Below are 53,588 nucleotides of genomic sequence, written 5' to 3' on the forward strand. Positions count from 1 at the left end.
CGCAACAACGTGCGCTGCCGCTAAGGCATGAAGGGAACGGTGGGCTCCGGTTTGGAGCCCACCTGTCCGTCAGGTGTTCCTGATGTTGTCGAGGCCGGCGACCACACCGGGCTTTACCGACGGGTTGGAGGCGTTGAGTTTCTTGGGCTTTTCGGCCTTGGGTTTGCGAGCCTCGCGGTTCGACTTTTTCTGGCTCTTCGCCATTATCGTTCTCCATTCGGGCGGTAGCCCGGTGTCCGGGCTAGGCGCTTTGGGACCCAATAGCGAACTTTAACGTGTGAGGCGCGCCAGTGCTTCGTCGAGCGCAGACAGGAACCGCGAGCGGTCAGTCTTTGAAAACGGAGCGGGGCCTCCGACGATGTCTCCTCCGGCGCGCAAATCGGCCATGATCGCACGGGTGGCAATCTGGCTGCCGATCGAGCTGGTGGTGAATGGCTTTCCGGAAGGAGACAGGACAGTTGCTCCGGCCTTAAGGCACCGGTCGGCGAGCAGGATGTCGGCTGTGATCGCCACAGTTTTCGGCCCTGCAGCTTCGGCAATCCAGTCGTCGGCTGCGTCGAAACCATCGCTGACGACGACGCGGCGGACGAGGGGATGAACGGGCACGCGGAACGGGGAGTTGCTGACGACCGTAACCGCGACATTGCGGCGGAAGGCAACCTTGTAGATCTCTTCCTTTACCGGGCAGGCATCACCATCGACCAGAATCTGCGGTGTTTCGGGGGGCGTTTCGCTCATGCCCGGGACATAGCTACATGACGCTCCGAGAGCCACCGTCCGATTAAGTTCGCCAAAGTAAGGGCAGGGTGCTACAAGAGCGCTGCTGACGTCGAATTTTGCGACGGACTTCGGTATTGACTACCACGCTGGCGCTTCGGCCAAGGCGAGGCCTTCGACGACGATTTCCTTTCAATTGACGATTTTGACGCACGGCCTGGCTGCACTTTCGCTGCCGGGCAACAATCGTTCTTGAAAGGACATCCCATGCCAGTAGGCACCGTAAAGTTTTTCAACACCGAAAAGGGCTATGGCTTCATCCAGCCTGACAACGGCGGCGCGGACAGCTTCGTACACATCTCGGCCGTTCAGGCTGCCGGCATGTCGAGCCTCGATAAGGACCAGCGCCTTAGCTATGAAGTCGAGACTGGCCGCAATGGCAAGGCTTCGGCTGTCAATCTCGCTTCGGCCTGATTGATCGGTACGGATTGCAAGGCTTTGGTTGACTGATCGGTTTTCAAATCGCCTGGCTTCTGCCATCGCGAGGAAATGTCGACAGTCGCTGACGCCGAACTTCAGGTCCGCCTTCGCCGCGCCGCTTTCAACCGCGCGCTGGCAGAGGCGGACCTTCCCGCCATCGGGCAGATTCTCAGCCCCGAGGCGATACTCGTCACTGGCACAGACAGTGCGGTGATTGCTGGGCGCAAAGCCCAGTTGCAGGCCTGGAAGCGCGAATTCAGCGCTCGGCCGCGAACCCTATACACGCGTAGTACCGAAACGATCATTGCATCTGCGGTGGAGCCCATCGCCATGGAGCATGGGCGCTGGTCCGGCGTCGCCGAAAGCACGAAAACCGTCCTTGCCTCGGGGACATACGCGGCCAAATGGCGCCGCTTCGGCACGCTGTGGATGCTGGTTGCGGAGATTTTCGTTACGCTGACCTGACCCACGCATGCGTATCTTTGCGCAGGTGGCGATTTACCTGGTACCAACCACGCGCGAGCATGTTTCAGGCATGCTGATCCGCCCCGCAACATCGAATACGCTGACGCAGTGCTGGTACACGCGCACTCATCTACCGGTTGCGCAAAAGTCGCGCGAGGAAGACGGCACCCTCCATTCGATCTGTCGCCATTGCCTGCGGCCGATCCGGTCGCATGGAGGGAAATCGTGGCGGCTTGCGGACGGCGTGGATCTCGACGAACTCGCCGCCCGATCGACCATTCGCTACATTTGCGTGACCAGCATTGCCGATGGCATGGTGATAGCGCGCTATCCGGTGGACGGTTCTGCTGATGACAGCGCGGTGGCGGCAAGGCTCGAGGAAGTGATCGCCGTGCACGATGCGCGCTCTGCTAATAGCGGACTCGACGTCCGGGTTATGGGTGGCCCGCGAGGGTGATCGACATTTCTACAGGTTCGTCGGCAAGCTCGGATTCGTAATGCCCATCCAAGCTTTCGACCGGTGACGGGTATTCTTCGGCGTACTCGCCATTCTCGTCAGGATAAGTTGCTTCGGGCGGGAGCGGCGGTGGTTCGCGCCAAGGCTGTTCCCATGCAGCCAATTGCATCGGTGCGCGACGAATGATCGGGGCGACTGGACCAGGGATGTTCTCGTAAGAGACGGCGGTTATCTCTGGGTAATCCTCGGCAGAGGCCGAACGATATGGAGCCGGGGCGGATACCGCGCGGGTGGGCACGAGACTGGCGCTGGCCATGCCAAGAGCGCTGCCAGCGACAAGCAGCAGAGCTGCAATTCTGTTCGGCTCCATTGCGAACTCTCCGACGTTCCCCAGTCTAGCAGAGGAAAGCCGGAGTTCGCCAATCAGTTCCCGGTGGCTTTGGCCACTGCGTTTGCCGAGTTGTCCAGACCGGAGGCGGTGGTTTCAACCGTGCCGCGTACCTTGGCAACGGTTCCGGTGCTGTCGGCTTTTTCGGCGTAGTCGGCTGCGGTATCGACGGCCTTGGAGAGCATCGAGTCCTGCGACGAGGCTTCGGCTTCGACCGCTGGCGGAGCCGCTCCCCATGGATCAGCAGGCTTTTCCGCGGGCGATTGCCCGAATGCGAGAAAGCCGATCAATCCAACCACGCACAGTGCGGGCAGCGGGCGGCGCGCAACGGCGCGGGCAATGGCAAACATCCTGTCCTCCCTTGATGTCCGAGAGGAAGTATAAGGATAACTTCTTATTGCAGAGTTAGCAGCACGAAAAAGGGCGCCTCCGCGTGGGAAGCGCCCTTTTCGAGACTACCGGTTCAGCGCGAAGCTGGCGCGGTTCACGGGTGAGGCGCTGCTGGCCAGTTGGCGATTTTTCGCCATCTGGGTTGGCAGTCCCGTGTTGCGGGGCAGTCAATCGTTGCTGGCAGCGGCCTTGCTCGAGATCTTCTTGACGTCCTTGACGTCGAACGAGACCGGGCGACCGTTGAAGCGGCCGGTGACCGAACGCTTGGTGACCTTCAGTTCGAAAGGCACCTTGCCGGCATAGGCCGAACCCTTGAGAACCTTGACTTCGCCCTGCTGTTCGGCGGTGTAATCGTACTTCACGCCCTGGTAGGTGAACGAACCGGTTTCAGGTTCGGCAGCGAACACGGGGGTGGCGACGAGCACGGCGGCAGCGGCGGCGAGGACAGTCTTGAACATGGCAATGTCTCCTGGAAAGATAAGGAAAGATTGCCTTCAGCAGCACCCTTATCTTGTTGCGTTGCAGCATACAAATCTTGTGCGGTGCCGCAATTGTATTTGCCGGAGCCCTGGTTGCATGTTTTGCAATCGTATAAGTTTCGTCAAAATTACAAGGTGATGTGACTGATCCGATCGATCCGCCCTGCCCAAACATACGTAATAATGCGCTGAAAAGTCCGTGCGCAGTGGCGTGCTGGACCGTGCTGCCACTGCGCGGCGATCAGCGCTTGCGAACGAATTCCGCGCGCAGGACGAGGCCCTTGATGCCAGGGTATTTGCAGTCGATTTCCTGAGGGTCACCGGTCAGTCGGATCGACTTGATCAGCGTGCCCTGCTTGAGTGTCTGTCCGGCACCTTTGACCTCGAGATCCTTGATCAGTGTCACCTGATCGCCATCAGCCAAGATGTTGCCGACAGCATCGCGGACTTCAACGGCGCTTTCGGCCGTGCGCTTTGCGGCGAGTTCGGATGCGGACATCCATTCACCGCTGTCTTCATCATAGACATAGTCTTCGTCGTCGCTCATCATTCCCTCCTTGATCAAAGTTCCCGTTGCACGCGCGTGCGCTCCTTGCCAGCAAAAGCGACGGACAGGGGATGGATTGTTTGGATCGTTCGATAATCAGGCTTGGCATTCACCATGTGGATGCAGCGACAGAGACTCTTTCGGCAGCATTCAGCAACGATCCTGCCATGTGCTGGATGTTTCCTGACATGGCCACACGGACACGACGCTTGCCTCGGCTGATCCGATGGATGTTCAACGATCACCTGCGGCATGGCATGGTTCTGGGTACGCCTGGCTGCGAAGTGGTGACGATGTGGCGTCCGCCCGGAAGCGTCCATGACCACGCACCGTTGACGCCGCCAGCGCTGGTACGTTTCGTGGGAATGCTGGGCACGGCTGTATTGAGGGCGGAACGGGCAGATCGGATGATCGGACGGAACCTGCCCAAGGGCGAGCAGCAGTTCTATCTCAGGATGGCCGGAGTTCGGCCGGATCGGCAGGGGCGAGGCCTTGGAGGCTTGGCGATCCGCGCCGGGCTTTCCGAGGCCGACGCTGCGGCGCTGCCCGCAGTGCTCGAGACAGCGACAGAGAGCAATGTCGGGCTCTACCGCGCGCTGGGGTTTGAGGTGATCCGCGATTGGCACGTGGCCAGAAACGGGCCGCGATTCTGGACGATGACAAGGCCGGTGCTGATCAAGTGAACGCGTCGGCCATCAGCTTTCCGCCAAGAAGGACCATGAGCAGGTAGATGATCGTGTAGAAGCGTTCAGGGCGGAGGACTTTGACCACCCGGACCGATAGCAGCGTGGTGATGATAGCGAGCGGGACAAGCAGCGCGGCTGCTATCACCACATCTCGGGTGAAGGCCCCTAGCAGTATGTAGCTCGGGACCTTGAGCCAGTTTATCGCGGCAAAGAGGATCGCGTTAGTTCCGGCATATGTGAGGTGTGGCAACTTGCGCGGCGTCACCCACATCTGGAACGGCGGGCCTCCAGCATGAGCAACCTGACTGGTGAAGCCCGTAGCCATACCGAATAGCGCGCCCACCCAGCCGGGCGAGGTTGAGGCTGCGACGACCCGGTTGCCCCGTTCGACCCAGAGCCGATAGGCTCCGAAGAGCAGTGTGATTCCGCCAAGAACCCCCATCAGGGCCTTTTCGTCGATGCTCGCTGCGACGGCCCAACCTACGGTGATACCGGCGAGAGCGCCGGGCAGCATCCACGCGACGATCCAGCGGTCCCAGGCGTGGCGAAAGGACCAGACGCTTACGACATCCTGAACGATCAGGATGGGCAGGAGAATTGCCGCAGCTGTCGATGGTGGGAGGACCAGTGCGGCAACCGGTGTTCCCAATGCGCCAAGCCCGGAGAAGCCTCCCTTGGCCATGCCGACGAGAATGACTGCCGCGACGCAGGCCGCAAGGGTAGCGGGATCGGACAAGAGCATTGATTCAGCCGCCCTTGGGCTTCCATGGCCATTCTGTCACGCCGCCAGTCCACAGCGCCAGCCAGACCAGCAGGGGCTGTGCGAACATGCGGGGTACGTGATAGGCAAGGCCGGCACCGTGATCAGCCTTGGTCATATCGAGCGCGAAATGGTGGATATTGGCCGGGAATACGCAGACTGCGTAGGCGGCCAAACCGACAGCGGCGGCGCGGCGCAGTGGGATGGAGAAAGGCTGGGCGAGACCGATTGCGCCGAGCAGCTCGGCAACACCGGTCCACAGCACGGTTGCTTCGGGTGCAGGAACCCACGCTGGCATGATGGTGAGAAACGGGGCGGGTGCGACGACGTGGATCACGCCTGCCAAGAAATAGAACACTGCCAGAACCCAGCGCAGAACATGGCGGATCATGTGCCTAGTCGCCTACTGGCGAGGAGAGAACAAGGCCCGAGAGCTTGCAACAAGATACGGAATCGTAGCCTAGAGCTAGTGCATCGGAGAACGCACGCACACGGCGACCCCTTTGTGGATGTTGCGAAAGACCCGGTTGGGCGATCAGATCATAGGCCATAGACATGGCGGGACGATTGCCGCCTGGTCCGGGTGTGTCAATCACCAGTGCGCAGGGTAGAGCGAAAGTGCCATGGCGGGCATGGGCGCCCACGGCTTGCTGGCGATCACATCGTTGCTCTCCCGGGCGGCGCGGCCGTCTGCCAGAGACCAAGTGATGTGCCACGTTCCACCGTCTGGTCGAGCGGTGGAACCCGCAATCGAGACGATGAAAGCTTCGACGCCAAGATCATCATCTACACGTGCAATGATGAATGCGGCATCAACGGGCTGCGGCGCTTCCTTGCCGAATACCGAAAGTGTGACGTGATCTGCCACGGAGCAGGTATAGCGCGGCGGATATGCGGCCAGCAGCTCCTCGCGACATTTTGCATCGAGTTTCCAGCCGACCGTCATATCCAACCGTAAACTGTTACTGCGGGGTAGTAAGCGCCCCGGTAACCCAGATCATTGTCAGTGCGCCGATAGCCAAGATCAGGCTTATCAGCAAAACCCAGCGCATCACGTTGAGGCCAGTGCCACCGCGGGCCTCTTCTGTGGTGATATGCGTTTCTTCGCCGTGACGTTCCATGGCGTTTCTCCTTCGGCAGAACCGTGCTTGCCGACTCTACGCTCGGGAACCCGCCCTGTTCCGGCTCTGCCCCGATGGACAGGACCGGAACGCGTGTTTTCGGTGATTGATCAGTCCCGAAGGAGTTCGTTGATCCCGGTCTTGCTGCGGGTCTGGGCGTCGACAGTCTTGACGATCACGGCGCAGTAGAGCGAGGGTCCCGAGGTGCCGTCAGGGAGGGGCTTGCCGGGCATCGCGCCGGGTACGACCACGGCATAGGGCGGCACGCGACCGATGTGGATTTCACCGGTCTGGCGATCGACGATCTTGGTCGATGCGCCCAGATACACGCCCATCGACAGCACTGCACCTTCACCGACGATCACGCCTTCGGCCACTTCCGAACGTGCGCCGATGAACGCGCCGTCCTCGATGATGACCGGGCCTGCCTGCAGCGGTTCGAGCACGCCGCCGATGCCGGCACCGCCCGAGATGTGGACGTTCTTGCCGATCTGCGCACAGGAGCCAACGGTGGCCCAGGTATCTACCATCGTGCCTTCATCGACATAGGCGCCGATGTTGACGAAGCTCGGCATCAGAACGACACCCTTGGCAATGTGCGCGCCCTTGCGCGCCACGGCGCCGGGGACGACGCGGAAACCGGCATCGCGAAAGCGGTTCTCGCCCCAGCCGTCAAACTTGGAAGGCACCTTGTCGAATGCCGGAGCGCCGCCCGATCCGTTCTCGATCACTGCGTTGTCATTGAGGCGGAACGAGAGCAGCACGGCCTTCTTGAGCCACTGATTGACGCGCCATTCGCCTTCAACCTTTTCGGCCGCGCGGGCCTTGCCGCTGTCGAGCAATTCGAGCGCAGCTTCGACGACTTCGCGCACGGCATCGCTGGCGGGGGTGACATTGGCGCGGTCTTCCCAAGCAGCTTCGATGGCAGCTTGCAGCTGTTCGGTCATGGCGTTTCTCCGTGCGGGATCGGTATGGAACAAAATTGCGTGGCGACTAGCGGAGCGTTGCCGGATCGGCAAGGGTTGCAATCGTATGATCGAGCCACGCCACCACATCGTCGGTGACTACGTCAATCGCGGCATCATCCTTGGCGCGATCGCCCCAGTCGGTCGCGAGATCGAGCCAGACGGTCTGCATGCCTAGCGCCTTGGCGGGGGCGAGGTTTCGGGCCATGTCCTCGACAAAGACCGAGGTTTCGGGATTGATGCCAAGAGCTTCGATCATGCCGGTGTAGGCGGCAGGTTCGGGCTTGGGCTTGTAGGCCATGGCGTGAATGTCCCACATGGCATCGAAGCTTTCCGAAAGGTCGAGTGCGGCCAGCACCTTTGCGGCATAGGCGTCGTCGCCGTTGGTGAAGAGGATCTTGCGGCCGGGCAGGGCAGCGACCCTTTCGGCAAGGCGCGGGGCCGCGGCGAGCGGGGCCATGTCGATATCGTGGACGAAGCCGAGGAAGTCGTACGGATCCGTAGCGTGGTAATGCATCAGGCCCGAGAGCGTGGTGCCGTGATCGTGGAAGTAGAGCTTCTGGACGCGCCGGGCCTCGATCTCGTCGCAGCCCAGCAGTTCCCGGATGAACAGGCCCATGCGCTGGTCGATCTGGTCAAACAGTCTGGTCGAAGGTGGGTAGAGGGTGTTGTCGAGATCGAAGATCCAGCAATCGACGATGTGGGGATCAAAGGGCATTTGCGTATTCCAGTCCGGACCTGTGTCATTCGGCATTTACGCTGGCGGGGTTATCAGCAAGACTTGAGCAAAGCTACCGAAGCCAGGGTGCGGTGATGTCGGGAAAACGTTGGGTAGGACATGCGGCGGTCGTGGCGCTTGCCATCGGGTTGACAGGGTGCGGTGGAGGGGGAGGTGTATCGAGCACCCCGGCTCCTGCTCCCGCGCCGACGCCGACACCAACGCCGGTTCCCACGCCGACCCCTACACCCACGCCAACCCCCACCAACTTCGATACGGCGGAGTATCGGCGGTCTGACGGGCCTTCGCTCCACGGCGCGATCACGGCGTGGCAGGCGGGTGCGAACGGTGCGGGAACGACCATCGCGATCGTCGATTCCGGTATCAACACTGCCAACACGGAGTTTGCCGGACGCGTTTCGTCGGCTTCGCGGGACGTGGCGGGTTCGCGTGGTCTGGTAAACGCTGATGACGATCATGGCACGCAAGTCGCCCTCACGGCTGCGGCGGCGCGCAACAATTCTGGCATCGTGGGCATCGCGTGGAACGCGACGGTTCAGATGCTGCGTGCCGATACACCGGGCAGTTGCACCGGGAGCGATGGCTGCAGTTTCTCTGACGAGAACATTGCTGCGGGCATTGATGCGGCGGTCAGCGCGGGCGCGCGGGTGATAAACCTTTCGCTTGGTGGCGATCCCGCGAACGCGACCTTGCGTGCAGCCGTGGGGCGAGCGGCATCTGCTGGTGTCGTGGTCATTGTCTCGGCCGGAAACGAGGGCGACAGCACTGACCCTGCTATTGATCCCACCAACCCCGATCCTTTTGCAGTTTCGGTACTGCAGGCAGGCAGCAGCAACGTGATCGTGGTGGGCTCTGTCAATTCGAGTGGCCTTGCATCGGACTTCAGCAACAAGGCGGGTGCCTCGGCGGCATCGGTGCTGATGGCGCAGGGCGAAGAGATTTGCTGCGTCTATGAGGGCAGCACGATCAAGACGACGACGAATGCACAAGGGACGTTTGTCACGCTGGTCAACGGGACGAGCTTTGCCGCACCGCAGGTTTCGGGTGCGGTGGCGCTGCTGGCGCAGGCCTTTCCGAACCTGACCGGCCCGCAAATCGTCGACCTGCTGCTGCGCACTGCGCGCGATGCGGGCGCAACGGGCACGGATGCGATCTATGGGCGCGGGATTCTCGACATTGCGCGGGCGTTCTCGCCGCAGGGGTCGACGGGGCTGGCAGGAACGAGCGTGCCGATCTCGCTGGATGGTCTTGCAGGGACGAGCAGCGGGGCGATGGGCGATGCCTTGACCGGCGCGTCTCTTGGCACGGTGATGCTTGATGGTTACCAGCGGGCTTATAAGCTGAACCTTGCGGCGGGCCTCCGCGTTGGGCAATCGCGCTTGCCGTTGCACGAGGCGTTGGCGGGCGGGGGCAGACCTGTGGCGATGGATGCTTCGGGTTTTGCGCTGGCCTTCACGGTGGACCGGCGGTTCGGTGCGGTGCCGCTTCGGCTCGCGCCCGGTGAGGGACAGCAGGCGCGCGTACTGGCGTCTTCGGTTGTCACGCGGATTGACCGGTCGCTCGATCTGGCGCTGGGGTGGAAGGTGAGTGCCGAGAGCCTTACCGCGCGATTGCAGAAGCGGTGGGAGCCGCAATTCCTTGTCGCGGGGATGGCGGGCGGCGTGTTCACGCGGCCCGAGACCGGCATGGCGGCGCGCTATCGGTTGGGACGTATGGGGCTGACGGTTTCGGCGGAGCGTGGCGTGCTGGTGCGGCGTGATCCACTGCGCGAGCGGCGCGAGGATCGGATGACGCAGTTTGGCTTGGCGCTGGATGGCGGGCGAGGTGGGGCGTTCGACTGGCGGCTGGGCCTTAACCTGATGCGCGAGGAGCGCACGGTCCTCGGCGCGCGGCTTGCCGATGCGCTGGGTGGCGGCGGGGCGACGACGGCGACGGTATCGCCGGGCCTTGGCTGGCGCTTCGGGAAGGGCTGGGCGCTGGGGGCGACGGGCAGCTTGGGCTTTACGCGGATCGACAGCGGGGCGGTGGCGACGAGCGGCTCGCGACTGGTGTCGTCCTCATGGAGCGTCGATCTTTCGCGCGAGGGCGTGGTGGCGGACGGTGACCGTCTGGCCTTCCGCCTCTCGCAACCCTTGCGGGTGGAGCGCGGCGGGCTGGACTTCAACCTGCCGGTAGCGTGGGACTACGCGACGCAGACCGCCACCTTCGCCCGCGTGCCGCTGTCGCTGGCGCCGAAGGGGCGGGAGCTTGATGCGGAACTGGCGTGGGCGACGGCGCTTTGGGACGGCGACGCCTCGGCCAGTGTGTTCTTACGCAAGGAGCCGGGGCATTTTGCCGGTGCGGCTGATGATAGCGGGTTTGCAGTAAGGTGGTCGCGGGGGTTTTAGCGTGTGATAAGATCCCTTTTGGTCGCTGCTTCGATCCTTCTCGCCTGTATTCCTTGCGCGCCAAACGAGAGCGACGCCGCGAAGCGCGCAATACGATCAAACATTGAAGTAGTCGCAGCACCCGATTGCCTTGGAAAGCTCGCAGCTGTTTTTCCTACGGAGGTCTTGCCGCTGCCTAACGGTAACGTGAGCACGATGGAGTTTGGGCCTTTTGACGAGGCAGGACGCTATGTCGCGGTTCGGCACATCAGGAAAGTTGGCTGCGTGGTGGCCTACAAGTCTCGCGCTTGCCACACTCCAAACACCGATTTGAACTTATGCGATGCCCCAATCGTATCTGATTGAGTGGGTTGAAAGTTGAGGGTGCGCTCACCCCTTCGGCACCACATGCCGAAGCTTCGCTCCTTCACCATCCTCCAACACATACAACGTCCCGTCCGGCGCCTGCTCGATTTCGCGGATGCGGTTGCCGAGGTCTATGCGTTCGAGTTCGGTGGCTTTCTCGCCGTCGATCTTCACGCGGACGATACCGCCTGAACCCAAGGCGGCGATCAAGGCCTGGCCTTGCCATTGGGGGAAGGCTTTGCCGGTGTAGAAGATCATGTTGCCCGGGGCGATGACAGGGTTCCAGCTGATCGCGGGCTGGGCGAGGTCGGGGCGGGTCTTGTTGCGGGGGATCGGCTTGCCGTCGTAGTGGTCTCCGTCCGACACCAGCGGCCAGCCGTAGTTCTTGCCAGGTTCCACATGGTTGATCTCGTCACCGCCAGCGGGGCCGTGTTCGATGTCCCACAGCCGACCATCGGGTGAGAAGGTAAGGCCGAGCAGGTTGCGGTGGCCATAAGACCAGATTTGCGCCGAGACGCCTCCCTTGTCCGCAAATGGGTTGCCAGGGGCAGGTGTGCCATCGGGCAGGAGGCGGATGACCTTGCCGAGGTTCGCGTTCATGTCCTGCGCGGGCGTGAACTTCTGACGGTCACCCGAGGTGATGAACAGGTATTTGCCGTCGGGCGAAAAGGCGATGCGGTGCGAATAGTGGCCGCGCCCGGTGACCTTGGGGAACTGCCGCCAGATCACGCTCAGCCCTTCGAGGCGGGGGGCATCGCCGAGGACCAGCTTTGCCCGGGCGACGACCGCGCCGCGCGTGTTGTTCTGGCCCGCTTCGACCCAGCTGAGATAGACCATGCCGCTCTGCGCGAAATCGGGCGCGGCGACGACATCGCCGAAGCCGCCCTGTCCACCATAGTCGACCGTGGGTGTGCCCGAGACGTCGACGGTCTTGTCGGTGCCTTCGGTCCATAGCTTGAGCTTGCCCTTCTTCTCGGTAATCAGCGCCTGATTGGTTCCGGGCAGGAAGGTCATTGCCCAAGGCTCGTCGAAGGTGGCGACGTCGGTCACCGTGATGCCCGCAGCAGCCGGGTCAGCCCCTTGTGCGGAAATCGATGAGCCGCAGCTTGCGAGGAGCAGGGCGAGAGGCGATAGCGAGCGCAGGATCGGATTCGTCATGCAGCCCACAATGCCCCTGAACGCAAGTTGTGCCACCTCCTTTTCGTCCATGGTCACCATCGGCGTGGACGAGGCGGGGCGTGGACCTTTGGCGGGTCCAGTGGTGGCCGCGGCAGTGGTACTGTGCAAGCCGCGGCCTTCGGGGCTGGATGACTCCAAGAAGCTGAGTGCCGCGCGGCGGGCGGAGCTGGAAGAGAAGATCAAACGGCGCTGCCGTTGGGCAGTGGGCGTGGTCGAACCCGATGAGATAGACCGGCTCAACATCTTCGGCGCGACCATGCTGGCCATGACGCTGGCAGTGAAGGCCCTGTGCGAGCAGATGGCGCATGACGAGGGCGTGGGCGAGGTGCTGGTTGATGGCAATCTTACGCCGCACGGACGCCGCCCGGAATGGTGCTGGCCGGCTCGACCGATCGTGGGAGGGGATGCGCTGGAGCCGTGCATTTCGGCAGCCTCTATCATAGCCAAGGAACACCGCGATCGCATCATGCGCGAAGCTGCGCTGGCACATCCGCACTATGGCTGGGAGCGCAATGCCGGGTATGGCACGCCAGAGCATCTGGCGGCCCTGCGCGAGCATGGGCCGACCCCGCTGCACCGGCGCAGTTTCGCCCCGGTGGCGCAGTTGCAGTTGCTGTAGGACGTTCAACCTCGCAATTCGTCATTGCGAGCGTAGCGAAGCAATCCAGAGCGGTTTGCTATGACGCTCTGGATTGCTTCGTCGGCTTCGCCTCCTCGCAATGACGAGAGGAGGAGAAATTTTTTGCGTGTGAGTCTGTCTGGACACACTACTAGATGTTGAGTCCGGGTGGCATCACGAGACTCAACATGTCGAAATAGACTCGTTTCGTTCTCATCCTGCACCTCGCGCGACTCGCGAGAATTCGGCGAGTCGCGGCTTGACGGCGAGTCCGTGATGACTCAAACGGTGCCCTTATCCACAAGGGGTCAGGGACTAGATATGGCAGTTGCAGTCAAGGAACGGGCGAAGGCTCTGCGCGCGGCGCCGGCGAAGGTGCTGAAGGCGGATGTCGCGCTGCCGGTGAACCAGATCCTGCGCGGTGACTGCATTTCGGAAATGCGCAAGCTGCCCGATGCCTCGATCGACATGATCTTTGCCGACCCACCCTACAACCTGCAACTGGGCGGCGATCTTGCGCGCCCTGATGGCAGTCATGTCGATGCAGTGACCAACGACTGGGACAAGTTCTCCAGCTTTGCAGTCTACGACCAGTTCACCCGAGAGTGGCTGACCGAGGCCCGCCGGTTGCTCAAGCCCGATGGCTCGATCTGGGTGATCGGCAGCTATCATAACATCTTCCGCGTCGGCACGATCCTGCAGGACCTGGGCTTCTGGATTCTCAACGACATCATCTGGCGCAAGGCCAACCCGATGCCCAACTTCAAAGGCACGCGCTTTACCAATGCGCACGAGACGCTGATCTGGGCGTCGAAGAGCGAGAAGTCGAAGTACACGTTCAATTATCGCGCGATGAAGACGCTGAACGACGAATTGCAGATGCGCTCGGACTGGGTGCTGCCGATCTGCTCCGGCCCCGAACGCCTGCGCCGCAATGGCACCAAGGCGCACCCGACGCAGAAGCCCGAGGCACTGCTCTATCGCGTGATGCTGGCCACGACCAACAAGGGTGACGTGGTGCTCGATCCGTTCTTCGGCACTGGCACGACCGGCGCGGTGGCCAAGCGCCTCGGCCGTGACTGGATCGGTTGTGAGCGCGAAGACGACTATATCGAGGTGGCGCAGGAGCGCATCGAACTCGCTCTGCCGCTGGATGAGTCCTCGCTTGTGACGATGCAGTCGAAGCGTTCGGCTCCCAAGGTCGCCTTCGGGGCGCTGGTGGAGAGCGGTTATCTGGCTCCCGGCACGCGACTGACGGCCAAGAAGGGACGGTTCACTGCCACCGTCCGCGCCGATGGTTCGCTGCAGTCTGATGCCGAGATCGGCTCGATCCACGGCCTTGGCGCCAAGTTACAAGGCGCGCCTTCGTGCAATGGCTGGACTTTCTGGCACGTCGAGCATGAGGGTGAGGTCAAGCCGATCGACTCTCTTCGGCAGTTGTATCTGCTGGCCGTCGAGGATTGATGCCCAGCGTCTATATCCGGCCGATCGCGTTCGCTGACAGCCCGCAGTCGGAGGAGGGCGAGGCTATCCGGTTGGGCGGTGGCCTGGTCTATGCCAGCCGCTTTGCGATTATTGTGCGCGATGGCGGGCGGGTCGTTTCGCGGCACCGTTTCGGCACGGCTGACGTGCAGACTGTGCTCGGAGGCTTGCCCGATTCATTGGCAGAAGACGCAATACAGCAATGGGACAACCTGCGACGAACGCATGCGCCGCTCGTCTGCGGACAGCGGATGCTGCGGCTCGACCAGCCGCAGATCATGGGCATTCTCAACGTCACGCCCGACAGCTTCTCCGATGGCGGCAAGTTTCTCGACAAGCCCGATGCGGCGCTGGAGCATGCCCATGCCATGCTCTCGGCAGGTGCCGGCCTGATTGATGTTGGCGGGGAATCCACCCGTCCCGGCGCAGCAGCGGTGTGGGAGGGAGACGAGGTCAAGCGCGTCGTTCCGGTGATCGAGCAACTGGCGGTAGCAGGGGCTGCGATTTCCATAGACAGTCGCCGCTCGAGCGTGATCGAGGCAGCGCTCGCGGCGGGGGCGCATATCGTCAATGACGTTTCGGCCATGCGGCATGATCCGCGAACGGCGGAGATCGTCGCGCGGTCTGGCGCGCCGGTGGTCCTGATGCATGCGCCGGGTGCCGACGGCGACCTTCATGCCGATGGGGACTATGGAGATGTCGTGCTTGACGTGTTTGACGCTTTGCGCGACCGTCGTGATGCGGCGCTGGCCGCGGGGATTGCGCGTGAAAGAATACTGCTTGATCCCGGCATTGGCTTTGGCAAGTCGCTGGCCGAGAACCTCGCGCTGATCAATGCGCTGCCGCTGTATCATGCATTGGGACAGCCGATACTGTTCGGGGCGAGCCGCAAAAGGATGATCGGAGCGCTTTCCAACGAGGCGCTGGCGCATCAGCGGATGCCGGGATCGCTCATGCTGGCGCTGAAGGCGATGGATGCCGGGTGCCAAATGGTGCGCGTACACGACGTGGCCGAGACCGTGCAGGCTTTCCACGTCTGGCGGGGGCTTCGTGATGCCGCGCTTACCGACTTCAGCCAACTGGCCTAAAGCGATACGCCGCCATCGCTGACGAGGCACGTACCGGTGATCGTGGCGGCCACGTCGGAAAGGAGAAATCCGATCTGGGCCGCGACTTCATCAGCACTGGCAAAACGGCCGAGCGGCGTTGCGTCCTTGGCCATGGCGGCAAGTGCCTCTGCCCGCCCGCCATGTTGTTCGACAAGTGGGGCGAACCACTCTGCGCGGTCCCAGATGCCGGTATCGACGCCGCCCGGAGCAATCGCGTTGACGCGCACGCCATACTTGGCGGCCTCGGCGGCGGCCACCTTTGCAAGCTGGATGGTTGCCGCCTTTGATGCCGAATAGGCAGCGGTGCCCGCAGCCGCCTTTATGCCGGATACCGAAGCGGTGAGCACGACTGCGCCGCTCGACGCCTTCTTCATGGCTCGCAGAGCCGTGCGCAGCGACAGGAACATGCCGTCAAGGTTGACCGCCATGGTCTTGCGCCAGCTGGCAATGTCGAGTTCGGTAATCTCGCCGTTGGTGGCGATCCCGGCGTTAAGGACGGCATAATCGAGCCGGGTAAGCTCGCGTTCCAGCAATTTCCACAGTGCCGGGTCCGAGACATCGCCGCCGAGCGGGCGGAACTTGCAAGAGAGACCCAACTGGTCGAGCGCTGGACGGTCCAGATCAACGAGGATCAGTTCCCCGATACCACACGCATCGAGCCAGCGGGCGGTGGCAGCACCGATGCCTGAAGCTGCACCGGTGACAAGCGCGGTGCGTCCTGAGAATTCCGATTGGGATTGCATGGCGCAAGGCTAGCGCCAATCAGGCGGCGTTGTCGATGCCCAGTTCCGAAAGCTTGCGGTAAAGGGTGGATCGCCCGATCCCGAGCCTGCGTGCGACTTCCGTCATGCGGCCGCGATAATGACCGATGGCGAGGCGGATCACATCGGCCTCGATGTCTTCGAGCGGGCGCAGGTTTCCGTCAGGTGCGAAGAGCGTGATGCCTGCGCCGTCAGTGACGGCGGGCGCGCGCCTGCTGCTTTCCCCGATCATGTTTGAAAGGCTGGGAAAGTCCTGCGCAGTCAGGGCTTCGCCATCGCAGAACACTGCAGCGCGGAACAGGGTCGCCTGCAACTGGCGCACGTTGCCCGGCCAGTCATAGGCTGAAAGAAGCGCCAGAGCGCCGTCCGTAATGCCGAGCGGCCTGAGGCCGGGCTGTTCGCCGATGCGAGTCAGGAAATGCCGGGCCAGCGCCGGAATGTCTGCCGAGCGCTCGCGCAATGACGGGAGTGTAACCTGGGTCTGCGCCAACAATGTATGCAGTTCGGCGCGGAAGTCGCCGGTTTCGACAAGATCTCGCAGGCCGCTGTTGGCGCAGGCAATAACCCGCACGTCGATGCGGAAGGAATGGCGCGCGCCGATCGGCTGCACATCGCCACGTTCGAGAAAACGAACAAGCCGGTCCTGCACATTTTCGGGCAGTCGGTCTACTTCGTCGATGACGAGCGTGCCGCCATCGGCGTGTTGCAGCAAACCGACATGGCGCTCGAAGGCTCCGGCGAAAGCACCCTTTTCATGGCCGAAGAGTGCGGATTCGATCTGGTTGGCTGGCATGCCGCCGATGTTGATCGTGCGCAGGCCGGTGCGGCTGCGCGGGCTTGCGGCGTGCATGGCACGCACGAGCATTTCCTTGCCGGTGCCGCTTTCGCCTTCAATCAGAATGTTGCCGTGGGTACGAGCGGCCTTTGCTGCCACGGCCAGCGCTGCACGGAAGGCGGGGGCAGCGCCGATCATCGAATCGAAATCGAGCGGAGCGCCGAACTTCTCGGTCAACGGCTGCAGTTCGCTGGCGTCGGTTTCGCGCGAGGTTGCGCTGCGCAAGGCCTGCAGGAGCCTTTCGGGCGCTACGGGCTTGATCAGGTAGTCCGTTGCGCCTGCACGCATCGCTTCTACCGCCAGCAAGGGTGATGCGCTGGTCGTCAGCATCAGGATCGGCAGGGCGGGGCGGCGGGCCTTGAGTTCGGCGATCAAGGCGCAGGCATCGTCACCCGGCACCCACTGGTCGAGGATTATCGCGCCAAGTTGCATCCCCTGGCGCGTGCCCAGCGTGGCAATCGCGCTTTCCGAATCGCGGGCGATGATCGTGCGCCAACCTTCCCGCGCAGCCAGCGCCGAAATCAGGCGGCACTGGGCGGGTTCGTCGTCTATCAGCATGAGAAGGCGCTGTTCGGGCTCGTGCATGACCTAGTACTTTGACTCCCCCGCATTTGCGTCAGGAGCCAGTCAGTAGCCTGATTGGGTAAAGAGGCGATTAAGCGCAACCGCGATGCTCTTGGCTTGAGCCTGAAGCACTCGGTCGCTAGAGCATGCGCGTCGCGCCACCGTGGCGCATGGATTTGGGGAAGAAAATGGCTCCTGCAAATGACATCAAGGCTGCAAAGTCGACCTACGAAGGTTTCGTGAACATGGTGAAGTGGGCCACGCCCGCAATCTGCGCGCTGGTCTTCGTGATCATCCTGGTGATCCAGTAAAAGCGCCGTGGCGGGGGCAATGAAGATCGCTGTCCTTCGGGAACGTGCGACGGGGGAGAGCAGGGTTTCGGCGTCGCCGGAGACTGTGAAGAAGTTCATTGCCCTCGGGGCAACGGTGTCTGTGGAGAGCGGGGCGGGCATTACTGCCTCGATCTCTGACGATGAATACCGCGCGGCCGGGGCGGAAGTTGCGGACAATGCGGTGCAGGGCGCGGATATCGTGCTTGGCGTTCAGGGTCCGGAGCCGGAGCTTCTGGCAGGTGCAAACCCTGGCGCGTGGATCGTGGCGGGGCTTGATCCGTTCGGCCAGCGCGCGCGTGTCGATGCCTATGCCGCTGCCGGATACGAAGCCCTCGCCATGGAGTTCATGCCGCGCATCACCCGTGCGCAGTCCATGGATATCCTGTCCTCGCAGTCGAACCTAGCCGGCTACAAGGCGGTTCTGGTTGCCGCGAACCTTTATGGTCGCGCCTTTCCGATGATGATGACGGCGGCGGGCACGGTCTCTGCGGCCAAGGCCTTCGTCATGGGCGTGGGCGTTGCCGGGCTTCAGGCCATCGCCACCGCCCGCCGCCTCGGCGCGCAGGTTTCGGCGACGGACGTGCGTTCGGCCACCAAGGAGCAGATCCAGTCGCTCGGCGCCAAGCCGATCTTCGTGGAGAACGTGGCGGGCATCGAAGGCGAAGGCGCCGGTGGCTATGCCACGGAGATGAGCGAGGAATACCAGAAGGCCCAGGCCGAACTGGTCAGCTCGCACATCGCCAAGCAGGACATCGTCATCACCACCGCGCTGATTCCGGGCCGCCCGGCTCCGCGCCTGATCTCGGACGCGCAGATCGCCACGATGAAGCCCGGTTCGGTCATCTTCGACCTTGCCGTGGCGCAGGGTGGCAACGTCGAAGGATCGGCGCCCGATCAGGTGGTCGAAAAGCACGGCGTGAAGATCGTCGGCTATTCGAACACGCCCGCGCACCTGCCGGCCGATGCCTCGGCCCTGTTCAGCCGCAACCTGTACAATTTCCTCTCGGCCTTCTGGGACAAGGAGCAAGGCAAGCCCGTGCTCGACGAGGAAATCGGCAACGCCATCCGCCTGACGCAGGGCGGCAAGGTGGTCAACGAGAGGTTGTTGGGGTGAATGCGAGGACAGCCATAAGGACCAGCTTGGCTGTTGGCTTCAACCTGATCTTGTACGCGAGTTCTATTTCGGTGGACGCCGCTAGTGATAGTGGAAAGATTAAGTACTACTTTCCGCAAGAGTTGACTGCTGAAGAGGCCTCGCAGGAGAGCAAAGTTGTCAAAGAGGGCGAGCCATGGCTCGTTATGCGCGCCGCACCTTTTCGACTGGCACGTTTAAAATTGCCTTTCGAAAAGCGTTACGGGAAGCGTGTTCGCCGGATAAAGCCTGGTGAGTTTATCTTCGTTTCAGCAGGTGAAAAGAGCTACGGTTGCGCCGCCCTGCTGGACTGGACTGACACTGGTGAACTTGTCCCCTGTTTCGCTGATCTAGACAATGACGGATCATTTGAGGGAGTGATACTGAAAAAGACTACTCCCGAATTCAACTCATATCCCGGTTCCGTCAGTATAGATGATCTCGAACGAATTGCGCCGTTGCCTTACGATTTGGTCACCGACCGGAAAGCGATCGAAGCACTGAGTCCCCCGACCAAATGGCAGATTGAGCAGTGGGGAGCAGCCATCCGGATTTGCGAGGCAGTGAGGCACGACTTCAGAAAATGTCTCGATAAGAGGGCTAGAATTGTAGGCGGTTCTAGCATTCAAAGAGTTGAACTTGCAGGGGGCGTTTTTCTAATTCGGCCGCTCGGCAGTGAGGGGGTGTCCGTCAAAGTCGAGAAACTGCCAAGTCCGATATTGTTCTAAAGCTGAGGGGCCTGACATGGACTTCATATCGATCCTGAGCATTTTCGTGCTCGCCTGCTTTGTCGGGTACTACGTCGTCTGGTCGGTCACGCCGGCCCTGCATACGCCGCTGATGGCGGTGACCAATGCGATTTCGTCGGTCATCGTGGTCGGCGCGCTGGTGGCCTCGGCGGCTGCCGGTAGCCCTTCGGCCAAGTGGCTGGGGCTGGGCGCGGTGGTGCTGGCTTCGGTCAACATCTTCGGCGGGTTTGCCGTGACCGCGCGCATGCTGGCGATGTACAAGAAGAAGGAGAAGAAGTGATGGAACACGTCGCTGTCTCTCCCTGGGTGGCGCTGGCCTATCTGGTCTCGGGCGTCCTGTTCATCCTCGCGCTGCGCGGTCTTTCCAGCCCGGCGACGAGCCGTGCGGGCAATCGCTATGGCATGATCGGCATGACCATCGCGGTCGCGACCACGCTGCTGACGCATTCGATCGCCAGTCTGCCCGAGATCATCGTGGCGCTGGCCATCGGTGGCGGCATCGGCTTCGTCATCGCCCGCAAGATCGCGATGACCGACATGCCGCAGCTGGTCGCCGCGTTCCACTCGCTGGTCGGCCTGGCCGCCGTGCTGGTGGGCCTTGCCGCCTACCTCAACCCGGACGCCTTTGGGATCATGCTGCCCGACGGCCAGATCAACCCGGTCAGCCGCATCGAACTCGGCCTCGGCATCGCCATCGGTGCGATCACGTTTTCGGGCTCGGTGATTGCCTTCCTCAAGCTTGCCGGCAAGATGAGCGGATCGCCGATCCTGCTGCCGGGGCGCCACGTGCTCAACCTCGGCACGCTGATCGCGATCATCGGCCTGGTGGCCTGGTTCACGCAGGACCAGTCGGCCTGGGTGATCGCCACGATCACGGTGCTGTCGTTCATCATCGGCTTCCTACTGATCATCCCGATCGGCGGCGCGGACATGCCGGTGGTCGTCTCGATGCTCAACTCGTACTCGGGCTGGGCAGCGGCGGCGATGGGCTTCACGCTGCACAACACCGCGATGATCGTGACCGGCGCGCTGGTCGGCTCGTCGGGTGCGATCCTGTCGTATATCATGTGCAAGGCGATGAATCGCGGGTTCCTCGCCGTGATCGCAGGTGGCTTCGGCGCAGAAGCCGCTGCCGCTGGCGGTGCTGCCAAGGAGCAACGCCCGTGGAAGCGCGGCTCTGCCGAAGACGCGGCCTACATGATGAAGGAAGCCGAGAACGTCATCATCATCCCGGGATACGGCATGGCCGTGTCCCAGGCGCAGCACGCGCTGCGCGAGATGGGCGACGTGCTCAAGAAGGAAGGCGTCAACGTCAAGTACGCCATCCACCCTGTCGCAGGCCGCATGCCCGGCCACATGAACGTGCTGCTGGCCGAAGCCAACGTGCCTTACGATGAAGTGTTCGAGCTGGAAGACATCAACAGCGAGTTCGCGCAGGCTGACGTGGCCTTCATCATCGGCGCGAACGACGTTGTGAACCCGGCAGCAAAGACCGACAAGTCCTCGCCGATCTACGGGATGCCCGTGTTCGACGTCGACAAGGCCAAGACGATCTTCTTCGTCAAGCGCTCGATGGGCGGCGTGGGCTATGCCGGTGTCGACAACGACGTGTTCTACATGGACCAGACCATGATGCTCCTCGCCGATGCCAAGAAGATGGTCGAGGACATCGTCAAGGCGCTGCAGCACTGATGCGTGCTGCCGTTGCTCTGCTGGCACTTTCGCTGGCGGCAACGGCCTGCACGCCTTCGAAACTGGCTTATGGAAAGGTCCGCTCGGCTCTGGTCGATGCGGGCCTTTCCGATTCCAACGCTGCCTGTATGGCGGATCGGATGACCGATCGGCTGAGCATCGGCCAGTTGAAGCGATTGCAGTCACTGCAGGGGCCGAAGCGTGGGCTTGCTGACTATGTGGCAACGGTCAAGCGGCTTGGCGATGCCCAACTGCTTGGTGTGACGACAAGCGCTGCAGCGCTCTGTGCAAGCGGTCTGGCGCCAGAGAAGACGCGTTAGCGGTCTGGACCTCCCGCCCCGCCTTTCGTAAGGCCGGTGCAAACAGGGGCCTGTCATTCAAGCCCGGGGAGTTATCGTTTTGCGCAAGATCGGCCTTATTGGCGGCATGAGCTGGGTTTCGACCCGCACTTACTACGAAGACATCAATCAGCTGGTGCAGGCGCGCACGTCAAAGGTGGCCAGCGCGCCGCTGCTGATTGAAAGCCTCGACTTCACCGACCTCATCCGGCTTTCCACGGCGGAGCAATGGGCCCATGCGGCTGACGTTCTTGCCGACAGTGCCCGCAGGCTCGAACAGGCAGGCGCAACGGCGCTGCTTATTGGCGCCAATTCGATGCACAAGGTCTATGACAAGGTGGCCGAGGCGGTTTCGGTGCCGGTGATCCATATCGCCGACGCAGTTGGCGCGAAGATGAAGGATGCTGGCGTCACCAATGCCACGCTGCTCGGCACGCGCAACGTCGTGATGGAGAGCTTTTACCGCAAGCGCTTGATCGCTCACGGCGTCAGCTTGCTGCCACCGGTGGTCGAGGAAGTCGATGCGATGGATGCGATCATCTATGACGAACTGATGCTCGGCAAAGCCTCGCGCGCGGCGGAGCGGACCTTCAAGACGATGCTGACCAACATGGGCCAGCGCGGTGCAAAGGGTGCGGTGCTGGCCTGCACGGAGCTCGACATGGTGATCGACGTGGATGCCAATGTGCTGCCGATTTTCGATGGCACGCGCATTCACGCGCAGGCGGCGGTCGACTGGATCCTCGGTTGATTGCAACGTGATCGAGGGCCGCGCACCTTACGCCAGCGATCCTGCGCGCACGCGCGGGCGCGAGTTCGGGCTGGACGACAAGGCTTCGCGTGGTCCGCGCAGCGCATTCCAGCGCGACCGGGATCGCATCATCCACTCGATCGCGTTTCGCCGGCTTCGCCACAAGACGCAGGTGTTCATCGCGCCCGATGGTGACCACTACCGGGTGCGGCTGACGCATAGCCTGGAAGTGGCGCAGATCGGGCGGGTGATCGCGCGGGCGCTGGGTCTGGACGAGGACCTTACCGAGGCGCTGTGCCTTGCCCACGACATCGGCCATCCACCGTTCGGCCATGCCGGCGAGGATGCGCTGGAGGAGGCCACGGCAGGGGTAGGGGGCTTCGACCACAACGCCAACACCCTGCGCGTGCTGATGCGGCTCGAAAGTCCCTATTGCGGGCATGAGGGTCTGAACCTCTCGTGGGAAACGCTGGAGGGTCTTGCCAAGCACAACGGGCCGATACTCAAGCCCACCTGGGCGCTGGAGGAGCTGGACGCTGCGTTCCCGCTGGACCTGACGACCTTTGCTTCGCTCGAAGCGCAGGTGGCGGCGATTTCCGATGATATCGCATATGACAACCATGACATCGACGATGGATTGCGGGCGGGGTTTCTGTGCCTTGACCAATTGCTGGAACTGCCATCCGTAGCGGACCAGTGGCGCTCCATTGAGCACCGCTTTCCGGGGGCGCCACAAGACCGGTTGCTGCGCGAGCTGGTGCGCGGGCAGATCGGCCGCATGGTCAATGACGTTATCGCCACGGCACAGGCGAACATCGCAGATACGGGCGTGGCCAGCGTTGAGGACGTGCGCAATGCCGGTCGACCGCTCGCCATCTTCTCGGACGCGATGGGCGAAGAAGAGCGTGCACTGAAACAGTTCATGTACCAACGGCTCTATCTGCACGAGGAGCAGTGCCAGACGGCGGATCGGGCAAGGGATGTGATTGCCTCGCTGTTCAGGGCTTATGCCGAGGACCCCGCGCAGATGCCGGACAGCTGGCGCACATCGCTCCCCACTGCCGAACCTGCACGCACGCGCCATATCGCCGACTTCATCTCGGGCATGACAGACCGCTACGCGATCGACAGCTATGCCCGACTGTTTGGTCAGGCTCCGGAAGGGTTGCGCAATGTCTGACCAGACGCGCGTTGTGCTCGTGGGAGCGACCGGCCTGATCGGGCGTGCGGTGATGGCCGAGGCCGTCGCGCGTCCTGACATTCATCTCGTCGCCGTGGCGCGGAGAGAAGTTTCGCTGCCCAAGGGCGCGCGGATGGAGATGTTGCTATCCGATACCGAGCATTGGCCCGATGCGATAGCGGCAGGGCGCCCTCATGCGGTCGTGATTGCTCTAGGCACCACGATAAAGTCCGTAGGAGGAGACCGTCAGGCGTTTCGGGCTGTTGATCACGATCTCGTCCTTGAATGCGCGGCGGCTGCGAAGGCTGCGGGGGCACGGCAGTTCATCGTTGTTTCGTCGGTGGGGGCGCAGTTCTCTTCAAGGAACTTTTACCTTTCGGTCAAGGGCGAGGTCGAGGACAAGCTGGCCAAGCTTCATTTCGACCGGCTCGACGTGATCCGGCCCGGTTTGCTCAAGGGCAGGCGGGAAGGTGTGCCTCGCCCGGCCGAGAGGATCGGGATGATCCTGAGCCCGCTGGCCGATCTTTTCATGCTTGGTGGGTTGCGCAAGTATCGCTCCGCCAGGGATAGCGACGTTGCTCGCGTGATCCTGAATCTGGCAGGCGCGAAGCAGCGTGGACGCCATGTCCATCAGCATGACGAGATGCGTCGCATCCTGCGCCGGGGATAAGCTGGCCTTACTCCGGTTGACTTCACACTGCACTGCAACGATGAGGACACGTCGCTGATCGCGCGGGAGAGCTCTCTCGATTCGTTCAGGATCGAGAGACGCCGAAGGAGCAACCGCCCCGGAATCTCTCAGGCAAATGGACCGCGTTGGTCGACAGCGACACTCTGGAAAGTGCCGCTTCCCGCAAAGGGGAGGGCCGCCGAAGGGGTAACCCCATCCAAACCCGTCTGGAGAGGCGGGCGGGGGAAAGCTCTCAGGTTTCCGTGACAGAGGGGGCGCCGAATGGCGTCTGAACTGCACGGGAATGATATTTGTGAGCGACACATACGAAATTCATGGATGTGAAGAAGCGGATGAGGTTGCGGTCGGCCCGCTGACCTTGCCTCTCGACCAGTGGCATCGTGCACGCGGTGGCCGCATGGTCGATTTTGCCGGGTACTGGATGCCGGTCCAGTTTGAAGGGATCATCGCTGAACATCTTTGGACGCGGGAAAGTGCCGGGTTCTTCGACGTTTCGCACATGGGCCAGCTTTATGTTTCGGGCCATGATGCTGAGGCTGCACTCGAAGCCGTCCTGCCGATTGACCTTTCTACCCTTCCAGTCGGCGGAGTGCGCTATTCGCTGCTGCTGAACGAGGAGGGCGGCATTCTCGATGACCTGATGGTCACGCGTTGGGACAGCGGTTTTTACCTTGTCGTCAACGGCGCGACCAAGTGGGACGATATCGCTTACTTGCGCGACCATCTGCCCGATGCCGTAACACTCAATCACCTTGAGGATAGCGCACTGTTTGCCCTGCAGGGCCCCAAGGCGTTCGAAGCGCTGGAGCCATTGGTAACTGGCGGAAACCCGCTCTCGACGCTGTCTTTCATGCGCGGGGGGCAGTTCAAGCTGGGCGGCATCGATGCGTGGATCAGTCGTTCGGGCTATACCGGAGAGGATGGCTTCGAGATTGCGGTTGCGGCCGAAAAAGCATCCGAACTGGCCGACCTGATTTGCGGTCAGCCCCAGGTGAAGCCCATCGGCCTTGGCGCACGCGACAGCCTGCGGCTCGAGGCCGGTTTGCCGCTTTACGGTCACGACATGACGAAACTGGTCGATCCGGTTAGTGCCGACCTGCTTTTCGGGATCAACAAGCGCCGCCGCAATGAGGGCGGATTCATTGGCGCGAACAAGGTCCTTTCGCTGATTGCCGATGGCGGGCTGCGTCGTCGCGTCGGCCTGGCCATCGAAGGCCGCATGGCCGCGCGCGAAGGGGCGACTGTCCTGTCGGGCGATACCGAAGTTGGCATTGTCACCTCGGGTGGCTTCTCTCCCAGCCTCGAGCGGCCGATTGCCATGGCCTACGTGCCGGTTGAGTTCGCTGCTCCCGGAACCTCGCTTTCCATCGACGTGCGCGGTCGCAAACTCGCCGCAAGCGTCGTTTCCATGCCTTTTGTTCCCCATCGCTACCATCGCAAAGGAGCCGCCTGATGACCCGCTATTTCACCAAGGACCACGAATGGGTCGCGGTCGAAGGCGATGAAGCTACGGTCGGGATCACCGACTACGCACAGAGCCAATTGGGCGATATCACCTTCGTGGAACTTCCGGGCGAGGGCAGCGAAGTCGGCAAGGGTGACAGCGCCTCGGTGGTCGATAGCGTGAAGGCCGCCTCGGATGTCTACGCGCCGGTTTCCGGCAAGGTCACGGTGGCCAATACGGCGCTCGAAGACCAGCCGGAACTGGTCAATTCGGACCCGGAAGGTGAGGGTTGGCTGTGGAAGATGAGCCTTTCGGATGCCGACGAACTTGAAGGCTTGATGGATGAGGCCTCGTACCAGGCCTACGTCGCGGAGCTTTGATCCCATGCGCTATCTTCCCCTCACGGACGCAGATCGGAGCGCGATGCTCTCGGTTATCGGCGCCGGCTCTATCGACGACTTGTTCGCCGATGTTCCGGCCGAAGCGCGTCTCTCCGCACCCATTGCGGGCCTGCCTGACCACGCAAGCGAAATGGCTGTCGAACGCCATATGGCGCGGCTTTCGGCGAACAACACGACTGCCGGATCGGTGCCGTTCTTCCTGGGGGCGGGCGCATATCGTCATCATGTGCCGGCAACGGTAGATCACCTGATCCAGCGTGGTGAGTTCCTGACCGCCTACACTCCATATCAGCCTGAAATCGCTCAAGGGACACTGCAGGTTCTGTTCGAGTTCCAGACGCAGGTTGCCCGCCTGTTCGGCACTGACGTCGCCAATGCTTCGCTCTACGATGGCTCGACCGCGTGCTGGGAAGCCGTTGCCATGGCTGGCCGCATCACCAAGCGTGGCAAGGCGGTGCTCTCGGGCGGCGTGCATCCACACTACGTCGAAACTGCGCGCACCATGGCGAAGTTCACCGGCGACATGCTCGACACCAGTGCTCCGATCCTCTCCGCAACGCCTGATGACGATGTGCTGATCGCCAGGATCGACGCACAGACCTCGTGCGTGGTCGTGCAGTACCCGGACATTCTTGGTCGAATTCCAGACCTCGCGAAAATTGCTGCGGCAGCTCAGGCTCAGGGCGCGTTGCTGATAGCGGTGGTCACCGAACCGGTTGCGCTGGGGGTCTTGCAAAGCCCCGGCAGTCTCGGAGCAGATATCGTGGTCGGAGAAGGGCAGTCGCTTGGCGTCGGCCTTCAATTCGGCGGGCCATATCTGGGCCTGTTCGGGTGCCGCGAAAAGTATCTGCGCCAGATCCCGGGCCGCCTGTGTGGTGAGACGGTGGACGCCGATGGCAAGCGCGGCTTCGTGCTTACGCTTTCCACGCGCGAGCAGCACATCCGGCGCGAGAAGGCGACCAGCAACATCTGCACCAACTCGGGCCTTTGCGCCCTGGCCTTCTCGATCCACATGACCTTGCTTGGCGGATCGGGACTGTCAGACATGGCCAAGCTCAGCCACATTGCCGCGCGCAAGGCCGCTGCAGCGCTGGCTGAAGTGCCCGGCGTGACCGTGGTCAACGATCACTACTTCAACGAGTTCGCGGTGAACCTGCCGAAGGAAGCACGTCAAGTTGTGCGCGATCTGGCTGACCGGCGGGTGCTTGGCGGTGTCTCACTGGGGCGCCTCTATCCGCAGGAAGCCTCCTTGGCCAATGGTCTGGTCATCGCCGCAACCGAGTGCACGACGGACGAAGACATCGCAGCGCTGGTCTCGGCGCTCAAGGAGGTGCTGGCATGAACGCGATCAATCCTACGGGCTGGCGCCCGTCGATAGGCGAGAACACGCCTGACGGCACAAGCCAGACTTTTACCGGCAATCGCGCGCTGCAGTTGGAAGAAGCGCTGCTCTTCGAACTGGGCAATGCGGATCGTTCTGGCGTCGACTTCCCGGCAACCGACGACATCGACCTTTCAGCCCTGGGGCCGATGGCGCGTGCCGAACGTCCTGACCTTCCGGGCCTGTCCGAGCCGGAGACCGTTCGCCATTATACCCGCCTCTCGCGCCAGAATTATGCGATCGATCTTGGCGTCTTCCCGCTCGGCTCGTGCACCATGAAGCACAATCCGCGGCTTGACGAAAAGGTCGCGCGTATGCCCGGTTTTGCGGACGTCCACCCGTTGCAGCCGGTTCAGACCGTGCAGGGTGCGCTGGGCGTGATAAATGAACTGGCGCAATGGTTGATCGAACTGACCGGCATGCACGGCGTGGCGATGACGCCCAAGGCCGGTGCCCACGGCGAGTTGTGCGGGTTGCTTTGCATCCGCGCCGCGCTGGAAGCCAAGGGCGATCCGCGGGACGTGATCCTCGTGCCGGAAAGTGCCCATGGCACCAATCCTGCCACGGCAGCGTTTGCGGGTTTCAAGGTAGAGAATATCCCGGCAACGCCCGATGGCCGCGTGGATACGGCGGCACTCACGGCCCGGCTTGGCCCCGATGTGGCTGGCGTCATGATCACCAATCCGAACACTTGCGGCCTCTTTGAGCGTGATCTCAAGATCATCGCTGACGCCGTCCATGCTGCGGGCGGTTATGTCTATTGTGATGGTGCGAACTTCAATGCCATCGTCGGGCGTGTGCGCCCCGGCGATCTCGGCGTGGATGCCATGCATATCAACCTGCACAAGACCTTCTCCACCCCGCACGGCGGGGGTGGGCCGGGTTCAGGGCCAGTGGTACTCTCTGAGGCGCTATCGCCATTCGGTCCCTTGCCATTCACGGCGCGGCAGGTGGACGGCTCGATCAAACTGATCGAGGAAGAGCACGCGCACGAGGAACACCCGCAGACTTTCGGCCGGATGTGCGCTTTCCACGGCCAGATGGGGATGTTCACCCGCGCGCTTGCCTACATCCTGAGCCATGGCGCAGATGGGTTGCGGCAGGTTTCCGGCGATGCCGTGCTTAACGCCAACTACGTCCTGCGCAGTCTCGATGATGTTCTGGATGCGCCGTTTGGCTCGGCAGGGCCATGCATGCACGAAGCGTTATTCTCGGATGACGGATTTGCGGAGGGGTTCTCTACCAACGATCTCGCCAAGGGCCTGATCGACGAAGGGTATCATCCAATGACCGTGTACTTCCCGCTCGTCGTGCACGGAGCAATGCTGGTGGAGCCCACCGAGACGGAGAGCAGGGCCGGGCTCGATCAGTTCATCGGCGCAATGCGCTCGTTGGCGGACAGGGCGCGGGCAGGGGACGAAAGGCTGAAGTCCGCTCCGCATCTTGCGCCACGACGCAGGCTGGATGAGACATTGGCCGCCCGCAAGCCCAAGCTAGTCTACAAGGAAAGCTGATACGAAAAGGGCCGCCCCGGAAATCCGGAGCGGCCCTTTCTCTAACCGTCAGGCGGATCAGTTGATCGCCTTCTCGGTCTCGTTGGCTGCCGACTTCAGATCGTCGCCCGCACCGCGCACGGTGTTGCAGGCGGTGGCACCCATCAGAAGGCCACCCATCATGGTGGCGAATACAAACTTGCGAAGCATGGCTTTCACCTTTCGAACTGGCCTTTGACGCGGCCTTGCGCGTCATGGACTGGACGGAAGCTAAACGCTGCTCGCCCGAGGCGGTTCCATCACACGTTCGACGGGGCAGGTCTGGGTGTGCGAAAGCGTACATGTTCGCGCCAGGCGATCAGCAGGCTGGCTCCGATGATGATCGGCGCACCAATCCACGTCGACGTCGGCGGAAGGTGGTCGAAGATCAGCCAGCCCCAGAAGGTGGCCCAGGCCAACTGGATATAGTCAACCACCATGACGCTCGCGACGGAGCCGTAGCGCAACGAAGTTGTCATTGTGATTTGAGCGAGAAGGCCGGACAGACCGATCCCGGCCAGCATCAGCCAGCCTGTCACATCGTGATCGAAGTCATTGCCGATCAGACCGAGCGCCAGGACGGGTGCACTCAGCGCCGAGAAGTAAAAGACCACCGTCAGGGGCTCCTCGGTCCGGCCAAGGTCGCGTACCTGGACGGTCACCAGCGCCACCGTCATTGCCGCTCCAATTCCAACCATGAGGCCGAACGGCGGGAGGTTCGACGTGTCGGGGCCAGCAATGATCAGCACGCCCATAAGCCCCATCAGCACCGCCCCCCAGCGCCATGGGCCGACCTTCTCCTTGAGCATCCAAGCCGAAAGGATGACCGCGAACATCGGTGTGGTAAACCCGAGGATGGTGGCTTCAGCGAGGGGTAACACGCGCACAACGCCCAAGGTCAGGAACATTCCGGTCCCGCCTATCACGGCGCGGCGAAGGTGAATCCAAGGCCTTTTCGTCGCGAGACGGTGCAACTGCCCGCGCGAGGCAAGCCATCCGAAGATCGCTATGGCCGGCAGGGCCTGCCGCCAGAACAGCGTCTCTGGCAGCGAGATGCCACGTTCGCCTGTCAGCTTTACCAGCAACAGCATCACCGAGAACAAGACGGTCGCCAGGAAGCGAAGCCCAAGCGCGAACATCGGGCGATCGCGGGATGCTTGGCGCAATGCGTTGGGCGATGACATGGCTGGGGCCATAGGCCAAAGGGCCTTGCGATCAACCCCTTCGTTCTCCATCTCGCGCAGTATGGAAGACTGGTTCGATCATATCTGGCAATTTCATGCGAGCGCCGGGGCCATCGCGCTTGCCTTGGCGGTATCTTCCGTCTGGGCAGAGCGCCGCCGGATGAGGCGCGTCAATCTCGACGCGGTCGGCTTCATGCCTTGGACGACGATCTACCTCGTCGCGTTCGTCGGCGCCTGCGTCTTTCTGGGGCTTGCCGCGAGGGAATGGTTCGCGGCCTGAGCCAGGATCAGAGGCAGGCTTCCAGATACGCCTGATCGAAGCCGAACTGGCGCGCCTTTTCCAGTGTATAGGGACGCAGGCCCGAGGGGCGGAATTCACCGATGATCTTGCCCTCTTCGGTTTCGTCCAGATACTCGAACTTGAACAGTTCCTGCGTCACGATCACGTCACCTTCCATCCCGATCACTTCGGTGATGTTGGTCGTGCGGCGCGAACCATCGCGCAGGCGCTTCACCTGCACGATTATGTCGACCGATTCCGCTATCTGGCGGCTGATGGCTTCCTTCGGGATCTTGATGTCGCCCATCAGGATCATGTTTTCCATACGGCCAAGGCATTCACGCGGGCTGTTGGCGTGAAGCGTGCACATCGAGCCATCGTGGCCGGTGTTCATCGCGGCGAGCAGGTCGAAGCACTCGGCGCCACGAATTTCGCCCAAGATGATGCGGTCAGGACGCATACGCAGAGCGTTCTTCACAAGGTCGCCGATGGTGATCGCACCTTGGCCTTCCAGGTTCGGCGGACGCGTTTCGAGGGGCAACCAGTGCGGCTGCTGCAGGCGGAGTTCGGCGGCGTCTTCGATTGTCAGCACGCGCTCGCCCGGGTCGATCATCTTCGACAGGGCGTTGAGCATCGTGGTCTTGCCCGAACCCGTACCGCCCGAGATGACGATGTTCATCCGGCAAGCGCCCGCGATCTTGAGCGCTGTCGCCATCTTGTCCGACATCGAACCGAAATCGCGCAGCATGTCGATCGTGATCGGCTTTTCTGAAAACTTACGAATCGAGATCGCGGTGCCGCGAAGGGACAGCGGCGGAACGATCACGTTGACGCGGCTGCCGTCCTTGAGGCGGGCGTCGGCCAGCGGCGTGGTCTGGTCGACACGGCGGCCGACCTGGTTCACGATGCGCTGCGCGATCTGGAACAGGTGGCTTTCGTCGCGGAAGCGGATAGGAGCCAGCACGAGGCGGCCCTTCTTTTCGATGTAGGTCTGCTCCGGCCCGTTGACCATGATATCCGAGATGTCAGGATCGTTGAGCAGTTCTTCGAGCGGACCGAACCCGAGCAGTTCGTCGATCAGCACCTTTTCCAGCGCGAACTGTTCGCGCCGGTTCAGTGTGACCTTCAGTTCGGCCAGGACTTCGAGAATGATCGGACGGAACTCTTCCGAAAGCTCGTCCTTGGTCAGCGTTGCTGCGGCTTCGGGATCGACGCGTTCGAGCAGGCGCGGTAGCACCTGTTCCTTGATCTTGTGAACTGAGGCTTCGAAACCCTCGGCCTGATAGTTACCCTCGTTCACGCCGTTGGCGCGATCGGCCAGGCGGGTGAGGGCGTCAGCCTTCAGCGATGCCGCATTGACCGGCGCGTCGACCGGATCGAGAGGTGGCAGCGGCGGGAACTGTTCGCCGCCCATCGGCATCGGCATGGGGACGGCAGATGGAGCCGCAGGCACCGGCGCTGCCGCCTCGCCACTGCGCATGGGACGGGCCACACCAAACGAGGGACGCCCCCCGCCGCTGCTGCCTGCAATACCATTCTTTCGCCCGAAAGCGCTCATTCGCCGTTTCCCGTCAGCTTCCGGATCACGATGCAACCGTTGTGGTCAGCGATCCGTCTTCAGAGATGGTGAATAGTCCTGAAACTTTGAGGATTTCCTAATGCCGAAAGACTTCAGGGCTTTCTGGCGACAATGATGTAGCCATCGCCGAGATCAGTCCGCAGGAACAGCTTCTGCACGAGACATGCCAAGGACATCGCCGCACGGCCAAGCAGTGAGCGCTGGATGCCGAAAAGCCGGACATGAGTAGTACGGTCAGTTCCACTCGCAGCGGTAGCTCCGGCGGTATCGTTAGCGCCCCCGGCATAATCCTGCCCCTTCACGCTCAGATTGCCGAGCCAGTGGGTAAGGTTTGACAATGGAAATCCGTAACACTCGACCCGCTCGATCTGCAGACCCGCTTGCTCCACGAGGTCGGTGAAGTCCTTGCGGTCATAGCGGCGGAAATGTCCCGCCCATGCATCGCGCGGGCTCCACATCTTGCGATGTCCGGGAACCGACAGCACGGCAATGGCGCCGGGCTTCAGCCAGCCAACCCATTGAGCAAGGGCAGACGCATCGTCCTCGATATGTTCGAGCACGTCGAACGACATGAGCAAGTCGAACTGTCTGTCCCATGTACTCGAGGAAGTTGAACGCACCGTAGCCTTGTCCTGCCCAGCCGTCATTTCCGCTGCAATAGCGAGTGCCTGAGAGGAGGTTTCGACCCCTGTACAATCGTGGCCGCGAAGGGCCATGTCACAAAGCAGCGAACCGGCACCACAGCCGACTTCAACCATCTTGCCGGCGCGCAGACCTTCCGCCAGCGCAAGAATGCGGTCACGTCGTAAGACAAAGCGCGGTGCGGGCACCCAACGTCCGGGCAGAAACGACCCATACTGCCGGTCGAAATCTGCGGTGACTGGCGTTGCGGTCAAGGTAGCTTGAACGGTCATAGCGTCTCCGTGGCGCTGACAAGGTGCTGGCGGACGAGTGCAACATCGGCAAGCGGCAAGTGTTCAAGTGCCGCAGAAATGTGTCGATGACCATCTTCCGAACGCAAGTTTTCCGCGAGCGCCACTATAGCGTCAGCAAGGGAGTCGGAATCGCCGGGGCGGACCAGCCTGACGGCTGCTCCGGGCTCTATGATCTCGCGGATCGCCGGACTGTCCATAGTGACGAGCGGGCGCCCGACCGCAAGGATCTGGAAGACCTTGTTCGGTATTACCCGCGCAGCCTTGCCACCGCTGGCAAAGACGCCAAGGCAAATGTCGGATGCGGCAATCAGTGCTGGAAGCTTGGTGTAATCGACCCACTGGATGCGTTCGACGTTCGCAAGGTTCAGCGCGGCCAGCTTCGCATCGATCCGAGGCGCTTCCTGCCCGGTCCCGACTATCGTGAAGCGCAGATTGGGCCCTTCGTCACGGGTAGCCAAGCCGGCGATGGCATCGACGATCGTGTCGAGCCCGTGCAACGGGATGAACTGGCCGTAGAACAGGACCTTCACCGGCCCGTGCAACTTGGGGGCTTCTGCCCTTCGAAACGTGTCGTCTTCAACGCCGACCCAAACCGAGCGGACCTTGTTGTGAGCAAGGCCGAATATCTCCGCGACATGTCTTGCGTGCTCTTGCGTGTCCAACAGAACGAGGTTGGTGACGCGGGTGGCAAGCCATTCTACCGCATGGATCAATCGCGCAACCAGGCCGCGCCGAGACACCATCGTCCGGTCCACCACGATGGTGTCATAAGCAGAAATGAACATGTCCCAGCAGATGCGCGCTCCGCGCAGTCTTGCGAAAGGCCAAAGGATGAGGACGTCCAGCAATCCGGGGTAGGGCACCATAACGACGTCGTGCCTTGGTGCGCGGAGGTAGCTGACGATGAGGGCAGGATAGGCGAAAAGCAGGGCCAACAGGATCGACAGCCACCGTGTGACGCCACCGATCTGGCTCTTGTCCTCGATGCCGTCCCAAACCTTGCGGTGACATGTCGTCAGGCCCGGCTGCAGGTCGGCCAAAGCAGCAAGCAGCATCCTGACGCGGGGCTTGCCCGTGTCGAAGGTTCCCCAGACGACGAAACGCTCTTTGCCGGTTGTCACGGCTTAGTGCCATTTCTGCCTGAGACTGCCATGGCAACAAGGACATAGAGTCCGCTTGATGCGAGAGCAATAAGACGGTCGACGCCAACGGCCAGAAATGCTGCGGCCGGCGCAACGGCTACGGTGCTGGCAACGCCTGCAGCAAGCAGTTCGCTGATGCCGAGACCTGAAGGAGCGATCGACGCTGCTGATCCGGCGACGTTGGCGAGCGCAAAGGGCAGGGCATCGGCCAGCGGCAGTGCCTGTCCCATGACCAGAAAGGCAAGATGCAGCCTCGCACTGATGATTATCATGCCAGCAATGCGGTGGCCGAGCGTCAGTAGCGCATTCTTCCACCCGGCGCGGGCAACCAGCCATCCGGTAGCAAGTCCGCTTCCGCAAAACCCGATGCCCGAAAGCGGAAAGGCAGCAGGATGTCCGTGTGCTACCAGCGCGAGTCCGCAGCCGAGGCAGGCAATCGCGATCCAAAGGACGGCTGATAGCACGACAAGGATCGAGCTACTTTTGAGCCCTGCGCCCGATGCAACAAGCGCGCCGGTCCGCACGATCGCGCCGCCCGGCACTGGCAGTGCCTCGGCGAGATTGGCGTAGGTCGAAAGGGTGACCGAGCGAGGCAGGGGCATCGCGGTCCCGACTGAACGGGACATCAGGTAGAGGCCAATGCCGCTGTAGAGGAGCGTGATCGGTCCGGTCGCGACGAGAAGGGCGAGCGGGATCGGCTGCAGTTCGTCCGGCGCGATATCGAGTTGCCGAAACGAGTACCAGCCACCAACTACGAAGAGTAGCACTGCAAGCACAAGCAGCGGTCCAGAGAACGCCCGCAAGCCGGCCTGAGCGCGGGCGCGCAGACGCGTGATGCAGTCTATCGCCTTTCCAGATGGGATTGCCGCACCCATCGGATCAGAACGACGTGAAATATGGCTCGGCGGGCGCAGGCTGTACCGGCTTTCGCAGTGCGCGCCCCCAGGTCAACGTAGTCGAACCACCAGTCGCGAGCACAGTGTGCTTTCCACGCGCCAGTTCGAGGATCTGTCCGCCGTTGTATGGAGTTCCGTCCACAGTTACGTTTCCACCGGCGCCCACTGTGTAGGGGCCTGGGACTCGTACCGTGATGGTGGCGGGCTGATTAGAGTTTGTGACGTCGAAACCGGCGATCCAGTAGGGTCCCCAGAAGTGGCGATAGGTCTGCCGCAGCATGACAAGGTCGGCGGAAAGGAAGTCTGCAACCTTGCCATCCGTCTCCAAGGCATCGGCGAACATCTTGTCGTCGTTTACCACAAGCGGCACGACGCGTTCGTGCTGGATCTGCTCAAGGCTGGGCAGTTCTCCCCGCAGATAACGTTCCGTGCCCCAAGGGGTCATGAAACCGTTTGCTTTCGGAAATTGCCCCAGCATCGCGCAGCTGTCGAAGTAGCCGACCGGTGCGCCGAAGATCTGGTTAGCCGCGGCAACCAGTTGGCGCTGCTTGTTTAGTGTGCCCGACTGTTCCCGGGCAAACGTCATTGCTGCACCTGCAACCAGGCAAACGGCAAGGAACAGCGTGCCGTAGCGGCGCGTCACCAGTGGAATGATCGCGCTTGCCGATGCTGCCACCGGGGCGAGCATGAACACGTGATAATAGGGCGCGGTGTTGTGATAGAAGCCGAGCGTCGTCAGGGGAAACCAAAGCCCGGCAAGCGCGATCCGCTCGGCCGCAGGTCGGTCCCGGCGCAATAGTGCGAAGGGAACTGCCAGTGCCAGTAGCGTCGTTGCGGGCGCGAAGATGGCTCCCTTGAGGTTGTGGCGCCAATATGGATGGCTGGTCAGGCTGAACATTTTCTCAGCCGAGGCGCCGACAATGTCCTTCGCGCCGCGTCCACTTGCTTCGACAACGCTATGGGCATGGATCGAGTAGGCGATCGCGAACGTCAGTCCGGCTGCAGCGACCATGGTCGCGACCGATTTGAGGTAGGCACGGTCCCGTCCGCTTTCGTTCCAGCGCAGCCAGAACACGCCGGCAAAGGCAGGAGCGTAAAGCACCGCCTTGATTGTGATCAGGCCCGCAAAGCCACCCAGCACACCTGCCAGCACGAGCCAGCGCGGATCGGCCGGACGGCACACAAGGACCCACAGACTGGTCATCAGCAGGGCAGTTGCCTGTGGATCGAACCGGAAAGACGTGCCGTGTTGCAGCACGTATCCGGCCGCCACATATGTCAGTGCCGAGAGCAATCCGGTCGTACGATCGCTGAACCTAGTCGCGATCGCTGTTATGCAAGCCAGCGTCACAAGCTCGCAGCCGAGCATGAACATGCGGATCAGCACGACGTGGTCGACCGCGTTGCCTGGCAGGTCAGGTACCCACATGAAAGCGCGCGTGAAAAACGTCTGCAGCGGTTGGTCGAGCAGGCCTTGGGCCGCCATAACCGTCAGGCTGTAGTGCCAGAACTCGTCCCAGTTTATCGCGCGCGAGAGGACCAGCGGAAACTGCAGTGCGAGAACCACCAGCAGGGCGCTGAGTGCGATGAACTGCGAGCGATCTCGAGGCTGTTGGAATGGCCGAGACACGATACCAACAGAGGCAAAGGAGGTCATGCCGCTTCCTTGTTGGAGACGTCCTTTTCGTTCCAACCGACATTTGGCGGGGTTCGGTCCTTGAGCGTGGCGATGTCCTGCTCGAGCCTGCGGATATGCCCTAGTGCTGCCTCGAGGAGTTTGCGGTTTGCCCCGATGAGCTCTGCCAATACCCCCAGGAGTCCCGTGAGAGTTCCCAGAACGATAAGCGCGCCGCCGAGCACCAGCGATTGCACGTGTCCGGCCCCGTCACCCATGGCCCAGAGAACCAGAAAGCGCAGCACCGGCATCATCCCGATCAGGGCTATCCCCCCGCCAATCAACGTAAAGGTGCGTAGCGGGTTGTATGTGGCATAGGCGCGGCCCATGGTCATGAGCTGGCGGGCAATGAACTGGGGGATCGACTTGAACAGGCGCGAGGGCCGCTCGGTCGCGTTGGTACGGATCGGAACGCTGACAATCTTGAACCGCTTGCGCCCGGCCTGGATCAGCATGTCCGTCGTATAGCTGAACTCGGTGGTGATGGTGATGCGCTGCGCAGCGGACCGGCTGATGGCGCGAAAGCCGCTGACCGCATCGGTTACTTCCGTGCCCGAAAGGTTGCGAACGACCGCGCTGCCAAGGCGCTGCAGGAGCCGCTTGAGCGGGCCGAAGTGTTCGTTGCGGCCGACGCCACGGTCTCCGATGACGAGGTCCGCCTCGTTGGCGACGATGGGGGCGACGAGTTTGGCGATGTCCTCACCTGCGTATTGCCCGTCGGCATCGGTGTTGACGATGATGTCTGCACCGGCGGCGAGTGCGGCGTCGAGGCCGCTCTGGTAGGCCGCGGCAAGGCCGCGGTTGCGGCGATGGCGCACAACATGGTGCGCGCCGAAGCGACGCGCGACGTCGGCGGTGCCGTCGGTGCTGCCGTCGTCGATGATCAGGATCTCGATCTTGTCGATTCCGGGAATGCGTCGGGGCAGTGCTACAAGAGTGTCCGGCAGACTGTCGGCCTCATTGAGGCAGGGAATCTGGATGATCAGCTTGGTCATGTGGCCCCGTTTCCGTCCTTGCGCAAAAGGCCCCCTGTGCCCTGCAAGTCCGTATTCGTAGGGTGACATGGTTAACTACCGGTAAAGTGCTGCACTTCTGTGTGGAGGGGGGCGCGCTTGACGGCTAGAGCATGAATATTCGGCAGGAATCAGTGCCGACGCGATCCCGGGAAGCAGGCTATTGCAGAACAGTCAGAGATCGGGGCTGATTTATGCCCTCTGCGGATTTGCCCTGCTTTCCGTGGGCGACGTGTTGGTAAAGACCATGGCCGGTGCTTGGCCAGGAACGGCTATCGGTGCATTGCGCTATGTGTTCGGAGCGATCGGACTCGGCATAATCCTGTTCGTTCGCGAAGGCAGCGGTGGCTTCGCCTTTCCGCGATTGCGCTGGCAGGTCCTGCGCGGTTTCAGCGTCGCCTTATCGGCAATGTCGCTCTTCAGTGCGGTTCACCTGATGCCAATTGGCGAAGCGACCGCGATTTCGTTCACGAGCCCGATGATCACTGCAATTCTGGCAGCGGTTATCCTGTCAGAACCCATGCGGCGCGAAACCTGGATTGCGACGATCGTGGCGTTTTCGGGCGTTCTGGCGATCCTGCGCCCGAATCTTGCGCTGCTGGGGCCGGTGGCCTTCCTTCCGGTGATCGCGGCGACCGGCATGGCCCTGCTGATGGTGGCAAATCGCAAGGTTGCAGGAACTGGCACGGCACTTTCGATGCAGTTCAACGTTGCCGTGATCGGCGCGGTGTTCCTGTGTATCGGGACGATCATTGGCCACTTCAGCGGAGTGCATTTCTTTGAGGTTCCAGCGTTGCCCTTCTCGGTCCTTGTCAAATGCGCAATCATCGCTGTGACCGCCAGTCTGGCCCATGCCTTCATCTACATTGCCACGACGAAAGCGGGACCCGCAGCTATCGCGCCAATGACGTATGTTCAGTTGCTGATGGCGGGCAGCTTTGGCTGGCTGTTGTTTGGCGAGCGGCCTGACATCGTCTCGGCGGCGGGAGCTCTGGTGATCGTAGGCGCAGGCCTTTATCTCTGGCGCTCTGGCAAGTCGCCGTCAGAGCCCGCCATGACAGACTGATGGCAGAAAACGGTACGGCCTGCTGGCTCTGCGGCCGCGCTCTGGGGCGTCGCTTGGAGTTCCACCATCCCGTGCCAAAGAGCCGGGGAGGGCGGATGACAGAAGCCGTGCATCCGATCTGTCATCGTACATTGCACGCCGTGTTCACGAATGCGGAACTTGGCCGGTTCGGGGCGGAGGTCACTGTGGTGCGAAGCGCTCCACCGATCGCCCGCTTCTTGCAATGGATCGCCGACAAGCACCCGGACTTTCACGCCCCGACCGCCCGAAAGCGGCGCTAGGCAGCCACTTTCACAGAACGTCGAGCAATGGCTGGAGGTCCTTTAGAAGGACCGAAGGACGGTCCTTTTCAGGCAGAGCGGCCTCCTTGCCCATGATGCCTGTGGCAAGGCCGATGGAATGTGCACCCACCGCATTGGCCATGCGCATCTCGAGCGCCGGATCGTCGCCAATGACAACGACGTTCTTTGCTGCCGATTTTGGCAGACCCATAATCTTCATGGCCGTATCGAAGGCGACTTTCGAAGGTTTCCCGAGTATGCGCGGTCGTTTGCGCGTCATCGCAGTGAGCATCGCATTGATGGGGAAGCTGGCGCCGATAGCTCGGCCATTTTCAGTGGCGAAGAACGGTACGTTGCTCGCGGTCACGAGGCGCGCGCTGTTCCACAACGAGTGGCAGGCGGCTTCCAGAGCGTTGAAATCGAACTCGCGGAACCAGCCAGTATAGACCGCCTGAACACCCACTGCTTCTTCGGATGGGCCGACGACATCGAGACCGGCATCTATAAGGGGGGCGGCGCAACCCGCGTTGCCCAGAACCCGGACCTTGGTCAGGCCGACCTTTCCCAGCCATGCCGCCGCCGAAGATGAAGGCGTGAGCATTTGCCGGTCCTCGACCGGGAAGCCCGCATTGCGCAAGGAACTGGCATAGTCCGCAGGCGGTTTCGCCGTGCCGTTGGTGAAGACCACGAAAGGCTTGCCGCTCGCCTTTAGCGCTTCCAGCACCGCAATCGCATGGGGCAGGGCGCGGTGACCGCCGCTCTTTGAATCGCCCAGGGCAATCGTGCCGTCCATGTCGAAGATGTAGCCTGCAGCATCGCGCAGACGGGCTTGAAAATCGGAACTGAAAGTCAAAGCGATGCTCCGGCATGGAGGGCTAGGCGGAAGCCTTGGCGTTCGATCACGATGTCGCGCGCCTTGGGATCGGCTGCGAGTTTGCGCAAAAGCGAGAGGATCGGTGCAGCTTCGGGCGAATATGTCGCGCGGGATCGCCCTGCGGCGAGCATCGCATCTACCTGTTCGGCCGGCATGACCGCGCGGAGCAAGAACTCCTCGTCTGGCAAGTTGGTGCCGAACTGGCGGCGCAGATCGCCGAGCGCCGGGAACGTCGGCTCGTTCTCCAACTCGCGCGAGCGTGGGCGATCCATGATCGTTGCCAGCACCTCGGGATCGACCGGCGAAGTGGGTTTGCCGAACTTGCCCATGCAATAGCGGATCACCTGATCAGACACCTGTGCATATCGCCGGTCGCCGATCACATTGAACAAGGCCTGCGTCATGACCATCTGCGGAAAGGGCGTGACCATGATCGGGAAACCGAGGTCTGCGCGGACATGCCCGGTCTCCTCTATCACCGCGTCCATTCGGTCCGACAGCCCAAGTTCTTCAAGCTGCCGTGCGATGGTGGTCATCACGCCACCGGCGATCTGGTGTCGCAGGAAACTGGCATCGAAATTCTGCGGGCGGCCGGGAGGCAAGCCTTCTGCCAGCGCGACACGCTGCCAGTAGTTGGTCAGGCGCCTGAGTGCCGACTTGTCGATCCCGACATGGAAACCGGCCTCTTCAAGATTGGCTACCATGCGGTTGGCTTCGGGCAGGGACGACCCGTCGCCACCCGGACCGACACCCACGTGGATCGCCGAGATGCCGAGCTTAGCCGCCTCAAGGCTGGTCATCATGCCGAGCCCGACGGTCGTGTGCGCGTGGACTTCCAGTGGTCGGTTGCCGATTACCGCCTTGACCGCGGGCACAAGCGTGCGGGCGCGGTCGACCGAGAGCAGGCCAGCCGGGTCCTTGATGTAGAACAGGTCAATGTTCGGGCTTTGACCGACGGCCTTGGCAAAATCAGCGTAGAACTGGTCGGTATGGATTTCTGAAAGCGTGAAGGTCAGTGCCGCCATGACCTCAGCGTTGCCTTCCTGCTTCACCAGCTTGGCAGCTTCGACCACGGCCGGAACTTCGTGCATCGGATCAAGCAGTACGAAGCGGCCCACTCCGTTCACCTGCAAGGCGCGATAGACGAGACGCATGAATTCCGGGTCCGCCTGTTGCCAGGCAATGAAGCGCAAGCCGGTGGTGATGAATTGAAGCGGCGTTGTCGGCATGGCCGAAGACATCCGGCGCAAGCGCTCCCACGGGTTGTTGCGGAAGTAGCGCACTGCCACGGCCATGTGGCTCGACGACGTGAAGTCGATTGCGCGAAAGCCGCAGGCTTCGGTGAGGGCAGCGGCTTGCAGCATGTGCGCTGTGTTCAGGCCGGTTGCGCCCCACAGGCTCTGGTTGCCGTCGCGCATGGTGACGTCGACGAGACGGATCTCGGTCATTGGGCAAGTCCCGTGAGGAAGCTGGTATCGACGCCGCCTGCGATGAAGCGCGGATCTGCGACAATGCGGCGATGTAGTGGGGTAGTCGTAGGCATGCCTTCGATCTGCAGCGATCGCAGCGCCTTGCCGAGACGCTCAACAGCCTCTTCGCGCGTGTCACCATGGACGATGAGCTTGCCCATCAGAGAATCGTAGAAGGGTGGCACTTCGCCATCGACGCCTATGTGTGTGTCGATGCGTACACCTACGCCTGCCGGCCATGCAGCGCGGGTGACGCGGCCGGGCGAGGGGCGGAAATCGGCGTCCGGGTCTTCGGCATTGATGCGCACTTCGATGGCATGGCCGGTTGGGCGCACCATCGCTTGCGTGAGTGAAAGAGGCTTGCCCATGGCGACAAGCAGCTGCTGTTCGACCAGATCGACGCCAGTGATTGCTTCGGTTACCGGATGTTCGACCTGGATGCGGGCATTGAGTTCGAGGAAATAAAACGAGAAGTCCGTCGCATCAACGAGGAATTCCGCCGTGCCTGCACCTCGATAATTGAGGTGACGGGCGAGCCTCACAGCCGCCTGTTCGATCCCTTCGCGCGCTTCCAGCGGCATGGCAGGGGCGGGGGCTTCCTCGACCAGTTTCTGGAAGCGCCGCTGGATGGAACAGTCGCGTGTGCCGAGATGGATCGCGCTGGTGCCATCGCCGAGTAGCTGCACTTCGACGTGACGACCCTTGGCAACGAAGCGTTCGACATAGACGGCGGCGTTGCCGAAAGCGGCTTGCGCTTCGGCCTGCGCCATATCGAGTGCGGTATCTAGGTCCTCAGGCCGGTCGACCCGGCGCATCCCCTTGCCGCCGCCACCAGCGACCGCTTTGAGCAGGAGCGGATAGCCCGTCAGAGCAGCACGGGCATGGACGTCAGTTCGCGTCGCTGCTTCGCCGCCGGGAAGGACGGGAAGTCCAGCTTCCACGGCAAGCGCGCGGGCGGCCAGCTTGTCGCCCATACCCTCGAGCGTCGTGATCTCTGGTCCGACGAAGTGCATTCCGGCGGCGAGAACCGCGCGGGCAAACTGCGCGTTCTCTGACAGGAAGCCGTAGCCGGGATGAACCGCATCGCAACCTGACCGGACGGCCGCTGCGATGACGCGATCGATCGCTAGATAGCTTTGCGAGGACGGACCGGGGCCGACGATCGCGACATGATCGGCAAGCTTAGCCGGAAGCGAGGCCGCATCGGCTTCAGAGGCGCCGAGGACGGTTTCGATCCCCATGCTTCTCGCAGTGCGGATCACGCGCAGGGCGATCTCCCCACGGTTGGCGATGAACAGTTTGCGGATCATGTCAGGTCAGCCGCACCAACGCTTCGCCCTTGGCAACGAGCGTGCCATCGGGAACCAGAACATCTCCGACAGTTCCGCTGCGTCCGGCGTGTACGGGGTTCATCAGCTTCATAGTCTCGACGATACCGATCACTGTCTCCGGTCCCACCAAGTCACCAGGCTGAATAAAGGGTGGCGCGCCGGGTTGGGGAGAATGATAGAACGTGCCGGGTAAGGGCGAGCAGATCGCGTCCGGATCTGAGATTGCCGCCTGGGATTCGGGCGCGACGTCCGCAGCCGTCCCCGACCATTGCCACTCCTGTGTCATGCCGCCGTGTTCGCCATCGCCTTTCGCCACGCGCAGCCTGAAGCGGCGGGTGGCGAGATCGAGTTCGCGATAGCCCGAATTCTCGAGGATCGCGGCGATCTCAGCAATGTCTTCGTGGGTGAGGGGAAGATCGTCGGTCATTTGCTGATCAGTTCTTTGCGGCCAGCATCTCACGCGCGGCGGCAATCACCGCGCTCGAAAAGGCCTCATCGTTGAAGTGGGAATCGATGGCCGTGACCGGCACGTTCTCGGGCATGACCTGTGCGAGATACTCGGCAAAGGGGCCGGGAACGGAAAGGTCCTGGAGATGTCCTGCGCTGCTGTCATGGCTGGAGAAACCACCAAGCGGCGTGAATACGCGGACCGGCCCTTTGGCTTCGCGCACGTTGGCAGCAAGGTGGTCGGCGAGCTTCTTCAGATCGTCGACACCTGTGCGCACTGCAGTCAGCTGGGGGTTATGCTCGTGATAGCGGCGGCCGGGAAACTGCACGCGCGAGATGTCGATCGGGCCGCCGATGATGAAATCTGCATTGCCGGGGGCGATAATCGTCGGGATCCCTTTGCGCAGGGCTGCCTTGCCACGGTCAGGCCCGGAGTCTGCAAGGCCTCCGAAGATGTGGTCGAGGATTTCTGTCTGTGAGAGGTCGAGGACCAGAGCTACGTCCTTGTCTGTGGCCAGACCGTCAAGAGTGGGGCCACCCGCGCCCGAGGAATGGAACACCATGACCTCGCAGCCATCGCTCTCCAGCGCCTGCCGGATGCGCTTGACGCTCATCTCCGTGGTGCCGAGCGTGGTGATCAGAACCAGGGGCTTCTCTGGACCCTTGTCTCGGTCATAGCCCTTGGCCATCCCCGCCACCGCGTTCGCGGCATTGCGAAAAACATCGCGGCTGATGGTGTTGATGCCCGAAATATCAGTCACCGCGTTCATCATCGCGATGTCCTTCACGCCCATGTAGGGCTTGGTGAAGCCCGAGGCCATGGTCGAGACGATCAGTTTGGGCAGGCCATAGGGAAAGCTCTGCATCAGGGCGCCGGCAAGAGCCGAGCCCATGGAGCCGCCGACTGCAAGTATGCCTGAAACCGGGCTCTTTGCGTTCCATTCGTGCGCTGTGGCGATGGCGCCCCGGATCATCGCATCCTGACATTTCCCTTCATGGCCGAGCGCACGAACCTGCTCGATGGTCATGCCTGCACCATGTGCGACCATCTCAGGTGAAATCTCTGCACCGCCGACAGTGCGGCGCACGCTGGGGTCGAGGTGCACCACGTCCACGCCCGCCGCTTCCAGCGCGGCGCGGGTAAAGCGCGCTTCCTCCTCCTTGGTATCCTGCGTGCAGATGAACATGACGCTTGGCTTGGTCATCGGTTGGTTTTCCTCTCCATCGCCTATTGCTGCGTCAGCGCGGTTGACTTTGCACGGGGGTTTCGTGATTTTGCGTTGCATAAGGTGAAACGCAGAATTTGCCGGAGCAGGATGGATGCTGGAGCGCAAGGTCAAGACCGTGCGGGCGTTGGAGCGCGGGCTCGACGTACTGATCGAGGTGCAGACGAGGAAGGCGGCAAGCCTGCATGAGTTGCATCTGGCGACGGGACTGCCAAAGGCGACGTTGCTGCGGATGCTCGTCACGCTTGGGCAAAAAGGGCTGATCTGGCAGCGCTTGGCCGATGGTGCTTACCTCCCGCACGTGGATCGGATCGAGCGCGCCTCTGTCACGTCGCCTGCGCACATTGCCGAAGTTGCGTCGTCACACATGAAAGCACTTTCGACCAAGGTGGCATGGCCTTCGGTTCTCGCTGCACCGCGGCTCGATCACATGGAAATTCTGGAAACGAACAGTCCGCTTTTCCGACTGGATTCGGCGATCCTTGGCCCTGTGGGGGTCAAGTTGTCCTATATTCATACCGCTACCGGCCGGGCGTATCTTGCCGCGTGCGGCGATACCGAGCGGGATTCGATCATTGACCGCTTGCGGCCCGCCAATCCTCCAGAGGGCAGCGAAGCAGATTTGCGGCTTATGCTGCAGCAGGTACGACAGCGCGGATATGCCACGCGCGATCCACTGCTCCCGTGGCCAGACAGGTCCAAACAGTTGGTGTTGCGTGACGGGCGGCGCTCCATGGCGGTGCCGATCCTTGTTGGCGGCGCCCCAATTGCAACGATCAATGTAACATGGCCTGGTCGACGCGGAGCTGACGAAGCTGTCGTGCAGCGCCACCTCGCTGCACTCAAGGCCACGGCGCGCGCAATCGGTGCAGCTTTGGAGGCGAACCCCAATTAAGTTCCACCTGATGAAATCTGTTTGCCCAACTGATTAATTGTTGGCGCTGAATCGGTGATGATCCTCTTCACAGGGAGAAAATGCCGATGCGCCAGTGGATCATTTCCGCAGGTTCGACCTCACTCAGCGATCTCAAGCTGGTTGAGACCGAGACTCCACAACCCGGACCGGGCGAAGTGCTCGTTCGAGTGCGGGCCTGCTCTTTAAACTATCGCGACCAGATCATTCCGCTTGGTTTTTACATGGGTGGTGTCGTGCAAAGCGACACCGTGCCTCTCTCGGACGGCGCAGGTGAAATTGCAGCCGTTGGTACGGGCGTAACCTCACTTGCCATTGGCGACCGTGTTGCCGGTATCTTCTTCCAGGACTGGATGGACGGCCCACCCAACCCCGGTATGGGTGTGGCGCTTGGTGCTCCTCCTGCTCCGGGAATGTTGCAGGACTACGTGGTTCTACCGGAACGCGGTGTCGTTCGGCTAGCCGAGACGTTGGATGTCGTCGAAGCCGCTTGCCTTCCTTGCGCTGGGGTGACCGCTTGGAATGCGTTGATGGAAGGTCCCCGGCCGTTAAGGGCTGGGGACACGGTTCTGGTGCTCGGAACCGGCGGCGTCTCGTTGATTGCCCTCCAGATCGCCAAGGCCGCTGGTGCCACGGTGATTGCCACGTCTTCATCGGATGAGAAGCTTGAGCGCGTCAGGGCGATGGGAGCAGATCACGTCATCAACTATCGCACCACGCCCGAGTGGGGTGCCGAGGCCGCACGCATTGCTGGTGGCGGTGTCGACAAGGTCGTGGAAGTCGGCGGTGCAGGTACGCTCAAGCAATCCATTGCCGCAGTCGGCTTTGCCGGAGAGATCGCACTGATCGGAGTGCTCACGCGCGAGGGCGATACCAATCCGCATGGCCTGATGTTCAAGGGCGCTTCGATCCGGGGAATCTTCGTGGGTTCGAAGGCCATGGCGCAGAGGTTGAACGCGTTCATCGACGCGCACGGAATCAAGCCTGTGGTCGATCGGGCATTCGCCTTGGAGAATGCGCTCGATGCTTATGCCTATCAGTCGTCCGCAGGATTGTTCGGGAAAGTCGCGATAACGCTTTGAGCCGTCACTCGCGCCGCTGCCCGCAAGAGGCAGGGCTCTGGAGAGGAAATCGATGACGCAGATGCTTGGCTTCGGCCAACCTTTTGGTGGCGTGATGCAGACGGCCTTCGTCGTTGAGGACATCCGTGCATCCATCGCGCACTTTCAGCGCGATTGCGGCGCAGGGCCGTTCTTCCTGCTCGATCACTTCCTCAGCCCGGAGCAGTTTTATCGGGGCGCGCCATCGACGGCAGATGTGACGATAGCCATGGGTTTTGCCGGGCACATGCAGATCGAACTGATCCAGCCGCTTGACGGTAATCCTTCGGTTTACCGCGAGACAATCGAGCAGCGCGGATACGGCTTCCATCACTTCGGCATCGCTTGCGCGGACGTCGAGGCAGACCTCTCCGCCTACACCGCACGTGGCTACGATCTGGCGTTCAAGGCCGCGGTCCCGACCGGAGGAAGCGTTGCCTACCTCGAAGGTGGTGATGTTTCTGCACCAGGTTTTCTGGAACTGATCCCGGCAACGCCCGGGATGGACGCACACTTTACGGCAATGTGGCTCGCATCGCTGGGCTGGGATGGCGCCGATCCGATCCGGCCATTCATCTGAAGTCATAAAGTCATAAGAACGAGGGGAATAACGGGATGATCACGGGCACAGCCAGAAGCGGCCGATACCAGGTGTGGGTGACCGCTCTGCTGAGCCTGAACTTCGGCATCCTGTTCTTCGACCGCAACGCGCTCAATTTCCTCATGCCGTTCGTCCAGCCCGACCTGAACTTGAGCAACACGCAAGTCGGGATGTTCAGCTCAGCGCTGTCGCTGACGTGGGCCCTGTCTGGGCTGCTCGTCGGGCGGATTTCGGACAAGCTCGGTTCGCGCAAGCCGGTTGTCGTGGTGGCAACCGTAGCGTTCTGCCTTTGCTCCTTCATTTCGGGCGCGGCATCGTCGTTCATGATGCTGCTGGGCGCGCGATTGCTGATGGGCGCGGCCGAAGGTGGCGTGATGCCGGTCAGCCACTCGATGATCGTCTCCGAAGTGGCACCCGAACGGCGCGGCCTTGCGATGGGTGTGGCCCAGAACCTCGGGTCGAATCTTTTAGGATCCGGTCTGGCGCCGATCTTGCTGGTTCCAATCGCCGTGGCAGCCGGTTGGCGCACGGGCTTCTACCTCGCTGCTGTGCCAGGGCTCATCACTGCCGCGCTGATCTGGTTCACTTTGCGCGAGCCGCCGGCCGAAGTTCATGATGACGCTTCACCCCGCGTGACGCTCCGCGAGGCGTTCTCCCATCGCAACGTGATCCTCTGCGCGCTGATCTCGATTCTGCTGGTTTCCTACCTTGTCGTTTGCTGGGCATTCATGCCGCTCTACCTGACAAAGGCGCGCGGCTTCGCACCCGAGACGATGGGGTGGCTCATGGCGACTCTCGGCATTTCCGCAGGTCTCGGCAGCTTCGTTGTCCCGGCCATTTCCGACGCCATCGGGCGGCGCCCAGTGATGATCTTCTTCTCGTTCCTTGGCGTGATATTGCCACTTGGCGGATTGTACTACGAAGGATCGACCTGGGTCCTGGCCGCGATCTTCTTCTTTGGTTGGGGACTTAACGGCCTTTTCCCGATGTTCATGGCGACGATCCCGTCGGAATCTGTCGATCCTCGGCTGACTGCGACGCTTACGGGTGTCGTCATGGGGACGGGCGAAGTTCTTGGAGGTGTGCTCTCGCCCTTCTTCGCGGGCAGTCTTGCGGATGCTTACGGCCTGTCCGCGCCGCTTTGGCTGATGTTTGGCTGCACCATTCTGGCCGGCATCCTGACGCTTGGACTTATCGAATCCGCGCCACGCGTCGTTGCACGTCGCGCGGTTCCGGCAATGGCCTTCGGGGCCTGACTAGGGAGGCAAGCACCATGGGTGAACTTCTCAGGTTTCATACCCGCGACGTGGCGCCGCAGGAGCGTGCTCGATACTGGAACGAAATCGCCGATCGGGTCTTCACCGGGACTTTCGTGAATGTCCCTGGTGAGGATTTTGCGGGAAAGATGCTTGCCTGGCGGGTTGGCGAGCTCGACATGATACGCACCGATTCAACACATTCCGGTGTCGGTCGCACGCCGCTGCCGCAAAATGAAGAGCGCCTGATCCTGCATCTGCAATGCCGGGGCACAAGCTTGCATTCGCAAAAGCAAGCGGAGTGCGCGCTGGAACCCGGCGACTTCGTCCTTGCGAGCCCGCACTCACCCTATACGATCAAGTTGACCGGTCACGAGATGCTTGTCGTCGAGTTTCCCCGCGCTCCGCTGGCCGAGCGTTTCCCTGGGGTGGACGACGCTTTGTTGCAGCGCATGTGCGGTGCAACGCCAGGCGGCCGCGTGTTCCACGATTTCCTGCTGTCCTTGTGGCAGCAAGGTGAACGCACAGCCGAGGATCCCGAGTGGGAAGTCGGCGTCAATGCCGTGTTCTATGATCTGGCGGCCATGGCCATGCGCGGTTCGCAGCGTCCAGCTTCGACGAACGGTGATGCCGAGATGCGCCGCCGCGTGATAGCGACTGTCGCGGCGAACCTTGGTGATCCCGCGCTTCGGACCGCTTCGATCGCTGATGCCTGCAACGTTTCGGTACGAACGGTGCAGAACGTTTTCGCCGCCATGGGGACCACGCCAACGGCATATATCCTGGAACATCGCCTAAGCCGTGCTGCAGACCGCCTCGTTGCACGCCCAGACGCGAGCATTACCGAAATTGCGTTCGAACTGGGCTTCAACGACAGCGCCTATTTCACGCGCTGCTTCCGCCAGCAGTTCGGAGCGGCACCACGCGACTGGAGGCTGGGAAAGTCTGTGTCGACATGAAATCACTGGCTGGTGCGCACATGAGGGTCTTGCGCATCAGTCCTGATCGCCTTGCGCCACAGTGCAAGCGTGAACTGCCGCCAGCACGTACCAAGCTGGCGTGATGCCGCACCCGGTCAGCCGGTCGCGGGAATGCCAACAGCAACAACAGGGAGAGGAAAACCATGAGAATTGCATCGGTTTCCATAGCAGCAATGGCGACGGTTCTGGCCGCGCCAGCGTTTGCACAGGATCAGGCTCAGGCCGAGGACACAGGCGGCGGCATTGCCCAGATCGTCGTTACCGCACAGAAGCGTGCGGAAAACGTTCAGGACGTGCCAATCGCCATTTCGGCGTTCAGCGCAGATGCCCTGCAGGAGCGCGCAGTCGGTAGCGTTGCATCGCTCTCAAACATCTCGCTCAATGTCACCCTTGACGCCGGCACGCCCTTTTCGGGTTCGTCGGCGGTGCTTTCGGCCTACATTCGCGGCATCGGTGCCAACGACTTTGCGTTCAACATCGATCCCGGCGTGGGTGTCTACCTCGACGGTGTCTATCTCGCCCGTTCGGTTGGCGCAAACCAGGACCTTCCTGACGTCGAACGTATTGAAGTGCTCAAGGGGCCGCAGGGAACCCTGTTCGGTCGTAACACCATCGGCGGCGCGATTTCGATCGTCACGCACGATCCAGGCGATGAATTCCGCTTCAAGGGCGATGTCACCACCGGCCGGTTCGGACTGGTGCAGACCCGGGGCACAGTCGACTTGCCGCTGACTGACGGTCTTGCCGCCTCGGTGAGCTTCGCAACCAAAAACCGCGATGGCTACGTGAAGCGCGTCGCGTTCCCGGGGGCAAGCAACTTCGATTCCACGCCGATCACGAACTACAAGGCCGCCGGTTATCATAACATCGGATATGGCAGCGAAGGTGGCGACAACAGCTGGAATCTGCGCGGCAAGCTTCGCTACGACAACAAGTCAAACATGCGCATCACCGTTTCGGGTGACTACAGCAATATCGACCAGTCGCAGCTCGCCAACACCTTGATCAAGACAACCCCGGCCGTATTTGCCGGAACCTACAATTGCGCAATCCAGGGCGTCGTGGTTGGGGATTGCGGTGGCGGTCCGCCCTCGTTCGCCTATCTCGGCGGTATCGGCGGGCTTAATTCCATTTTCGACAACCCAACCGTTTTCGGTGTCAACGCCGATGGCAATCCTGCCAACAACCGCCTTCCCTATGACGACCGCTTTGTCTCCAACGACATCGATGTATCCTACGCCAACGGCAACAACTACTCCAAGCTGAAGACCTACGGCGGCTCGGGTACGATCGAGTTTGATCTATCGGATACGATGATGATCAAGTCGATCACGGCCTATCGCGAACTGCATTGGAATGCGGGCATGGACCTCGATGGTTCGCCGCTCAACTTCTTGCACACCAGCTTCACGATGAACCAGTGGCAGTTCAGCCAGGAACTGCAGCTCAACGGTTCGGCGATGGACAAGAAGTTGAACTATGTCTTGGGCGCATACTTCTTCAAGGAAGCAGGCGACCTGCACGACTACGTGACCTTTGCCGAGGGCTTGCTGCAGGTTGACGGCCCGAACGATCTTTCGACCAAGAACTATGCCTTCTTCGGTCAAATTGACTACCGCCCGACCGAACAGTTCGGCATCACAATAGGCGGCCGTTACACGAAGGAAAACAAGAGCTTCGAAGGCTTTCAGTCGGATGCCAACGGCCTTACCTACAAGATCCTGACCCAGGTTGGTGTGCCGGAATGCGCATCGATCAATCCGATTTCCGACGCCTGCCGTATCGCAGCCGGTTTCCCCAACCAGGGACAGCCGCTGCGCTATTACGTCGCCGGAACGCAGCGAAAGTCGTTCAGTGACTTCTCGCCCAAGATCGGCGTTCAGTATCACCCGACAGACGATGCCATGCTCTATGCTAGCTGGTCGAAGGGTTACAAGACCGGTGGCTGGACGACGCGTCTGTCCAACCCACTGCCTACCGCGCCTGACTTCAACGAGGAAAAGGCAACGACCTGGGAAGTGGGCGTGAAGTCGATGTTCCTCGACCGTCGCCTTCAGATCAACGCGGCGGCGTTCCTGACGAATTACAAGGGCATTCAGCTCAACTTCCAGCAGGGCGTCTCGCCGACAATTCAGAACGCCGGTGATGCACGTATCAAGGGCTTCGAAGTCGAAGTCGTTGCGGCTCCGACGGATGGCTTCCTGATCAACGCTTCGGTTGGCTACACGGACTCGTACTACACAGCGGTTCTCGCAGGTGCGCAAGTTGCTGCCAATCCGTTCCAGGCTGGCGTGTTCCCGGGCGCTGATCTTCCCAAGACGCCTAAGTGGAAGTTCAACATCAGCCCGCGGTACGAGCTTTCGCTCGGTGGTGACTCCAAGCTGGTGGTCATTGCGGACTACACCCACACTACCTCGCTGTGGAACGATACCGAGCGTGCCTATCTGCTGCAGCGTGGGCCGACCGACATCGTCAACGGCAACATCACCTACAAGTCGGGCAATCATTGGGACCTGACCGTGGGCATGACCAACATCACCGACGAGCGCTACCTGGTTACCGGCCAGGCCCAGATCGCCGGTGGTCAGTTCTATGGCACTTACAGCCGCCCGCGCGAATGGTTCGCGCGTCTCGGCGTAGAGTTCTGATAAGCTGACAGAGTGCGCGGGCTGGGCCGGATCCCCTTTGGCTTCGCCCGCGTTCATCATCACGGAGAGAGAAAATGCCTGAAGCGCCGCACGCGGAATTCTGGAAGGACATAAAGCCGGTCGACAAGGTCTTCCGCGAAGGCGGACTGCCTGAAGTCTATCTGCCCAAGATCGCCGAGGGCGATGAGCGTTATTGGGTTCCGATCTCGGAAACTGTCTTTACCAAGCCCGTCTGGATCAGCCCGTCGAAGAACATGTGGGCGGATGTCCTGATGAGCAAGACGGCAGGCCTCGTGAACCGCCATTATCACCCACACCCGATCTGGGCATATACCATCAGCGGCAAGTGGGCTTACCTCGAGCACAGCTGGACGGCGACCGCAGGTGACTTCGTTTACGAGACACCGGGCGAGAGCCACACGTTGGTCTGCTACGAGCACGAGGACCCGATGAAGGTCTTCTTTGTCGTCTCCGGCCCCCTGATGTGGCTCGACGAGGAAGGCAACACCGTCGGCCACTACGACGTGTTCGACTACATGAAGGCCGCGCGTGAACACTATGACGCCGTCGGCATTGGCGCTGACTACGTCGACACCCTAATCCGCTGAGAGGACTCCGCAATGGACGTGATGACCGCGCCGCCGTCGAACAAACACGAGATCGTCGATGTTCCTTTCGCGCACAAGGATTTGGTTGCTCGGCTCAGCCCCGGCGGTCGATACATCGACGCACAGACTGATGCTGACAGCCCTTGGGTTCCTTTCGGCGACAACGCTGCGATCAAGCACCTCGCGTTTGACGTCCGGCAGAACCTCTACTCCAACATCCTCTGGGTGAAGGGACCGGGCGTCATCGGCACGCACTTCCACCGCGGCACGATCACCATGGTCTGTCTTGAAGGTAGCGTGCGCTATCTTGAGTATGACTGGGTGGCCACGCCCGGCGGCCTGATCCTTGAAACGCCGGGAGAGAGCCACACCTTGGTCACGGATCATCCCCAGGGTTGCAAGCTATTCGGTTGGATGCAGGGCCCTATCGAGTTCTACGACGAGAACGCGGTTCTGGTGGATACCACCGATGTCTGGTGGTTCATCAACCACTACGAGACCTACTGCCGCGAGAACGGCATCGCCATCAATCCCAAGCTCTATCTCTGAGGCTATCATGGGCACCATGACCGCGCCGCCTTCGGGCGCATACAAGATCGTAAACGTCCCTGAACTCTATGGCGACCTGATCCGGACCAAGGGCGTCGAGGGCACTTACGTCGGCTCGTCGGAAGTCGAGAGTCCCTGGGTTCCGTTCGGTGACAATGCCGCGATCCGCCATCTTGCCTTCGACGTGCGCGAGAACGTCTATGTCAATGTGCTGTGGATCAAAGGGCCAGGTGTCATCGGCACACACAAGCACCGCGGCAAGGTCTGGGCGATCGGTCTCGAAGGCTCGTTCCGTTACCTGGAATACGACTGGATCTGCCGTCCGGGCGATTTCATTACCGAAACCCCTGGCACGGCCCACACGCTCGTCACCGATGACCCGAACGGCATGAAGGCGCTCTTCCACATGCAGGGTGCGAACGAGTTTTTCGACGAAG

At 61.7% G+C, this 53,588-nt stretch carries 62 protein-coding genes and 2 riboswitches (2 of these 64 running past the window's edge); of the genes, 34 read left to right on the forward strand and 28 right to left on the reverse strand.

Annotated elements, in window-relative coordinates; translation table 11 throughout:
- Nucleotides 1-24: the end of a hypothetical protein gene (locus IQ25_RS14240; RefSeq protein WP_144906947.1), read on the forward strand. Its footprint begins 459 nt before the window's first position; only the last 24 of its 483 coding nucleotides appear in the window; its start codon lies off the left edge, out of view; it ends in the stop codon at nt 22-24.
- Nucleotides 25-69: 45 nt separating this feature from the next.
- Here IQ25_RS14240 and IQ25_RS21360 read toward each other — a convergent pair whose 3' ends face one another.
- On the reverse strand, nt 70-204 hold the full coding sequence (locus IQ25_RS21360) for a hypothetical protein (protein ID WP_258537041.1): 135 nt from the start codon (nt 202-204) through the stop codon (nt 70-72).
- Between the two features lie 66 nt (nt 205-270).
- Nucleotides 271-738, reverse strand: coding sequence for a YaiI/YqxD family protein (locus IQ25_RS14245; protein WP_144906948.1), 468 nt, complete (start codon nt 736-738; stop codon nt 271-273).
- A 246-nt stretch (nt 739-984) separates the two neighbouring features.
- Here IQ25_RS14245 and IQ25_RS14250 point away from each other — a divergent pair, with 246 nt between their 5' ends.
- The 3 genes from IQ25_RS14250 to IQ25_RS14260 all read left to right on the forward strand — a co-directional run bounded on the left by IQ25_RS14250 (nt 985) and on the right by IQ25_RS14260 (nt 2,119).
- Nucleotides 985-1,191 (forward strand): cold-shock protein, encoded by a 207-nt coding sequence (locus tag IQ25_RS14250; RefSeq protein ID WP_144906949.1) that lies wholly within the window; start codon nt 985-987, stop codon nt 1,189-1,191.
- 75 nt (nt 1,192-1,266) lie between these two features.
- On the forward strand, nt 1,267-1,662 hold the full coding sequence (locus IQ25_RS14255; RefSeq protein ID WP_144906950.1) for a DUF4440 domain-containing protein: 396 nt from the start codon (nt 1,267-1,269) through the stop codon (nt 1,660-1,662).
- Nucleotides 1,663-1,669: 7 nt separating this feature from the next.
- Nucleotides 1,670-2,119, forward strand: a complete 450-nt coding sequence (locus IQ25_RS14260) for a hypothetical protein (protein ID WP_144906951.1) — start codon at nt 1,670-1,672, stop codon at nt 2,117-2,119.
- Here IQ25_RS14260 and IQ25_RS14265 read toward each other — a convergent pair.
- From IQ25_RS14265 to IQ25_RS14280, 4 genes are all read right to left on the reverse strand, one after another.
- On the reverse strand, nt 2,097-2,489 hold the full coding sequence (locus IQ25_RS14265; protein WP_144906952.1) for a hypothetical protein: 393 nt from the start codon (nt 2,487-2,489) through the stop codon (nt 2,097-2,099). The two genes, IQ25_RS14260 and IQ25_RS14265, sit on opposite strands and share 23 nt — an antisense overlap.
- Nucleotides 2,490-2,542: 53 nt before the next feature.
- On the reverse strand, nt 2,543-2,857 hold the full coding sequence (locus IQ25_RS14270) for a hypothetical protein (protein ID WP_144906953.1): 315 nt from the start codon (nt 2,855-2,857) through the stop codon (nt 2,543-2,545).
- 207 nt (nt 2,858-3,064) lie between these two features.
- Entirely contained in the window at nt 3,065-3,355 is a 291-nt protein-coding gene (locus IQ25_RS14275; protein ID WP_144906954.1) for a hypothetical protein, read from the reverse strand.
- Nucleotides 3,356-3,617: 262 nt separating this feature from the next.
- The gene (locus tag IQ25_RS14280) at nt 3,618-3,923 is read right to left on the reverse strand and encodes an alkylphosphonate utilization protein (RefSeq protein WP_144906955.1); all 306 of its coding nucleotides are present in this window, start codon (nt 3,921-3,923) and stop codon (nt 3,618-3,620) included.
- 188 nt (nt 3,924-4,111) lie between these two features.
- On the opposite strand from IQ25_RS14280, the gene IQ25_RS14285 reads away from it, so the two are divergent.
- Nucleotides 4,112-4,606, forward strand: a complete 495-nt coding sequence (locus IQ25_RS14285) for a GNAT family N-acetyltransferase (RefSeq protein ID WP_144906956.1) — start codon at nt 4,112-4,114, stop codon at nt 4,604-4,606.
- Here the strand turns inward: IQ25_RS14285 and IQ25_RS14290 are convergent.
- The 6 genes from IQ25_RS14290 to IQ25_RS14310 form a co-directional block, all read right to left on the reverse strand.
- Nucleotides 4,599-5,351: a sulfite exporter TauE/SafE family protein gene (locus IQ25_RS14290; RefSeq protein ID WP_144906957.1), complete on the reverse strand. Its 753-nt coding sequence runs from the start codon at nt 5,349-5,351 to the stop codon at nt 4,599-4,601. The two genes, IQ25_RS14285 and IQ25_RS14290, sit on opposite strands and share 8 nt — an antisense overlap.
- 4 nt (nt 5,352-5,355) lie before the next feature.
- Nucleotides 5,356-5,760: a DoxX family protein gene (locus IQ25_RS14295; protein WP_144906958.1), complete on the reverse strand. Its 405-nt coding sequence runs from the start codon at nt 5,758-5,760 to the stop codon at nt 5,356-5,358.
- Nucleotides 5,761-5,961: 201 nt separating this feature from the next.
- Entirely contained in the window at nt 5,962-6,315 is a 354-nt protein-coding gene (locus IQ25_RS14300; RefSeq protein WP_144907113.1) for a hypothetical protein, read from the reverse strand.
- Nucleotides 6,316-6,331: 16 nt separating this feature from the next.
- The gene (locus IQ25_RS21180) at nt 6,332-6,490 is read right to left on the reverse strand and encodes a hypothetical protein (protein ID WP_181447255.1); all 159 of its coding nucleotides are present in this window, start codon (nt 6,488-6,490) and stop codon (nt 6,332-6,334) included.
- Between the two features lie 110 nt (nt 6,491-6,600).
- Nucleotides 6,601-7,437 carry a 2,3,4,5-tetrahydropyridine-2,6-dicarboxylate N-succinyltransferase gene (gene dapD, locus IQ25_RS14305; RefSeq protein WP_144906959.1) on the reverse strand — a complete coding sequence of 279 codons (837 nt, stop codon included), beginning with the start codon at nt 7,435-7,437 and terminating at the stop codon, nt 6,601-6,603.
- Between the two features lie 46 nt (nt 7,438-7,483).
- Nucleotides 7,484-8,173: a pyrimidine 5'-nucleotidase gene (locus IQ25_RS14310; RefSeq protein ID WP_144906960.1), complete on the reverse strand. Its 690-nt coding sequence runs from the start codon at nt 8,171-8,173 to the stop codon at nt 7,484-7,486.
- Nucleotides 8,174-8,268: 95 nt separating this feature from the next.
- Here IQ25_RS14310 and IQ25_RS14315 point away from each other — a divergent pair, with 95 nt between their 5' ends.
- Nucleotides 8,269-10,581 carry a S8 family peptidase gene (locus IQ25_RS14315; RefSeq protein ID WP_276509797.1) on the forward strand — a complete coding sequence of 771 codons (2,313 nt, stop codon included), beginning with the start codon at nt 8,269-8,271 and terminating at the stop codon, nt 10,579-10,581.
- Between the two features lie 369 nt (nt 10,582-10,950).
- Here the strand turns inward: IQ25_RS14315 and IQ25_RS14320 are convergent, their stop codons facing one another.
- Nucleotides 10,951-12,084: a PQQ-dependent sugar dehydrogenase gene (locus IQ25_RS14320; protein ID WP_144906961.1), complete on the reverse strand. Its 1,134-nt coding sequence runs from the start codon at nt 12,082-12,084 to the stop codon at nt 10,951-10,953.
- Between the two features lie 49 nt (nt 12,085-12,133).
- Here IQ25_RS14320 and IQ25_RS14325 point away from each other — a divergent pair, with 49 nt between their 5' ends.
- The 3 genes from IQ25_RS14325 (at nt 12,134) to folP (ending at nt 15,294) form a co-directional block, all read left to right on the forward strand.
- The gene (locus tag IQ25_RS14325; protein WP_144907115.1) at nt 12,134-12,724 is read left to right on the forward strand and encodes a ribonuclease HII; all 591 of its coding nucleotides are present in this window, start codon (nt 12,134-12,136) and stop codon (nt 12,722-12,724) included.
- Between the two features lie 321 nt (nt 12,725-13,045).
- Entirely contained in the window at nt 13,046-14,188 is a 1,143-nt protein-coding gene (locus IQ25_RS14330) for a site-specific DNA-methyltransferase (protein WP_144906962.1), read from the forward strand.
- Nucleotides 14,188-15,294: a dihydropteroate synthase gene (gene folP / locus IQ25_RS14335; RefSeq protein WP_407070599.1), complete on the forward strand. Its 1,107-nt coding sequence runs from the start codon at nt 14,188-14,190 to the stop codon at nt 15,292-15,294. The genes IQ25_RS14330 and folP overlap by 1 nt, the downstream gene beginning before the upstream one ends.
- Here the strand turns inward: folP and IQ25_RS14340 are convergent.
- Entirely contained in the window at nt 15,291-16,058 is a 768-nt protein-coding gene (locus IQ25_RS14340; RefSeq protein ID WP_144906964.1) for an SDR family NAD(P)-dependent oxidoreductase, read from the reverse strand. The two genes, folP and IQ25_RS14340, sit on opposite strands and share 4 nt — an antisense overlap.
- 19 nt (nt 16,059-16,077) lie before the next feature.
- Nucleotides 16,078-17,496, reverse strand: a complete 1,419-nt coding sequence (locus IQ25_RS14345; RefSeq protein WP_144906965.1) for a sigma-54-dependent transcriptional regulator — start codon at nt 17,494-17,496, stop codon at nt 16,078-16,080.
- Nucleotides 17,497-17,663: 167 nt separating this feature from the next.
- Here IQ25_RS14345 and IQ25_RS14350 point away from each other — a divergent pair, with 167 nt between their 5' ends.
- The 13 genes from IQ25_RS14350 to gcvPB all read left to right on the forward strand — a co-directional run bounded on the left by IQ25_RS14350 (nt 17,664) and on the right by gcvPB (nt 29,080).
- Nucleotides 17,664-17,786, forward strand: a complete 123-nt coding sequence (locus IQ25_RS14350; RefSeq protein ID WP_144906966.1) for an aa3-type cytochrome c oxidase subunit IV — start codon at nt 17,664-17,666, stop codon at nt 17,784-17,786.
- Nucleotides 17,787-17,805: 19 nt separating this feature from the next.
- On the forward strand, nt 17,806-18,921 hold the full coding sequence (locus tag IQ25_RS14355) for an NAD(P) transhydrogenase subunit alpha (RefSeq protein WP_144906967.1): 1,116 nt from the start codon (nt 17,806-17,808) through the stop codon (nt 18,919-18,921).
- Between the two features lie 26 nt (nt 18,922-18,947).
- A complete protein-coding gene (locus IQ25_RS14360; RefSeq protein WP_144906968.1) occupies nt 18,948-19,667 on the forward strand; it encodes a hypothetical protein in 720 nt (239 codons plus the stop codon).
- A gap of 16 nt (nt 19,668-19,683) precedes the next feature.
- Entirely contained in the window at nt 19,684-19,968 is a 285-nt protein-coding gene (locus IQ25_RS14365; RefSeq protein ID WP_011445494.1) for an NAD(P) transhydrogenase subunit alpha, read from the forward strand.
- Nucleotides 19,968-21,380, forward strand: coding sequence for an NAD(P)(+) transhydrogenase (Re/Si-specific) subunit beta (locus IQ25_RS14370; protein ID WP_144906969.1), 1,413 nt, complete (start codon nt 19,968-19,970; stop codon nt 21,378-21,380). Before IQ25_RS14365 ends, IQ25_RS14370 begins: the two co-directional genes overlap by 1 nt.
- Complete coding sequence (locus IQ25_RS14375; protein WP_144906970.1) at nt 21,380-21,700, forward strand: hypothetical protein; 321 nt, start codon at nt 21,380-21,382, stop codon at nt 21,698-21,700. The genes IQ25_RS14370 and IQ25_RS14375 overlap by 1 nt, the downstream gene beginning before the upstream one ends.
- Before the next feature lie 79 nt (nt 21,701-21,779).
- Nucleotides 21,780-22,469, forward strand: coding sequence for an aspartate/glutamate racemase family protein (locus tag IQ25_RS14380; RefSeq protein WP_144906971.1), 690 nt, complete (start codon nt 21,780-21,782; stop codon nt 22,467-22,469).
- A 10-nt stretch (nt 22,470-22,479) separates the two neighbouring features.
- Entirely contained in the window at nt 22,480-23,649 is a 1,170-nt protein-coding gene (locus IQ25_RS14385) for a deoxyguanosinetriphosphate triphosphohydrolase (RefSeq protein WP_258537047.1), read from the forward strand.
- Complete coding sequence (locus IQ25_RS14390; RefSeq protein ID WP_144906973.1) at nt 23,642-24,319, forward strand: NAD(P)H-binding protein; 678 nt, start codon at nt 23,642-23,644, stop codon at nt 24,317-24,319. The genes IQ25_RS14385 and IQ25_RS14390 overlap by 8 nt, the downstream gene beginning before the upstream one ends.
- 53 nt (nt 24,320-24,372) lie before the next feature.
- A riboswitch (glycine riboswitch) is annotated at nt 24,373-24,473 on the forward strand.
- Nucleotides 24,474-24,599, forward strand: a riboswitch (glycine riboswitch). It abuts the riboswitch before it with no gap.
- 24 nt (nt 24,600-24,623) lie between these two features.
- Nucleotides 24,624-25,793, forward strand: a complete 1,170-nt coding sequence (gene gcvT, locus IQ25_RS14395; RefSeq protein ID WP_144906974.1) for a glycine cleavage system aminomethyltransferase GcvT — start codon at nt 24,624-24,626, stop codon at nt 25,791-25,793.
- Nucleotides 25,793-26,164: a glycine cleavage system protein GcvH gene (gcvH, locus tag IQ25_RS14400; protein ID WP_144906975.1), complete on the forward strand. Its 372-nt coding sequence runs from the start codon at nt 25,793-25,795 to the stop codon at nt 26,162-26,164. The genes gcvT and gcvH overlap by 1 nt, the downstream gene beginning before the upstream one ends.
- 4 nt (nt 26,165-26,168) lie before the next feature.
- A complete protein-coding gene (gene gcvPA / locus IQ25_RS14405) occupies nt 26,169-27,527 on the forward strand; it encodes an aminomethyl-transferring glycine dehydrogenase subunit GcvPA (RefSeq protein WP_144906976.1) in 1,359 nt (452 codons plus the stop codon).
- A complete protein-coding gene (gene gcvPB, locus IQ25_RS14410) occupies nt 27,524-29,080 on the forward strand; it encodes an aminomethyl-transferring glycine dehydrogenase subunit GcvPB (RefSeq protein WP_144906977.1) in 1,557 nt (518 codons plus the stop codon). The genes gcvPA and gcvPB overlap by 4 nt, the downstream gene beginning before the upstream one ends.
- Nucleotides 29,081-29,137: 57 nt before the next feature.
- On the opposite strand, the gene IQ25_RS21365 is transcribed toward gcvPB, so the two are convergent.
- Complete coding sequence (locus IQ25_RS21365) at nt 29,138-29,269, reverse strand: hypothetical protein (RefSeq protein WP_258537043.1); 132 nt, start codon at nt 29,267-29,269, stop codon at nt 29,138-29,140.
- Nucleotides 29,270-29,358: 89 nt separating this feature from the next.
- Nucleotides 29,359-30,237 (reverse strand): DMT family transporter, encoded by an 879-nt coding sequence (locus IQ25_RS14415; protein WP_144906978.1) that lies wholly within the window; start codon nt 30,235-30,237, stop codon nt 29,359-29,361.
- Between the two features lie 43 nt (nt 30,238-30,280).
- Between IQ25_RS14415 and IQ25_RS14420 the strand changes: the two genes are divergently transcribed.
- A complete protein-coding gene (locus IQ25_RS14420) occupies nt 30,281-30,562 on the forward strand; it encodes a hypothetical protein (RefSeq protein ID WP_144906979.1) in 282 nt (93 codons plus the stop codon).
- Between the two features lie 7 nt (nt 30,563-30,569).
- Here the strand turns inward: IQ25_RS14420 and IQ25_RS14425 are convergent, their stop codons facing one another.
- The 6 genes from IQ25_RS14425 to IQ25_RS14450 form a co-directional block, all read right to left on the reverse strand.
- On the reverse strand, nt 30,570-32,120 hold the full coding sequence (locus IQ25_RS14425; RefSeq protein WP_144906980.1) for a CpaF family protein: 1,551 nt from the start codon (nt 32,118-32,120) through the stop codon (nt 30,570-30,572).
- Nucleotides 32,121-32,233: 113 nt separating this feature from the next.
- A complete protein-coding gene (locus tag IQ25_RS14430; protein ID WP_144906981.1) occupies nt 32,234-33,055 on the reverse strand; it encodes a class I SAM-dependent methyltransferase in 822 nt (273 codons plus the stop codon).
- The gene (locus IQ25_RS14435; protein WP_144906982.1) at nt 33,052-34,197 is read right to left on the reverse strand and encodes a glycosyltransferase; all 1,146 of its coding nucleotides are present in this window, start codon (nt 34,195-34,197) and stop codon (nt 33,052-33,054) included. The genes IQ25_RS14430 and IQ25_RS14435 overlap by 4 nt, the downstream gene beginning before the upstream one ends.
- Entirely contained in the window at nt 34,194-35,093 is a 900-nt protein-coding gene (locus tag IQ25_RS14440) for a hypothetical protein (protein WP_144906983.1), read from the reverse strand. Before IQ25_RS14440 ends, IQ25_RS14435 begins: the two co-directional genes overlap by 4 nt.
- 4 nt (nt 35,094-35,097) lie before the next feature.
- Nucleotides 35,098-36,771, reverse strand: a complete 1,674-nt coding sequence (locus tag IQ25_RS14445; RefSeq protein ID WP_144906984.1) for an ArnT family glycosyltransferase — start codon at nt 36,769-36,771, stop codon at nt 35,098-35,100.
- Nucleotides 36,768-37,784 carry a glycosyltransferase family 2 protein gene (locus IQ25_RS14450; RefSeq protein ID WP_144906985.1) on the reverse strand — a complete coding sequence of 339 codons (1,017 nt, stop codon included), beginning with the start codon at nt 37,782-37,784 and terminating at the stop codon, nt 36,768-36,770. Before IQ25_RS14450 ends, IQ25_RS14445 begins: the two co-directional genes overlap by 4 nt.
- Before the next feature lie 181 nt (nt 37,785-37,965).
- On the opposite strand from IQ25_RS14450, the gene IQ25_RS14455 reads away from it, so the two are divergent.
- Nucleotides 37,966-38,868, forward strand: a complete 903-nt coding sequence (locus IQ25_RS14455; RefSeq protein ID WP_144906986.1) for a DMT family transporter — start codon at nt 37,966-37,968, stop codon at nt 38,866-38,868.
- Nucleotides 38,868-39,149 carry an HNH endonuclease family protein gene (locus IQ25_RS21370; protein ID WP_144906987.1) on the forward strand — a complete coding sequence of 94 codons (282 nt, stop codon included), beginning with the start codon at nt 38,868-38,870 and terminating at the stop codon, nt 39,147-39,149. The genes IQ25_RS14455 and IQ25_RS21370 overlap by 1 nt, the downstream gene beginning before the upstream one ends.
- Nucleotides 39,150-39,159: 10 nt before the next feature.
- On the opposite strand, the gene IQ25_RS14465 is transcribed toward IQ25_RS21370, so the two are convergent.
- Genes IQ25_RS14465 through IQ25_RS14485 form a run of 5 tightly spaced genes read right to left on the reverse strand, consistent with a single transcriptional unit; the run spans nt 39,160 to nt 44,475 of the window.
- On the reverse strand, nt 39,160-40,002 hold the full coding sequence (locus tag IQ25_RS14465) for an HAD-IIA family hydrolase (RefSeq protein WP_144906988.1): 843 nt from the start codon (nt 40,000-40,002) through the stop codon (nt 39,160-39,162).
- Nucleotides 39,999-41,471 (reverse strand): biotin carboxyl carrier protein, encoded by a 1,473-nt coding sequence (locus IQ25_RS14470; protein WP_144906989.1) that lies wholly within the window; start codon nt 41,469-41,471, stop codon nt 39,999-40,001. Before IQ25_RS14470 ends, IQ25_RS14465 begins: the two co-directional genes overlap by 4 nt.
- Nucleotides 41,468-42,802, reverse strand: a complete 1,335-nt coding sequence (locus tag IQ25_RS14475; protein ID WP_144906990.1) for an acetyl-CoA carboxylase biotin carboxylase subunit — start codon at nt 42,800-42,802, stop codon at nt 41,468-41,470. Before IQ25_RS14475 ends, IQ25_RS14470 begins: the two co-directional genes overlap by 4 nt.
- Nucleotide 42,803: 1 nt before the next feature.
- Entirely contained in the window at nt 42,804-43,250 is a 447-nt protein-coding gene (locus tag IQ25_RS14480) for an acetyl-CoA carboxylase biotin carboxyl carrier protein (RefSeq protein WP_144906991.1), read from the reverse strand.
- A 7-nt stretch (nt 43,251-43,257) separates the two neighbouring features.
- Nucleotides 43,258-44,475, reverse strand: coding sequence for a Tm-1-like ATP-binding domain-containing protein (locus IQ25_RS14485; protein ID WP_144906992.1), 1,218 nt, complete (start codon nt 44,473-44,475; stop codon nt 43,258-43,260).
- Nucleotides 44,476-44,590: 115 nt separating this feature from the next.
- Between IQ25_RS14485 and IQ25_RS14490 the strand changes: the two genes are divergently transcribed.
- From IQ25_RS14490 to IQ25_RS14530, 9 genes are all read left to right on the forward strand, one after another.
- Nucleotides 44,591-45,391 carry an IclR family transcriptional regulator domain-containing protein gene (locus IQ25_RS14490; protein ID WP_144906993.1) on the forward strand — a complete coding sequence of 267 codons (801 nt, stop codon included), beginning with the start codon at nt 44,591-44,593 and terminating at the stop codon, nt 45,389-45,391.
- A gap of 86 nt (nt 45,392-45,477) precedes the next feature.
- Nucleotides 45,478-46,491: a zinc-dependent alcohol dehydrogenase family protein gene (locus tag IQ25_RS14495; protein WP_144906994.1), complete on the forward strand. Its 1,014-nt coding sequence runs from the start codon at nt 45,478-45,480 to the stop codon at nt 46,489-46,491.
- Nucleotides 46,492-46,543: 52 nt separating this feature from the next.
- Complete coding sequence (locus IQ25_RS14500) at nt 46,544-47,089, forward strand: VOC family protein (protein WP_144906995.1); 546 nt, start codon at nt 46,544-46,546, stop codon at nt 47,087-47,089.
- A 35-nt stretch (nt 47,090-47,124) separates the two neighbouring features.
- Complete coding sequence (locus IQ25_RS14505) at nt 47,125-48,366, forward strand: MFS transporter (protein ID WP_144906996.1); 1,242 nt, start codon at nt 47,125-47,127, stop codon at nt 48,364-48,366.
- 17 nt (nt 48,367-48,383) lie between these two features.
- Nucleotides 48,384-49,325: a helix-turn-helix domain-containing protein gene (locus IQ25_RS14510; protein WP_144906997.1), complete on the forward strand. Its 942-nt coding sequence runs from the start codon at nt 48,384-48,386 to the stop codon at nt 49,323-49,325.
- A gap of 164 nt (nt 49,326-49,489) precedes the next feature.
- The gene (locus IQ25_RS14515; protein ID WP_144906998.1) at nt 49,490-51,994 is read left to right on the forward strand and encodes a TonB-dependent receptor; all 2,505 of its coding nucleotides are present in this window, start codon (nt 49,490-49,492) and stop codon (nt 51,992-51,994) included.
- A 74-nt stretch (nt 51,995-52,068) separates the two neighbouring features.
- Entirely contained in the window at nt 52,069-52,602 is a 534-nt protein-coding gene (locus tag IQ25_RS14520) for a 2,4'-dihydroxyacetophenone dioxygenase family protein (protein ID WP_144906999.1), read from the forward strand.
- A 12-nt stretch (nt 52,603-52,614) separates the two neighbouring features.
- The gene (locus IQ25_RS14525; RefSeq protein ID WP_144907000.1) at nt 52,615-53,151 is read left to right on the forward strand and encodes a 2,4'-dihydroxyacetophenone dioxygenase family protein; all 537 of its coding nucleotides are present in this window, start codon (nt 52,615-52,617) and stop codon (nt 53,149-53,151) included.
- 7 nt (nt 53,152-53,158) lie between these two features.
- On the forward strand, nt 53,159-53,588 hold the 5' portion of the coding sequence (locus IQ25_RS14530; protein ID WP_144907001.1) for a 2,4'-dihydroxyacetophenone dioxygenase family protein. Its footprint extends 104 nt past the window's final position; only the first 430 of its 534 coding nucleotides appear in the window; the start codon lies at nt 53,159-53,161; its stop codon lies beyond the right edge, outside the window.

The sequence above is a fragment of the Novosphingobium taihuense genome, from assembly GCF_007830315.1.
GTDB lineage: Bacteria > Pseudomonadota > Alphaproteobacteria > Sphingomonadales > Sphingomonadaceae > Novosphingobium > Novosphingobium taihuense.

What these genes read in the sequence shown, in the direction of transcription:
- IQ25_RS14290 (WP_144906957.1), bottom strand. Translation starts at nt 5,351, where the DNA reads ATGCTCTTGTCCGATCCCGCTACCCTTGCGGCCTGCGTCGCGGCAGTC.
- IQ25_RS14470 (WP_144906989.1), bottom strand. Translation starts at nt 41,471, where the DNA reads ATGACCGAGATCCGTCTCGTCGACGTCACCATGCGCGACGGCAACCAG.
- IQ25_RS14340 (WP_144906964.1), bottom strand. Translation starts at nt 16,058, where the DNA reads ATGCAATCCCAATCGGAATTCTCAGGACGCACCGCGCTTGTCACCGGT.
- gcvT (WP_144906974.1), top strand. Translation starts at nt 24,624, where the DNA reads ATGATATTTGTGAGCGACACATACGAAATTCATGGATGTGAAGAAGCG.
- IQ25_RS14490 (WP_144906993.1), top strand. Translation starts at nt 44,591, where the DNA reads ATGCTGGAGCGCAAGGTCAAGACCGTGCGGGCGTTGGAGCGCGGGCTC.
- IQ25_RS14345 (WP_144906965.1), bottom strand. Translation starts at nt 17,496, where the DNA reads ATGCACGAGCCCGAACAGCGCCTTCTCATGCTGATAGACGACGAACCC.
- IQ25_RS14520 (WP_144906999.1), top strand. Translation starts at nt 52,069, where the DNA reads ATGCCTGAAGCGCCGCACGCGGAATTCTGGAAGGACATAAAGCCGGTC.
- IQ25_RS14275 (WP_144906954.1), bottom strand. Translation starts at nt 3,355, where the DNA reads ATGTTCAAGACTGTCCTCGCCGCCGCTGCCGCCGTGCTCGTCGCCACC.
- gcvH (WP_144906975.1), top strand. Translation starts at nt 25,793, where the DNA reads ATGACCCGCTATTTCACCAAGGACCACGAATGGGTCGCGGTCGAAGGC.
- folP (WP_407070599.1), top strand. Translation starts at nt 14,188, where the DNA reads ATGCCCAGCGTCTATATCCGGCCGATCGCGTTCGCTGACAGCCCGCAG.
- IQ25_RS14425 (WP_144906980.1), bottom strand. Translation starts at nt 32,120, where the DNA reads ATGAGCGCTTTCGGGCGAAAGAATGGTATTGCAGGCAGCAGCGGCGGG.
- IQ25_RS14285 (WP_144906956.1), top strand. Translation starts at nt 4,112, where the DNA reads ATGGCCACACGGACACGACGCTTGCCTCGGCTGATCCGATGGATGTTC.
- IQ25_RS14450 (WP_144906985.1), bottom strand. Translation starts at nt 37,784, where the DNA reads ATGACCAAGCTGATCATCCAGATTCCCTGCCTCAATGAGGCCGACAGT.
- IQ25_RS14500 (WP_144906995.1), top strand. Translation starts at nt 46,544, where the DNA reads ATGACGCAGATGCTTGGCTTCGGCCAACCTTTTGGTGGCGTGATGCAG.
- IQ25_RS14260 (WP_144906951.1), top strand. Translation starts at nt 1,670, where the DNA reads ATGCGTATCTTTGCGCAGGTGGCGATTTACCTGGTACCAACCACGCGC.
- IQ25_RS14485 (WP_144906992.1), bottom strand. Translation starts at nt 44,475, where the DNA reads ATGACCAAGCCAAGCGTCATGTTCATCTGCACGCAGGATACCAAGGAG.
- dapD (WP_144906959.1), bottom strand. Translation starts at nt 7,437, where the DNA reads ATGACCGAACAGCTGCAAGCTGCCATCGAAGCTGCTTGGGAAGACCGC.
- IQ25_RS21365 (WP_258537043.1), bottom strand. Translation starts at nt 29,269, where the DNA reads ATGCTTCGCAAGTTTGTATTCGCCACCATGATGGGTGGCCTTCTGATG.
- IQ25_RS14255 (WP_144906950.1), top strand. Translation starts at nt 1,267, where the DNA reads ATGTCGACAGTCGCTGACGCCGAACTTCAGGTCCGCCTTCGCCGCGCC.
- IQ25_RS21370 (WP_144906987.1), top strand. Translation starts at nt 38,868, where the DNA reads ATGGCAGAAAACGGTACGGCCTGCTGGCTCTGCGGCCGCGCTCTGGGG.
- IQ25_RS14325 (WP_144907115.1), top strand. Translation starts at nt 12,134, where the DNA reads ATGGTCACCATCGGCGTGGACGAGGCGGGGCGTGGACCTTTGGCGGGT.
- gcvPB (WP_144906977.1), top strand. Translation starts at nt 27,524, where the DNA reads ATGAACGCGATCAATCCTACGGGCTGGCGCCCGTCGATAGGCGAGAAC.
- IQ25_RS14495 (WP_144906994.1), top strand. Translation starts at nt 45,478, where the DNA reads ATGCGCCAGTGGATCATTTCCGCAGGTTCGACCTCACTCAGCGATCTC.
- IQ25_RS14505 (WP_144906996.1), top strand. Translation starts at nt 47,125, where the DNA reads ATGATCACGGGCACAGCCAGAAGCGGCCGATACCAGGTGTGGGTGACC.
- IQ25_RS14250 (WP_144906949.1), top strand. Translation starts at nt 985, where the DNA reads ATGCCAGTAGGCACCGTAAAGTTTTTCAACACCGAAAAGGGCTATGGC.
- IQ25_RS14370 (WP_144906969.1), top strand. Translation starts at nt 19,968, where the DNA reads ATGGAACACGTCGCTGTCTCTCCCTGGGTGGCGCTGGCCTATCTGGTC.
- IQ25_RS14525 (WP_144907000.1), top strand. Translation starts at nt 52,615, where the DNA reads ATGGACGTGATGACCGCGCCGCCGTCGAACAAACACGAGATCGTCGAT.
- IQ25_RS14350 (WP_144906966.1), top strand. Translation starts at nt 17,664, where the DNA reads ATGGCTCCTGCAAATGACATCAAGGCTGCAAAGTCGACCTACGAAGGT.
- gcvPA (WP_144906976.1), top strand. Translation starts at nt 26,169, where the DNA reads ATGCGCTATCTTCCCCTCACGGACGCAGATCGGAGCGCGATGCTCTCG.
- IQ25_RS14300 (WP_144907113.1), bottom strand. Translation starts at nt 6,315, where the DNA reads ATGACGGTCGGCTGGAAACTCGATGCAAAATGTCGCGAGGAGCTGCTG.
- IQ25_RS14390 (WP_144906973.1), top strand. Translation starts at nt 23,642, where the DNA reads ATGTCTGACCAGACGCGCGTTGTGCTCGTGGGAGCGACCGGCCTGATC.
- IQ25_RS14480 (WP_144906991.1), bottom strand. Translation starts at nt 43,250, where the DNA reads ATGACCGACGATCTTCCCCTCACCCACGAAGACATTGCTGAGATCGCC.
- IQ25_RS14445 (WP_144906984.1), bottom strand. Translation starts at nt 36,771, where the DNA reads ATGACCTCCTTTGCCTCTGTTGGTATCGTGTCTCGGCCATTCCAACAG.
- IQ25_RS21360 (WP_258537041.1), bottom strand. Translation starts at nt 204, where the DNA reads ATGGCGAAGAGCCAGAAAAAGTCGAACCGCGAGGCTCGCAAACCCAAG.
- IQ25_RS14270 (WP_144906953.1), bottom strand. Translation starts at nt 2,857, where the DNA reads ATGTTTGCCATTGCCCGCGCCGTTGCGCGCCGCCCGCTGCCCGCACTG.
- IQ25_RS21180 (WP_181447255.1), bottom strand. Translation starts at nt 6,490, where the DNA reads ATGGAACGTCACGGCGAAGAAACGCATATCACCACAGAAGAGGCCCGC.
- IQ25_RS14430 (WP_144906981.1), bottom strand. Translation starts at nt 33,055, where the DNA reads ATGACCGTTCAAGCTACCTTGACCGCAACGCCAGTCACCGCAGATTTC.
- IQ25_RS14375 (WP_144906970.1), top strand. Translation starts at nt 21,380, where the DNA reads ATGCGTGCTGCCGTTGCTCTGCTGGCACTTTCGCTGGCGGCAACGGCC.
- IQ25_RS14475 (WP_144906990.1), bottom strand. Translation starts at nt 42,802, where the DNA reads ATGATCCGCAAACTGTTCATCGCCAACCGTGGGGAGATCGCCCTGCGC.
- IQ25_RS14310 (WP_144906960.1), bottom strand. Translation starts at nt 8,173, where the DNA reads ATGCCCTTTGATCCCCACATCGTCGATTGCTGGATCTTCGATCTCGAC.
- IQ25_RS14280 (WP_144906955.1), bottom strand. Translation starts at nt 3,923, where the DNA reads ATGAGCGACGACGAAGACTATGTCTATGATGAAGACAGCGGTGAATGG.
- IQ25_RS14315 (WP_276509797.1), top strand. Translation starts at nt 8,269, where the DNA reads ATGTCGGGAAAACGTTGGGTAGGACATGCGGCGGTCGTGGCGCTTGCC.
- IQ25_RS14245 (WP_144906948.1), bottom strand. Translation starts at nt 738, where the DNA reads ATGAGCGAAACGCCCCCCGAAACACCGCAGATTCTGGTCGATGGTGAT.
- IQ25_RS14295 (WP_144906958.1), bottom strand. Translation starts at nt 5,760, where the DNA reads ATGATCCGCCATGTTCTGCGCTGGGTTCTGGCAGTGTTCTATTTCTTG.
- IQ25_RS14420 (WP_144906979.1), top strand. Translation starts at nt 30,281, where the DNA reads ATGGCTGGGGCCATAGGCCAAAGGGCCTTGCGATCAACCCCTTCGTTC.
- IQ25_RS14440 (WP_144906983.1), bottom strand. Translation starts at nt 35,093, where the DNA reads ATGGGTGCGGCAATCCCATCTGGAAAGGCGATAGACTGCATCACGCGT.
- IQ25_RS14515 (WP_144906998.1), top strand. Translation starts at nt 49,490, where the DNA reads ATGAGAATTGCATCGGTTTCCATAGCAGCAATGGCGACGGTTCTGGCC.
- IQ25_RS14355 (WP_144906967.1), top strand. Translation starts at nt 17,806, where the DNA reads ATGAAGATCGCTGTCCTTCGGGAACGTGCGACGGGGGAGAGCAGGGTT.
- IQ25_RS14510 (WP_144906997.1), top strand. Translation starts at nt 48,384, where the DNA reads ATGGGTGAACTTCTCAGGTTTCATACCCGCGACGTGGCGCCGCAGGAG.
- IQ25_RS14330 (WP_144906962.1), top strand. Translation starts at nt 13,046, where the DNA reads ATGGCAGTTGCAGTCAAGGAACGGGCGAAGGCTCTGCGCGCGGCGCCG.
- IQ25_RS14365 (WP_011445494.1), top strand. Translation starts at nt 19,684, where the DNA reads ATGGACTTCATATCGATCCTGAGCATTTTCGTGCTCGCCTGCTTTGTC.
- IQ25_RS14415 (WP_144906978.1), bottom strand. Translation starts at nt 30,237, where the DNA reads ATGTTCGCGCTTGGGCTTCGCTTCCTGGCGACCGTCTTGTTCTCGGTG.
- IQ25_RS14320 (WP_144906961.1), bottom strand. Translation starts at nt 12,084, where the DNA reads ATGACGAATCCGATCCTGCGCTCGCTATCGCCTCTCGCCCTGCTCCTC.
- IQ25_RS14265 (WP_144906952.1), bottom strand. Translation starts at nt 2,489, where the DNA reads ATGGAGCCGAACAGAATTGCAGCTCTGCTGCTTGTCGCTGGCAGCGCT.